Here is a 48,349-nt window from a genome sequence, read left to right as displayed (position 1 = left end):
CCGGTCTCGGCGGTGAACTGGTTGGACGCAACACTGTCGGTATCGGCGTGTGCGGTCGGCACGTCGTCGACGATGGTGATGACGAGATTGCCGGCTGGAGCGCTGTCGCCGTCGGCGTCGGTGACGACGACCGCGAAGCTGGTGCTCGACGGATCGGTCAGCGTGTTGTCGATCAGCGTATAGGCGTAGCTGATGGTGCCGATGCCGGTGGTTGCATTGTAGACATAGCTGGCCGTCAGCGATCCTGTGGTGCCGTCGGCAAAAGTCTGGGCCGAGCCGGTCAGCACATGGCCACCCAGCGAGACGGTGGTCAGGCCGTCGGGCGAGGTGAAGCCGATGGTGCCCGAAGTGGTCTCGGTGGTTGCAGGCTCGTTGGAGCCGGCCGGTTCGCCGGCGCGTGCCGGCAGGCTGGCTTCATAGACGGTGGTGGTGGCGCCGCCGGCAGCCGGAATGGCGTCGGTCGGGGTTGAATCGCCGATGGCGATGGTCAGCGTGGTGTGCGAGGTGTCGCCGTCGCCGTCCTTGATGGTGTAGGTGAAGACATCGCTGACGCCGCCCTGCGTGCCGGCATCGCGAACATAGGAGTAGGAGCCGTCGGCGTTGAGCGTCAGCTTGCCGTAGCTGCCCTGGACCTGGGTGCCGAGCGTTGCGGCATTGTCGACATCGAGATTGGTGTTGCCGGCGGCAACGCCGACCACGGCAGCGCCATCGGCGCCCTTGACGTCGATGCCGGTGACCGGCGAGGTGGTGCCAACCGCGCTCAGCACATTGCCGGTCTCGGCGGTGAACTGGTTGGACGCAACACTGTCGGTATCGGCGTGTGCGGTCGGCACGTCGTCGACGATGGTGATGACGATTGCCGCCGGGGCTGACGAGGAGGTGCCGTCCGACACGGTGAGCGAGAAGGTCTCGGTCTCGGTGACGGCGGGAACGTCCGTGGTCGGACTGGTCAGCGTGTACTGGTAGGTCGCTACGCCAGTTACCGCGTTGTAGCCGGTGATCAGCAGCGTGCCGTGGTCGCCCGGGAAGGTCGAACCGTTGAGGCTGCCGATGGCAACCGTGGTGCCGCCGATGGTGACGCTCTGGACGTCGTCGAGGCCGTCGGGGTCCGATACCGTGAAGGTGCCGGTCGCCACCGTGCTGCCGTTGCCGGCCGCCGAGCCCGCCGCAAGGCCGGCTTCATAGACCAGGTCGTGCGCGCCGGCCGGGTTGCCCTGGTCGACGACGATCTGCGGCACGTCGTTGGTGCCGTTGATGGTGATGGTCAGGGACGCCAGAGCGGTATCGCCGTCGCCATCCGCCACAGCATAGTCGAAGCTCTCGGCCACGGTCTGGCCGACATCCAGCGCCTGTACCGCGGCATACCCGGCCGGGTTCTGGGCTTGGGTGTAGAGCACATATGTGTAGCTGCCGTCGGCGCCCACCGTAAGCTGGCCGTAGGTTCCAGCAACGTGGTTGGCAACGGCGCCGTCCCAGGTGATCGAGCCCAAGCCGTCGGTGCCGAGGTGATCCGCGTGGCCGTCGGTTGCGTTTGCGTCGGCGCCACCCACGCCCGTGATCACATTGCCGTCTGCCGTGAGCGGCCCATCTTCGGTGACCGAGTCCTGATCGTTGACCGCAACCGGGCCATCATCCTGGAATTCGATGCTCAACGCGACATGGGATACGGCGGTGCTCGTGTCGCCGTCGAAATCGGTGATGGTGGCCTTGACGTGCAGGTCGGCGGCGACGGTCGCTATGTCGTCAAAGGCTGCGGTGCTTGAACCGTCGACATTGTGAGCGATCGGCTGATATTGCCCGATCCAGACCGCTCCGGTCGGATCGACATAAACCTTGAAGACGTCGACGCCGTTGGCAGAACCAACGAGAACGCCGTCCGCATTTGTCGAGAGCATGATCGCCGAGCCGTCGAGTGTCTTCAGGCCGGAATCGACGTTTGACAGCGGATTGCCAATCGCGTCGGTGACGGCAAACGAGAATGTCGCGTCGTCATCGGCGCCGACCGAGGCGTTGAAAAGGCCGAGCGCGCTGGCTGACGATTTTGCGTAGCCCAACGCCCCCGGCTCGTCCACCAGAGCTGGCGGGGAGAGAGCGGTGTCATCCGCCGGATTGGGATCTGCGGCGTTGTTGACGCCGGCGGACTCGTCGTGGCTGACCCGGAAGACCTCGGTCTGCGTTGTGACTGTCGTGACCTTGGCTTCGATGCCGAAGATCTTGAACGGGTTGCCGCCAGTCAGGGTCGCATCGGTTCCGCCAGCGTTGGAATCGAAGGTAAAATCGTTGTAGTTGCCCACCTTGAGCTGGTCGAACGGGGTGCTGCCGATGACCTCGACAGTCGCACCATCGGGCACGCCGGCGAAGGCATAGCCCACCTGCACGCCGCCCTCGAAGACAGCCGTGCCGGCCGTCAGCACACCATTGATGCTCACGGTGAACGGCTCGAATGTGCCACCGTCCTTGGCGCCGATGAACATCACGGCGGCTTCGACACCCTGGGCTTCCGCAACATCGATCGTGAACTTGACCGAGTCGACGTCGTATGAACCACCGTCGGTGATGCTGGGCGGATTCGGATTGTTGGGGGCGATGACAAGATTGTTGACGAAGTCCATCGTCACGATTTCGGGGCCGGTCAAATGCGGATGGGTTTCGTATCCGTCGATGATCTGGCCGTCGCCGACGCCGATCTTGGTGCCGGTGGTGTTGACGGAATTGTCGCCTTCGTTGATGTCGACGGCGCTGAGCTTGATGTCGTGGTTGCCTGCGCCATCCATGCCGCGAACATCGGTGTTGCCGGCCTGCAGCGTGTAGACGATCGTTTCGGTCGTGGTTGTGGTCGTCGTGCCGGCATCCCGCGCGACGATCTGCGGAACGTCGTCGAGCACCTGGACCTTGAATGTACCAGCCGCCAGTCCGATGGTATCGCCGTCACCGTCCATGGCAACGACAAAGGCCGAAAGATCGATACCGCCATTGGCAAGCGTATTTTCGGTGTTGTCGCCCGGCAGCGTCGGATGATCGATCTGGTCGATCAGGGTGAAGACATAGGAGCCGTCCGCACCGACGGTCAGGGTGAAAACGGGACGATCCGTGCCCGCCTGATAGCCGGCACCGGCGCCTACATCGACATAGCCGGTCAGGGTCGTGCCGTCGGAGACGATGAGGACGTTGCCGCCTTTCGAATCAAACCCCGAATCCGATGGGGTGGTTTGGGTGACAAGGCCGAAGGCCGAAGTCGCATTCGGGCCGTCAGAGCCGAAGTCGACGATTGCATTCAATGCGCCGGCAGCACCGATGGCAACCGCGGAGTTTGTTCCGGTCACTTCGCCAGGCTGAAGATTGTCGGCATTTCCGGTGGACTGGCTGTTGTGCAGACCGTCTTCGTCGACATTCGCGGTGACCTGGGCGGTGCCAGTAACCTTCGGCCCGTCATCGTCGAAGGAGAATGCGGAGCCTTGGCCGTTGATCAGGTCGACGGTCGCCTTCTCTGTGATGGTGTCGCCGTCGCCATCCTGGCGCGTTACCTCATATTGCAGCTGAACCTGGCCGCCATTGGTCAGCGACAGATTGAGTTCGGAATCGAACTTGTTGCCGTCGGCGCCATGGTTGAGCGCTTCGTAGAGCGTGGTCTGCAGCTGCTCGGCGCCAGGCGCCCCGGTGATCGCGATGGTCAGAACCTGATCGCCATGCGTGTCGCGGCCGACGATCACTCCTCCTTCGAGGAAGAGCGTGACGGCGCCGCCGTCGGTGGCGGTGAGATTCGTGGCAAGGCCACCGGCCGGAATGCCGGTAAAGCTCAGATTCCCGGTAACGGTACCAGGACCGTCCGAACCATAGCTGCCGCCGACAGTGAACAGATTGGTCAGTCCGCCTGCTACCGCGGTGTTGACCTGCGCCAGGCCCGGACCGGCATCATCCGTGTTGGCGTTGCCGCCGGCATCTTCGGTCTCGCCGATAGCGCCATTGTAGCGATCCGCGCCAACCGTCTCGTCAAGCTCGACGGAAAGCAGGCCAGCCGCTCCATCGTGGGCGCCGACCGTTAGGCTTGGCCCATCGTCGTCGAAGGAGAATGCGGAGCCTTGGCCGTTGATCAGGTCGACGGTCGCCTTCTCGGTGATGGTGTCGCCGTCGCCGTCCTGGCGCGTTACCTCATATTGCAGCTGAACCTGGCCGCCATTGGTCAGCGACAGATTGAGTTCGGAATCGAACTTGTTGCCGTCGGCGCCATGGTTGAGCGCTTCGTAGAGCGTGGTCTGCAACTGCTCTGCGCCGGGCGCGCCGGTGATCGCAATGGTCAGGACCTGATCACCCTGCGTGTCGCGGCCGACAATCACTCCTCCTTCGAGGAAGAGCGTAATGGCCCCGCCGTTCGTGGCAATGAGATTCGTGGCAAGGCCACCGGCCGGAATGCCGGTGAATGCCAACTGCGCGGTCGTGCTGCCTGGCCCGTCGGCACCGTAGACGCCGCCAACGGCGAACAGCGAAGAAAGGCCACCCGCCAGGCCGGTCGTCACCTGGGCCAGGCCAACGCCGTCATCGGTGTTGGCGTTGCCGCCGGCATCTTCGGTCTCGCCGGCATTATAGCGGTCGCCGCCGACCGTCTCGTCGAGCTCGACCGAAAGCAACTGTGCCGCTTGCGCGGTTGCCTGGACCGAAAGCGTAGGGCCGTCGTCCAGCACACCAATATTGAGGGTCGCGGTGGCCGGATCATTGTCTGTGTCTGTAACCACGACGGCAAAGCTGTCGGAAACCCCCTCGGTCGTTCCGGTCGATGAGATGTCGTGATGATCAAGAGTGTTGTCGGCAAGGGTATAGATCCAGCTATAGCCGTTCGTCGGATTGCCGGTGACCACGAGCGTGCCGTATTGCCCGGCAACGCTGCCGCCGTTGGTCACGTCCACACCGTCAATGACAAGCGTCCCGATGCCATCACCCGAGACGATGTTGAAGGTCCCTGAAACCTGCTCGGCGGTGCTGGCCGGGTCCGTCCCGTCGGCAAGCGCGGCCTCGTTGACGACAAATCCGGAGCCAATGTCGATTGTCGGCGTCGTATCTTCTTCCCTGACCCCGATCGTCAGCTCACGCGGCTCCAGCCGTCCAAATTGCAGGTCCGTCGGCGGCAGCAATGCGGAAAGATCGAAGCCGTCGCCGATACCACCTGGGGGAATGGTGAAGTCGCCGCCGGCACTGCCTGGGGCGCCGCCCGGGCCGGCCGAGATCGAACCATCGGCACCGAAGGCGACATCGACGTGGCTCGCTTCAAGAGCGGCCAGCAAGGCCACGCGCGGAACTTCGACATCACCGATGATGAAGGTCGGCACGTTGAGCGCGCCATCCTTGATGAGGATGACTGAACCGTCGGCCTGTTCCAGCAACAGATTGTGGCCGTCGACCTTGATGTTGTCGATGGAGACGTCCGCCGGAAGTTTCACGATGTTGCTGGCGTCGGCCACGTATTCATGCGGCGCGGCTGCCGCCGGCGCTTTCGCCTCCGCGGGTGCTGCCGGCTGAACGGGTGCGCCACTGCCGACATCGACCGGCACCGGCTCGGCAGGCGCCGCCTGAGCGGCCTGCGCTACCTGGATGCCTGCCTGCGATGGCGAGCCGCCATGTTCATGTGAAGAGTGCTCGTCCCAAGAATTCGAGACGGTATCCAAATCGTTACTGGTCGTCATCGCCAAACCCCTCCGGCATTTCCCGGATAGAGACAGTGACGACTTCTGCTTTGCAACTGTCCCGCAATCAATTTCATATATCCCGGTATGCAAGTCTCGGCATTTTTTACATGTGGTAAACCCGGAAGATATAATCTGATATACATTGGCCGCGCCGCGCTTCGTTTGATATCCGCCGGCTGAGCTGGATTGGTAAACAGAAGTATAAATTTGAATAAAGTTTTACACAAAATAGGTATTCCCGATTGAAGGAAACTTATCCACCTTCCTTTCCAGTAATTTGAGACAATATTGGTACCGTCCACAGTCAAGAGGTGGGCGTCATGAAAAAAGAAAAATCTGCCCTGGGAATAACCGGGCTCAGGCTCCTCCTGCTGGCAATGGCGATTGCAAGCCTGCCGCAGCCATCATCCGCGAAAGCAATTGCCGTGAATGCCGGCGCTGCCGCTGGAGTTCTGGCGGCGGTCGAAACCCCGTCCAGTCTCGGCGGCGTTTCGCTGGCTCGGCCGCAGCCATGGCAGCCGGTTTCAGCCTACCGGATCGGCATGATTTTCAGCAGCTCTGTTGCCGTTGATGAAAAGCGTGGTTCTTCGATCGCGTCGCCCGCCGCCGGGATCGACTTGATCCAGACGGCGGCGATCATTCCCGGCGTGTTCGGTTCTGTTGCACTGTCGATGCGCAATTTCCCGGTTTCGGCGCGCTGGGCGCCGGTCTACAAGGCAATTGTCGACTGTACCGCGAGCAGCGCGTGCGAACGCAAGAACAGCGCCTTTGCCGAGATAGTCAAGGCAGCCGGGAACAAGCGCTTCATCGACAAGTTGTCCTTCGTCAACTCAAGTATAAATCGCGCCATCGCCTACAAGAAGGACAGCGTGGTTTACGGCAAGCTCGACTACTGGGCCAAGCCCCGGGAAATCCTTGAGCGGCGGGCAGGGGACTGCGAGGATTTCGCCATCCTCAAGATGGCCGCGCTGCTGCATGCAGGCATCCCGGCGCAGAGCATGTCGCTGGTCGTCTTGCAGGATCGCAAGCGCGGTTTCTTTCATGCCGTGCTGTCGGTCAGCACCGGCAGCGGCGTCTTCATTCTCGACAGTTTGAGCAATGTAGTTTCCCGCGACACAGACCTGCCGACCTACGTGCCGCTGTATTCGTTCAGCACCGATCGCGCGTGGATCCATGGCGCGAAGACCGGTTCTGCTCAAATAGCCGATATCAAGGGCGGCCTTTCGACGGTCGCGCCTGGTGAAGGTATGCAGCCGTAAGCTCCCATCAGAGAGTCTTGAGCGCTCTATCTCTTGTTTGACGCAATTTTCCACGGAAACCGCTCACACTTTTCCCGGAATTGCTCTAGCCGCCGAAGACGAACGCCATCAGCAGTTCCGGCTCGACCACCGGCGCCCGCACCGCGCTCAGTTGACCGCGGTAGCGGCGGTCGCCGGCGCCTATGACGAAACCGGTCGCGACCGGCGTCTCGCCATTGGCGTCCAGCCTGGCGAATATGTCGGCGACATTGAGGTCCAGCGCCAGCTTGAGATCCTGGCGCGCGTCCTCGTTCGGCGCCACCGGCAATTGCCGCCGCACCAGTTGCTGGAACGGCGCATTGAAGGTCAGGATCTTCTTCGACGATGCCAGGGCAAAGGCCGGCGAGGGACAGGCGACGAGAATGGCGTTGATGGTCTTGATCGAGGCGAGCCTCTGCAAGGTGACGTTCTGGTCGGCCAGTCCACGCATGCAGGCTACGCGGATTGCCGATGTCAGGTTTCCGGCGTTGGCGTGGCTCTCTGCAATTTCCTCGATCAGTGTGCCGATCGTGCATTTGCGGCTTTCCGCCATCTGCTTCAGCGAAGTCCAGAACGCCCTCTCCAGACGAATGCCGCGGCGCGTGCCGCCACGCGCCACAACCCGGAACTCGAGACCGAAATCCTCACTCGCCAGCGGTGGCAGCAGCCGGTCGCGATCGACCGGGCGGGAGATCGCACTATCGCTCACTCATTGCCTCCTCCCGCGCCTTGTTGATTGGTTTCAGAAGGTAGGTGAGAATCGTTTTGCGTCCGGTCTTGATGTCGACCGAACAGATCATGCCGGGGATGATCGAATAGGTCTTGCCGTCGCGTGTCAGGGTCGATTTGTCGGTGGCGACACGCACCTGATAGTACGGTTCGCCGGTCTTCTGGTCGACAAGGCTGTCGGCAGTGATGTTCGACACCTTGCCTTCGATGCCGCCGAAGATCGAGAAGTCATAGGCGGTCACCTTGATCAGGGCATCCTGGCCCGGCCGGATGAAGGCGACGTCCCGCGGTGAGACCCGGGCTTCGACCAGCAGGGTCTCGGACGTCGGCACGATACCCGCGACGACCGCGCCGGGCTGGACAAAGGCGCCGACCGTGTTGATGTCAAGCGTGTTGACGATACCATCGACAGGCGAACGGATATCGGTACGCGCCACCTTGTCGGTGGCACCGCGTATCGTCTCGTCCACCACCGAGAGATCGGCCAGCGCCTGCGTCAGATCGCTGAGCGCTTCCTGTTGCAGTTGCAGGCCAAGTTCGTCGACCTGAAGCTTGGCTTCCGTGATGGCAGACCTGGCTTTCTTGATGGTCTCTCCGGCAAGCGTCAGCTGACCATTGAGCTCGGTCTGCTCGCGCTCGACGCGGAGCTGCTCGGTTCGCGCCATCAGGCCTTTCTTGACCATCGCTTCGACCAGCTTCGCCTCCTGGTCGCTGACGGCCAGGTTCTTGGTGAGGCGATCGGCATTGGCGTTGGCTTCGTCGAGTTCCTTCTCACGCTGATCGAGGCGCGACTTGAGAACCGACAGTTTGACTTCGAAGTTGTCGCGCCGCGCGATTAGCAGCTTCTGCTCGTTGTCGCAGATTTCCGGCGCCACCTTCTGGATCTCGGGCGGGCAGGGAAACGCGCCCTCTAGACTTCCGGTCTGTTCGAATTTGAGCCGTGCAATGCGCGTCTGCAATGCCCGCGCCTTGGCCTGCTGCTCGCCAAGGCTGGAAGTGTTGAAGGTGTTGTCGAGACGAATGATGAGGTCATTCTTCTTGACGACCTGACCGATCGTCACGGCGATTTCCTGAACCACGCCCGGCTCGCTGGCCTGGATGATCTGGGTCTTCGACGCCGGTATGATCTTGCCGTCGCCGCGTGCGATTTCATCGACCTCGGCGAAGGATGCCCAGGCTACCGAACTCGCAAAAAGCGCTCCGATAATGAATATCGAAGCCGACGCAAAAAGCGGCGGACGGTCTTCCCTGGCTAGCATTTCCAACGCCCCAATGTGTTGAATTAACCCAGTAATTCTGTTCGATCAGGCGCTTGTTTTCTGCAGCGCCTGTATCACCTGGTCTTTCGGTCCATCGGCAACGATCTTGCCCTGCTCGATGACAATGAGGCGGTCGGCCAGCTCGAGCATGCTGAAGCGGTGCGTCGAAACGATCAGCGTCGTGTTGCGATCGAAAGCCACTTTGAGCTGCTTGATCAGCTGGCGCTCGGAAGCCAGATCCATCGAGCCGGACGGCTCGTCCAGGAACACGATTTTCGGTTTGGTCAGCAACAGGCGGGCAATTGCCATTGTCTGCCTCTGACCGCCGGAGAGATTGGTGCCGCGCTCGCCGACATTCATGTCGTAGCCTCGCGGATGGCGGGAGACGAAGTCGTCGACGCCGGCAGCCTTGGCCGCGTCGACGATCTGCTCATCGGTCGCCTCCGGGCACGCCATCAGGAGATTTTCCTTGATGGTGCCGGAAAATAGATCGTTGGCTTGCGCGACGATCCCGACCGCGGCGCGAACCTCAGATGGGTGGTATTGGCGGATGTCGATCCCGTCCAGCAGCAGCTCGCCGGAGGTCGGCAGGAAAAGCCTGCCGATCAGCCTCCCCATGGTCGTCTTTCCCGAGCCTATGCGGCCGATGATGCCGATCCGCTCACCGGGCTTCACCGAGAAATTCAGGCCGGTCAGCACTTCGTTTTCGGAACCCGGGTAGACAAAGCCGACATTCCTGAATGCCATTGCACCGTTGCGAATGGGGCGGTTGACGAAACCAACCGTGTCCGGCCGATCCTCAGGCTGCGCCATGATCGAATTCACCATTCGCAGGGACAGCATCGCCTGGCGAAGTCTGGACAAGGTGATCGCAATCTGCCCAAGCGGGGCCACCGCCCGGCCCGCCAGCATGACGGTGCCGATGATGGCGCCGGTCGAGACATGCCCTTCCGAAAAGGCATAGGCGCCGGCCACGATCAAAGCGACGGTGACCATCTGCTGGATGGCTTGCGTTATGTTGCCGGCGGCAGCCGAAAGCTGTTTGATCTTCTCGGACGTGTTGGATGCGTTCTTGGAATGCTCCGCCCATTTTCGCAGAAGGTACGCCTCTGCCCGCAGCGATTTGATCGTTTCCAGCGTGGAGATGGATTCCACCAGCAGGGCCTGGCGCTGCGAAGCCTCGTTCATGGAAGCGGCAACGCGTTTGCCGATGCGCCGTTGCGTGATCAGCCCGACGATCACCGAGGCGACAAAGGCAATGGCCGGTATGACGACCAGCCAACCGCCTATCGCATAGATGACAAGAAGAAAGACGAAGACGAAGGCTGTGTCGATGAAGACGCTGATGGTGTTCGACGTGAAAAACTCGCGCACGAACTCGTACTGGGTCACCCGATTTGCATATTCGCCGGTTGAGCCGGGCCTTGCCGACAAGGACGAGTTCAGCACCTTCTCGAAAAGCATATAGGAGATGCGAAGATCGGCCTTGCGCCCGGCATAGTCGATCAGTGACGCTCTGGCGGTCTTCAAGAGCAGGTCGAACAGAATGACCGCGCCGATCCCGATCGACAGCACCCAGAGCGTCGATATCGCCTTGTTCGGCAAGATCCTGTCGTAGACATTCATGGTGAAGATCGGTGAGGCAAGAGCCAACAAATTGATGAATACCGCTGACAGGATGACCTTGGAATAGGTGCGCCAGAACGGCCCCATTGTGCCGGTCAGCCAATGTCGCCGCTCGATCTTGGCCGCAGAACCGACGCTCATCGCCTCGACCGCGTTGGCATAGGTTATCGAGAACGAAACGCCGCCACTGATATAACTTCCGGAAAACTCGGATTTGCTGATTGTCGTGCGGCCGTCTTCCTGGGGAGCGGTCGTAAATCCACCGTCCTCGGTCTGGGCAAGCAGCGCTACAGGCAACTGGCTGACGCGAAACAGAATGGCGGGAAGGTCGATGCGTCCGCGAAGAAAGTCGCGATGGCTGAATTCCGTGATTTCAAGACCGATGCGTTCGGCAAGATGCCGGATGGCGTCGATATCGATGCGGGTGTCTGACAGCGGCACGCCGGCAAACAGCACGGTCTCGGAACTCGGCCTGCCGAGGTACCCAGCAACAGCGGAGAAGCAGGCCTTGAACGCCTCTTTTGGGGAGAGGATTTTGGGTTGTGGGTTCACGATTGGCCCGCAGGACTATCGTTCGTCCTTGACCTTCCTACTTCTTTCTTACCGGTGCGAGGATGTCGAAAGGCAGATCGTTCGTCTGCTCCGACGGCGTGCGCGCATAGGTTTCGGTGTCGGCCGTTTCAGGCGCATTGAACTCGGCCTTGGCATAGGCGGTGGCCTGTTTTGCCGGCTGAAGATTCATGGTCTTCAGCAACTGCCCGGTTGCCGCCAGCAGCCGGTACTGCGCGAAAAGCGACGCGTAGGATGCGGTGTCGGCAAGCGTAGCTGTGTTGAATCGCGTGTTCTGCGCGTCGAGCACGTCGAGCAGCGAGCGCTGTCCGACCTTGAACTGCTCGCGATAGGACGCCACCAGCCTTTCGTTGGCGGCAGCCTGAAGCTTCAATGTCTTTGCCAGATCGGCCTGCCGGAAGCGGCGATCCCATGATGTACGGACGGCTTCCTCGATCTCGCGCAGGACCTGGTGCAGCACAAGGCGCTGCTCGCTGGTGCGGCGGACCTGCTCTTGCTCGTTGGCTTTGTCGATGCCGCCGCGATAGAGGTTCCAGCGCAGCACCAGCCGCGCCTGCAGGTCGCTGGCGTCGCCATCGTCGCCGTCGATGTCATAGCCGCCGCGGGCGCGGCCTTCGGCGATGACGGAGGGCCCGAATTTCGCCCGCGCCGCATCCACCAGGGAGGCGGCGGCGTCGATATCGCTGTTGGCCATGTGGACGCGCGGATTGTTCTGTCGCGCCAGCCCTAGCGCGTCGTCGAGCGACCTTGGCAGCGCGCTCGAGACATCGCTTGGCCTTGACGCGTTGGTCAGCGGCTTACCGACCGTCTTGAAGAACCGTATCTTGGAAGCCTCCAGTTCTTCGGTCGCCTCCTGCATACGTGCCTTGGCAGCGAACAGCCGCTCCTCGGCCTGCTGGCGATCAGCCTCGTTCAACGCGCCGCCTGCAATACCTTGCCGGATGTCGCCGAGGATTGCCTGGTGAAAGCCCAGATTCTTCTTCGCTTCTGAAACGATCGAAGCCTGCAGCATGTATTCGAGATAGTCCTGGACGACAGACAGTCCAATGAATTCAGACCGTTCCAGCACCCGGAACGATGCGCCGTCGACCCGCGACGCCTGACGATTCAGTTCCGCCCGCCTTGCGCCGCTGTCATAAAGCGTCTGCGTGACAACGACATCGGCTTCCGCCGGATAGAGCGCGTCATCCTCTATGGACAGCGAACGCCGGGAGGAATTGTCGAGACGACGAACCCCCGCCGACGCCTCGACATCGACGCTGGGAAGATAAAGTCCCTTCGCTTGGCGTAGCTCGAATTCGATTGCTTCGCGGTTTTCGATCGCTTGGCCAATTTCGGGGTTGGACTCCACCGCAACCGCCATCGCCTCCTGGAGAGTGAGCGCGTGAGCATTCCCACAGCTCAATATGGCGACCGTCGTCAGCAGGCCAAGGCGCTTGCCAATGGCCGGCATAACTATTGTTTTCATTTTGCCCATCCCAACGTTTCCCCGCGCCCTTATCCCCGGGCGCTACAACTCAAGCGTGATTGTTCACAAATTTACAAAATATGTGAGCGCTTATTGATTTAGTGACCGGTAAAACGCTGAGTTCAAGCCATAAATCTAAAGAATGTAGCAAAAATAGCACATAAAGATACTCAGGTGCGGTTTCTGGCAACAGCCATCCGGGTTCGCGCAGGCAAAGGAGAATGCTCCCCGGGGAAGGGACCGCAGTGGCAACTTACAACCAATCTGCTCAGATAGCCTGACTATTTCTGGGGCGCATATTCATCTGCGAGCCCACATGGCAATTGGTTGGCAACAGGATGAACTTCGAGGCAAGTGAGCCCGTCCTAATCCGGCGCGTCGACTCGTAAATCCGTTCCACGGATTACAACTGCCTGCAAGCTGCCGCATGTTCGTACTTCCCAAGTCTCATCGGCCATATCGAGACGCTAGACCGTCAGCTGGTCGCGCGGCTGTTGCCACAGCTGCCGATCTGCAACCGGCCCCAATTTCCGACGTTCTGGACCTGGTCTCCCAAGGTTTGGAAAACGAGGTCAGCTATGGTCGGCAGTTCGGGGTCGCGGGAGCATACGGGAAGCTTTCAGATTTTGGCCCACGAAGAACTCAACAAAATCAACGATTTTCATTCGCCCTCCGGGCCCACCATAGCCATTGATTTTGAAACGCGCAAATGCACCTGGAGCAGTGACGGTAATTTCGAAAAGTGTTGGGCGCGGCTGTCGAACGCCACAAACTGCAAAAAATCGTCCGATTGATCCCGATAGTTGGTGAAACCTCAAAATATTTTTTGCGCCGATTTTTCCTTTAAATCAAAAGGGTAATTTTTTGACGGTTCTGGTGGCGGACTTTTTTGCTGTGATGGAAAATACTGACAGTCGTTCAATGGGTTATAGGCTGTATAAACAATCGAGTGGGAATGATTCAGGCCCACTCAAACGCCGCCGAAAATACGCCAATCTGACGTAACGCGCTGAAATAAAAACAAATCCTTTCAGGATGATCAGCGACAATCGGTGCTTAGAGATTGCCTTTGACGGACCGCCTGACGGACCTTCCGCATATTCCGCGGCTATCGCAAGAGTGCCGGGCGTTTTTGCGTACTGGCCGAGGTCCCTTGCTTGGCAAGTTCCTTCCGCGACAAGGGTCTGCTCGACAGCATTTTCGTCGCTATTGCCAATGCGGAGCCCCGGAGGATCAAAACCGGTTAGCAGCATGATGCCGACGGTTCAGAGCAAGCGACTCAGATTCCCGATTTGCTCAGAGTCTCCCAGCCTATGGCTCTCCGTGCAGCGGGCCTTGAGCGTCTGGCTCGACCTTTTTGAAAGCTCGCCTCCAATCGCTGGACGAGTTTGGCGGCAAGGCTAGTCGTCTCCATCGGTGTTATGATCGATGCCAGGGAGGCCGCCTGGACCATGGCGTGAACTCATTGCCGTATGCTGGCAGTGCAAGGCAATGAACTGACTGCACAACATGTAGGTGCATTCGTGGATCAAATTTCCAGATAGCCAAACAGCGCGCGTATCTCGATTAGGTGGCAAGGAGTTGCGAAAGCTATGTTCGCAGTTTGAGAATCGTCCGATATGCCGCACAACGATGCCGGCAAGACGAGCCGAGGATGATCTGACGCAATGTTCAGATCCAAGAAGGACGGTTACCTGTGGCCCAGAAAGGAATCACACTAAAGGACGTTGCCGCAGCGGCTAAGGTGTCGCGCGCCACGGCCGCCCGGGCGCTCAACAGCTATGGTTACGTTGGCGACGAGACGGCGCTCCGCGTGGTTGAGGCAGCCGAAAGGCTGGGCTATCGGGCCAACCTCGTCGCGCAGGCGCTGCGCAGCGGACAATTGCCGATCATAGGCTTCGTGCCCGGCGATATCCAGAATCCGTTCTTCGCCCGAATCGCGCACGACATAGAGGTGGAACTGCGCAAGCACCGCCACAATCTTCTGATTGCCAGCAGCGAGGAGAATGTAGAACAGGAGAAAGAACTGCTTGAGAGCCTTCGCTCGCTCAGCATTCGCGGCTTCATCCTTGCCCCAACGTCTGCAACCGACAGCCACCATATCGTGCAACTGGCCCGCGAAGGCGCACCGATCGTGCTCATCGACCGCGTGGTAAAGGACCTGCAATGCGACAGCGTCGTCGTCGACAACGAGGGCGGGGCACGCGAGGCAGTGGACTATCTGGTTGGCAACGGTCACCACCGGATCGGTCTTTTGCGCGACGAGTCACGCATCTTTACGGCACAGGAACGCTTGGCTGGCTACCAAAACTCGCTCCACTCGCATGGGATCGCAATCGATGAAGCGCTCATCGGCGTATCGCGCTCGACCGTCGAGCACGCCATCGAAGCCACGATCCGCCTGTTCAGCCGGCGCAATCGCCCGACCGCACTGTTCACGGTGGACAGCCTCATGACGCAAGGCGCGCTTCTTGGCCTGCGTTCAATGGGGCTCTCGATTCCGCATGATGTGTCGGTGGTTGGCTTCGATGACTTCAACCTCGCCACGTTCACCGATCCGCAGATAACGGTCGTGGCGCAACCCATCTCCGAGATCGGACCGCTCGCCGCCAGATACCTGCTGGAGCGGCTTGCCGGCAAAAAGGTTGCACCGCGCCGTACCCGATTTCAGACCCGCTTGATCGTACGCGGATCGGTTGCCCGGCGCGCTGTGCGCTAAAGAGCAAACCCCTCGATTTCGGAGAATTTCGTCTAAAGGACTTGCCATTGGCGAAATTGCGTGCCCATTATTGCTTGTGAGATCGATCTCACATCGGGAAAACGAGCTAGACGGCCCACCGACGCCTAAGGCGGGCTAGAGGCCTGTAACATGCGAAATACAAGGAAAACGTCATGCTGAACTTCGATAGGGACCGCTTCGTGAAGATCCAAAGCGGGGCCGTCGCCGTCGCAGGTGAGGTTCGCTCACTGATGCGCACACTGCTGGCAGATGGCGTCGAGCGGCTGTTTTTCATGGGCACCGGCGGCGTGCAGCTTCTAACCTTGCCCGCGATCGAGTTGGCGCAGCGCTGTTCCACCTTCCCGGTGAGCGGTGCCTATCCGGCGCAGGTCGTGATCGATCCGCCCGCCGGTCTCGACAGCAAGGCCGTGGTGGTCATCCCGTCCTTGTCGGGCACGACCAAGGAAGGCGTCGAGCTCATGGCCTTTCTGAAAAAACGTGGTGTGCGCACGATTTCGCTCACCGGCCATTCGGATACGCCAATCGCACGGGAGGCTGACCACAATTTCACGAACTTCGCCGAAGACGACACCTCGTCGGAATCCTTCTACCTGCAGACGCTGCTGATCGTCCTGGCCCTGCTGGAAGAGCGCGGCGAATATGATGATTTTGATGGCACTGTCGCCGAACTCAAACTGCTGCCGGATCTGCTTGCCGACGCCAAGGCTGCCTTTGAGGACAGGGCGGCCGAACTGGCCCAGACAATCAAGGACGATACCTATCACATCTTCACCGGCGCCGGCTCGGTGTGGCCGGAGGCACACTATTACGGCATGTGCATCCTCGAAGAGATGCAGTGGATTCGCACCCGCCCGGTGCACGCCGCCGACTTCTTCCACGGTACGCTCGAGTTGGTCGAGCCGGGCGTCAGCGTTTTCGTGTTCAAGGGCGAAGATGCCCTTCGGCCCCTGGCCGACCGGGTCGAGAACTTCGCCAGGCGCTACACGGACCGCGTTCGCACGCTGGACGCGGCCTCGGTCAAGTTGCCGGGCATCTCCGCAAAGGTCCGCGGCATGATCTCGCCGGTTCTGCTCGCCACCTTGCTCGAGCGGCTGAGCGCCCATCTCGAGGTGCTGCGCAACCACCCGCTGACCACCCGTCGCTACTACAAACGCGTGGAATATTGATCCCCTCTTACCTCTGAAGGAGCTATCCATGAAACGTTCGCTGCAAGTCGTGGCGGTCACGGTGGCCGCGGTATCATCATTGGGGTTGTCGATAAGCGGCAGTTCCGCCGCTTCGCCGGCTGTCACGGCCGACCCAAACGCCAAGGTGGAATACACCGGCACGCTTTCGGTCCTGACCAAGTTCGGGCTGCAACAGCTGTCGCCCTATTTCGTCAACCTGGCACAGGCCTATGAGAAGCTCCATCCGGATGTGAAGGTCGAACTTATCCAGGAGAGCGACGACAGCGTGAAGGGCAAGACCAAGACGCTGGTCGCTTCCAACTCGCTGCCCGATATCTATTTCTCCTGGACAGGCAGCTGGGGTGGCAATTTCGTGCGCGGCAATCGCGCCGTTGATCTCACGCCCGTCATTGCTGCCGATACCGAGTGGGGCAAGTCGCTGTCTCCAGCCGCCGTCAAGGCGTTCCAGTACAACGGCAAGTTCTATGGCATTCCGCTTTACCAGGATGCCAAGTTCATGGGCTACAACAAGCAGATCTTCGCCAAGCTCAGCCTCAAGGCACCCGCCACTTTCGAGGACTTGCTGACCAGCTGCGACGCCATCCGCAAATCCGGCGTGACACCGATCTCCTTCGGCAACAAGGAGGCTTGGCCGGCGATCCACTTTGCAGGCCAGCTGCTCGCCTACAACGTGCCGCAGGGAACGCTGGAACGCGACTTCGATCCGGCCACCGCCCAATACAGCGATCCAGGCTATGTCGCAGCACTCAAGCAGTTCAGCCAGCTTGTCGAGCGCTGCACCGATGGCGCCGGCGTCAACGGCACATCCTATGCCTCGGCTCTCCAGGCCTTCACCAACGCCCAGTCGGCCATGTACTACCAGGAAATCATCGAGTTCGATCAGGCCGCCACGCCGGAGTCGGCGTTAAAGCCCGCCGATTTCGGATTCTTCCGGCTGCCGGTGCCCGCCGGCGCCAAGGGTGACGCCAAGTCGATCGAGGGCGCGCCGGAGGGCTACATGATCAATGCGGCATCGAAGAACATCCCGCTGGCGATCGATTTCATGAAGTTCGTGACCTCGAAGGAAAATGCGCAGGTCTTGTCTGCGCCACCCTATGGCCAGCCGAGCGCCACCATCGGCGGCGCCTCGGAATCGAACATGAGCGCGGCTGTGGTCGATGGCCTCAAGGATATCAACGCCGCCTCATACCTCATGCCCTGGCTGGATACGGCCAACCCACCGCGCGTCGCCGCCGTCTGGCTGTCCAGCCTGCAGGCGCTGGCGGGCGGCTCGATGACGCCCGAGCAAGTGATGGACGAGGTGCGCAAAGCCGCATCCGCGGCCAAATAAAGCAGGCGAGCATGGCAAGGGCCTCGGACACAGTGGACAGCGGCGCCGACATCGGCGTCGCCAGGCCGCAACGGCCAAAGAGCCGGCGGGCCTGCTTCGCCAACCTGTTGTCGTTGCGATGGGCGGCGATCGCGCTCATCCTCATCGGCTGGTTCGTCTATTATCCGATCGTCGACAATTTCATCGTCAGCACCACCGACCAGGACATCTACACCGGCGAGGTCACCAATGTCGGCCTCGCCAACTACGACCGGCTGCTGCATGACCCGGTCGTGCTGCTGGCGCTGTGGAACAACTGCCTCTACGCTCTCATCTCCGTCATCTTCCAGGTCTTCGGCGCGTTCCTGCTGGCGGCCATTATCGAGGACCTGAAAAGCGAAAGCTGGCGCCGGCTGTGGCGCGCCGTCTATTTCGTGCCGTCGGCAATCTCGATCACGGTGACCGGCCTGCTGTTTTATTTCATCTACCAGCCGCAGATCGGCTTGCTGGATGCCGCGCTCAGCCGTGTTGGACTGAGCCAGCTCGTCATGCCTTGGCTCGGCAATGAGCACACCGCCATCTATGCCATCATCGCCATGAGCCAATGGCAGGGTTTTGGCTATTCGACGCTGCTGTTCGCCATCGCCATCCAGAAGATCCCGCGCGACCTCTACGATGCCGCAACGATCGACGGCGCGGGTCCTCTTCGCCGCCTGTGGAGCATCACCTTTCCGCTGACCCGGGAAATGACGGGGTTGATGATCATCGTCACCATCACGGGCGCGTTCCAGGTGTTCAACGAGGTCATGGTGATGACCGCAGGCGGGCCCAACAACAGCAGCCAGGTGCTGGGCACGTGGCTCTACCAGAAGGCCTTCATCGAGGACAATTTCGGCTATGGCGCGGCGATCGCCGCCGTCATCTTCATGTTGACCATGCTCACAGGTGCGGCACAGCTCTGGTACACCAAGCGCCGCCGGGTGCAGCTATGAGTGCGATGGTCGCAGCCGGTCGCAGCCGGCACGTCAATGTGTGGTCGGTCATCGCCAGGACGTTGCTCTATTCATTCCTGGTCTGCCTTGGTGTCGTCGTCATCTATCCGCTGATCTGGATGGCGCTGAGCGGCTTCAAGGACAATGCGCAGATCTTCGGCGATCCCTTCGCCCTGCCCACCCATTGGTCGTGGAACAATTACGTGCAAGCGTGGAACCAGGGCGTGCGTGGCTACGTGACAGTCTCGGTGCTGGTGACCGTCGCTTCGGCCATATGCACCGTGCTGATCAGCGCCTGGACGGCTTTCGGCCTGACCCGCACCAAGATGCCGGCAAAGCCGCTGGTTATCGCCATCGTTCTGGGCGGCTTGATGCTGAGCCCCACGGTGGCGATCATTCCACTGGTGAAGATGTTGCAGGCGCTCGGTCTCTACAACACCTACTGGGCGCTGATCATTCTCTACACGGCGTTCCGTGTGCCGTTCACCACCTTCCTCATCCGCGCCTACATGCTGGATCTGCCTGAAGACATCGACGAGGCGGCGACGATGGATGGCGCCAGCGAGGGTCAGATCTTCTGGCGCATCACCTTGCCGCTGTGCCGGCCGATCATCATTTCCTGCGTCATCCTGCACGTCCTGTTCGCCTGGAACGAATATCTCTTCGCCATGATCTTCACGAGCGGCTCGGATGTGCAGACGCTGCCGGTCGGACTGACGTCGATCATGGCAACCCACGGGACCAACTATGCCGTGGTGTTCGCGGCCATGACGATCTCGGCGCTGCCTATCGTGATCGTGTTCTTTGGCGCGCAACGCTACTTCATCCGTGGCTTGGCCGAAGGCATCGGCAAATAACAATTCCCGAAAGGAGCCTTCATGCCGCAGCTCGCTGCTCATCAGCTGATCGGAGCCAATTTCAGCTTCCAGCACTTCCCCTTCGATGAGGTCGCCAGGACGATCCGAGGCTTTGGCCTGCGCGAGATCGAGCTGTGGGGGATTGCCCAGCATCTGGACCTGTTCCACGCCACGGACGCACGGGTCGAATCCGTTCGCCGGGTACTCGCCGACAACGAGCTGTCGGCCTGGTGCTTTACGCCTGAGCAGGTGTTGTATCCAATCAACATTGCCTCCGGCGACGCCGCACTGCGCCAGGACAGCATCGAGCGGTTTTGGCGTGCAGCCGACATCTGCGCGGCGCTTGGCGCCCGCTATCTCTTCCTGACGCCCGGCCGGGGCTACGAGAGCGAACCCCGGCAACCGGCATGGGACCGCGCGGTCGGTTCGATCGGCGAGATCGCCCGGCGCGCCGCCGCAAACGGGGTGCGCTGCCTGCTCGAGCCGTTGCAGCGGTTCGAGAGCAACCTCGTCAATAATGCGGCAGGCCTGCGCCAAATGCTGGATGAGGTGGGCGCCGGCAATATCGATATCGTGCTCGACACTGTCGCCATGGCCACGGCCGGCGACACCGTGGCCGGCTATGTCGACCTGTTCGGCTCGCGGCTGGCGCATGTTCATCTGGTCGACGGCACGCCAGGCGGGCATCTGGTGTGGGGGGAGGGCACGCTGCCGCTCGACCACTATGTCAGCGAACTCGCGCGCCTCGGCTATGCCGGTAAGTTCACCTTCGAGCCGTTCGGCAACGGCTCCTACGCGCTCGATCCGGTAAAAGCCTGGACACGCTGCCTTGGCGCCATCGCGCCGTATATCGATCGCGCAACGGTGCCGGCATGAGGTCGAAAAAGCTTATCGCGGTCGGGGACAATTGCCTTGATGCCTATTTGACCAACAACTTGATGACGGTGGGCGGCAATGCCTTGAATGTCGCGGCGCAATGGCGGCGCAACGGCTGGTCCGCGCGCTATTTCGGCGCCGTCGGGAACGATCCCGAAGGCGACGTGGTGCTTGCCGAACTGCAAGGTGCCGGCCTATCTCCGGACGACGTCGAACGGCGTCCCGGCGATACGGCCGTCACCTTGCTGCGCGATGAATCCGGCGACCGGAAGTTCCTGCACGAATCCTTCGGTGTGGGCGAAAACTACATGCCGGCGCCCGCGCATTATGCGGTCATCGCCGCGGCCGACTGGGTGCATCTCGGCACCAACGCCAACAAGCACCTTGTTCAACGATTGGTGACGGACCATGTGCCGTTCAGCATCGATCTATCGACCGCCCATATGGCGCTGCCGCTCGACGGTGTCCCGCTTTTGTTTGCGTCCGGACCGGACGATGTCGATGTTCCCATCGAGCCATCGCTGGGCGCGCTCAGGGCGGCCGGCGCAAGGCAGGTAGTTTTGACCTGTGGTCGACGCGGCTCCTACTTCGACGATGGCACGAATGTCGTGCATGCGCCGGCGACGCTTGTCGATGTCGTGGATACGTGTGGCGCCGGCGACAGTTTCATTGCCACTTTCCTCGCCGGCTTCCATTTCGGCGGCCTCGGCGCCCTGGAGGCATTGCACAGGGCGTCGATCGCGGCGGCGCAGACCTGCACCCATCTTGGCGGGTTTCCCCAGAGACCGCGTCCGATACCCGATTGGCTGCCAGCCAAATATGCCAGCTTCATTGTCGATGCGCAGGGAGCCCAAGCGTGAGTACAATTCGTTTGCGGCAGCCTGCGGTCGCGCTTGCATCTGACCGGTCGTTTTGGCTGCAGGACATTGCCGCCGCCCCTGCGACCGAGCCATTGCGAGGCGACGAGCGCGCCGACGTGGTGATCGTCGGTGGCGGCTATACCGGTCTGTGGACGGCGCTGCGGATCCTTGAACTTGCGCCGCAAACGCGGGTGGTGATCCTTGAAGCCGATCTGTGCGGATCGGGGGCCTCGGGGCGCAACGGCGGTCAGGTCCATTCATGGTTCGCCGAAATCGACCAGATCAGTGCGGTCGTCGGTCTCGAGGAAGCGCGCCTGCTGTGCGCCGACACGGTGGCATCGATCGCGGAGCTGAAGACGCTGCAGCAAAACGGCACCATAGACATGGACCTGAGGCTGGACGGATGGTTGTGGACAGCAAGCTCCATTGCGCAGGAAGGCGCCTGGGAGACCGCCGTGGCCTTGACGGCGGTTGTTGGAGAAAACCGTTTCAGCCCGCTGACGGCCGAGGACATTCAACGCCGCACCGGTTCATCGGCCTCCTATGTCGGCGTCGTCGAGACCACTGCCGGCACGGTCCATCCCGCCAAACTTGCCATCGGATTGCGCAAGCTGGCACTGGCACGCGGCGTCATCATCCATGAGCGCAGCCCGGTCCTCGCCATCGAACCCGGCATGACATGCACGGTGCGCACGGCGCATGGCGCGGTACGGGCTGACAAAATCGTGCTTGCCGCCAACGCCTGGCTTTCCGCGCTGCCGGAACTGCGGCGACATCTTTATGTCGTCGGCAGCGAGGTGATTGCCACTGCCGCCGTTCCCGAACTGCTCGACAGCATCGGTTGGCGCGACGGTGCCTCGATCTGCGATTCCCAGGCCCAGGTGCTCTACTACCAGCGCACCATCGGGGGCAGGGTGGTCTTCGGTCGTGGCAGCGGCAACGTCGCCTTCAGTGGAAATTTCGGCGCCAGCTTCAACCGCAGCCCGGAGCACGGTCGCGACAATATGCGAGAGCTGCATCGGGTCTACCCCTCGCTGCGCGGTGTGGCGATCGAATATGACTGGTCGGGGCCGATCGACTGCGTGCCTGAACACGTTCCTGTCTTCGACCACCTGCGCGATCATCCCAATATCTTCTACGGCATGGGATTTAACGGCACCGGCATCGCGCAGACGCCGATAGCCGGACGCATTCTGGCGAGCCTGGTGCTCGAGCGAAAGGATCGCTGGAGCGAAAGTGGTCTGGTCGGCATCGAGCGGCGCATGTCGCTGCCGCCCGAGCCTTTGCGTTATCTCGGCGCCAGGCTTGTCCGCGCCGCGGTCCGCCGCAAGAACGAGGCCGAGATCCGCAACCGAAAGGCGGGCAGGATCACCAATCTTCTGGCAGCCCTGAAGCCAGGCAGGCCCAAGAAGTAGCCGGGCATCTGGCTCATCGTCACGCTCTTCAAACCATGAGCCGGCACGTGCCGTCCCGATGACGGTGGACGCGGCATTGCGATCAGGGTGCTTGCTGGGTTGATCGACGTACATTCTTAAAGCGGAGTGCGTCGACCTTGTTCTAACGTATTCATGTGGGCCGTATCGCCGTCACACCTATGCTTGGCGCACTTGCGGCTTTCCATTCGAGGGCGGGCCAACGGATCCGCGTGCAATGATGGCGGTCGGCAAAATGAGCTTTTCCGCCGGGCGGGAATCTCCCTTCAATCGCCGGATGAGCAATTCCGCGACGCTCTTGCCAAGCGCGTAGACGGGCTGGTCGATAACGGTGATGGGCGGCGTGGTGACGCTCGTCCAGTCCGCATCATGGAAAGTGATGAGCGAAATGTCGTCGGGAACCCGCAGGCCGCGCTCGCGGGTCACCTTGAAGATCTCCAGCGCAATGACGCTGTCGGAGGCGAGGATCGCCGTCGGCCGATCCGGCGCCGACAGCATCTCGCCGGCAACCCTGCGCGTTTCGGTGGGGCTTGTCGCGCCAAGGCGAACAAAGCGTTCTGGCCGATCAAGTCCGGCCTCTCGGCACACGGTGAGGAAACCGTCGATGCGCTCACGGACCGACGAGGTGTAGATCTGCCCGAGATCGCGGTACTCGTGCCCTTCGGCGTCGACCGCGGTCACATAGGCGATGTTGCGGTGGCCGGCATCGGCTAGAAAGCGGGTCGCCAGCATGGCGATGCCGCGATCGTCGGTCGTGACCGTATCGACATCCAGATCTGCCAGCGCCCTATCCAGCAGGGCAAGCGGTCGGCCCGAGCGGTGGATATCGCGCAGGTGCGCGATGTCGCGCGATTCCGACGGCGTGACGATCAGCCCGTCGACGCGCTTGCCGATGAGCAGTTTCACGGCCGCCTTTTCCGCCTCGATCTTCTCGCCGGAATTGGCCAGGATGACGTTGAACCCGGCTGCCTTTGCCGCGTCGCTGATGCCGCGTACCGCGAGGCTGAAGAACGGGTTCTCGATGTCGCCGACAACCACGCCGATGATGCCGGAGCGGCCGGTCGTCATGCTGCGGGCGAGCTCGTTCGCACGATAGTCCAAGGCCTTGGCCGCGGCCATGACTTCCGCGCGGATCATGTTGCTGACGACGCCGTATCCGCCGAGCACGCGCGCGGCTGTCGCTTTCGAAACATTGGCCGCGCGGGCGACGTCGCTGACCGTTATCGACGGGGTCTTGGGGGCGGTTCTTTTCATCGGATGACGACTACAAGAGTTGTTGACGGCAGGTCAACGTGGCGATAACGATTAACAAAGAGACCGGTCTCACGCAATATGAGACCGGTCTCTTTAAAAGGAGTGGAGCCGAGAGGCGTGACGGACCGTGATTTCGGCAAGGGCATGTCGGCGCGCCAGATGGCGGCTCGACGCAAATACCAAGAAGAACAGACCTTCAGAGTGGAGAAAGACATGAGCAGCAAAGAAATTCTCAAGTCGTTGATGTGCCCGGTCAGAACCGGCGCAATGGCTCTTATGGCGATGTGCGTCGGCGCCGGGCTGGTTTCAGGAGCGGCCGCCGCGGATGACAATCCCTATGGCCTCATTGATGCGAAGGTCATCAGCGTCGGAACCATGGGCGATGCCAAACCCTACGCTTTCACCCAGGCCGATGGGTCGTTCACCGGCTTCGACATCGAATTGTTCCGCAACGTGGCGAGCCGCCTTGGATTCAAGCCCGACCAGGTGATCTTCACCGGCCAGGAATTCTCGGCGCTTATGCCTTCGGTTGCAAACGAGCGCTTCGATGTCGCGGTCGCGGCAATCGGCACGACGGAAGCACGCAAGAAGACCGTCGACTTTTCCGACGGGTATATCGCAGGCTATCTCTCCGTGCTTACCGCCGACAAGGCGATCACGTCGGCGGACGGGCTCAAGGGCAAACGTCTCGGCGTCGTGCAAGGCACGCTCCAGGAAATCTACGCGGCGAAGAATTTTGTCGGAACCGATCTCGTCAAATTCCCCGACAACAACTCCGCCGTTTCGGCGCTTAACAACGGAACCGTGGATGCCCACTTCCTCGATTACGAGGCTGCCAAGGACTATGGCGTTCGCTATCCGAACCTGAAGATCGCGGTCAATATTCCTTCCTTTGACGCGCCGGCCGGCTTCGTCCTGCGCAAGGGCAACGACAAGCTCCGCAATGCGCTGAACACCGCCCTTCACGCGGCCATGCAGGACGGCACCTGGAAAACGCTTTATGAAAAGTGGTTCCCCGGCTCGCCGATGCCCGACCAGTATCTTCCCAAGAAGTAGACCGTACCCGGCCGCTGGCTCTCATGCCGGCGGCCGGATTACGCCGCCGTCCTTGATGCGGACGATGTGAATAGCGCAACCGAAAGGGGGGCGAATGAACTGGCTCGAAAACCTGCGGCGCAGTTTCCTCGACTGGCAGGCCATGGCGGACGTGCTGCCCAGCATGATCACCATCGGATTGAAGAACACGTTGATCCTCGCCGCCGCGTCGACGGTGCTGGGTGTCATCCTCGGCATGATCCTGGCGGTCATGGGCATCTCGCAATCGCGCTGGCTGCGCATTCCGGCGCGGGTCTACACGGATATATTCCGTGGGCTGCCGGCGATCGTCACCATCCTGCTGATAGGCCAGGGCTTTGCCCGCATCGGCCGTGAAATCTTCGGCCCTTCGCCCTTTCCGCTCGGCATTCTTGCGCTGAGCCTGATCGCCGGCGCCTATATCGGCGAAATCTTCCGCTCGGGCATCCAGAGCGTCGAGCGCGGGCAGATGGAGGCCTGCAGGGCGCTCAGCATGAGCTACGGCCAAGGCATGCGCCTGATCGTGATCCCGCAAGGCATCCGCCGCGTCTTGCCGGCCCTCGTCAACCAGTTCATCGGCAACGTCAAGGATTCAAGCCTTGTCTACTTCCTCGGTCTGCTCGCCTCGGAGCGCGAGATCTTCCGTGTCGGTCAGGACCAGGCAGTGGTCACCGGAAATCTCTCGCCATTGCTTCTGGCCGGCGTGTTCTATCTCGTCATCACCGTGCCGTTGACCCATGTGGTCAACTACATCGACAACTCGCTGCGGGTCGGAAAGCAAAAGGCAGGCCTCGTCATCAGCGGCCTGGCCGAAGTGAGCGAACTGGAGGGCGCCACCGGCAGTGCACTTTCGGAGGCCGGCTCTGATGCCCGCTCAGCGCTGCCCCGCTTCAAGGGCGGCAGTCTCGCCATTACCGATCTCGACATGGCCTATGGCGACCTCGATGTTCTCAAAGGCGTCAGCCTGGCAGTCAAGCCTGGCACGGTCACATGCGTGATCGGCCCATCAGGTTCGGGCAAGTCGACCCTGCTGCGCTGCCTCAACCGCCTGGTCGAGCCCAAGGGCGGTGAGGTGTTGCTCGATGGTGCGAGCATCCTGGCGATGAAGCCTGAAAAACTGCGCCGGCGTGTCGGCATGGTTTTCCAGCAGTTCAATCTGTTTCCCGACCACACCGCGCTCGAAAACGTCATGCTGTCGCTGACCAAGGTAAAGGGGCTCCCTGTACAGGAAGCTGAGCGCATCGCCGAGGCGCGCCTTGCCGACGTCGGGCTTGCGACCCGCAAACACCATCGTCCAGGGAGCCTTTCCGGTGGCCAGCAGCAGCGTGTGGCAATCGCTCGTGCATTGGCGATGGACCCGGAGGTCATCTTGTTCGATGAGGTAACGAGCGCACTCGATCCAGAACTGGTGAAGGGTGTGCTCAACCTCATGGCGGATCTCGGCCGGCGCGGCATGACAATGGTCGTGGTGACGCATGAAATGGGCTTCGCCCGCAAGGTCGCCGATCAGGTCGTCTTCATGGATGAAGGCCGCATCATCGAGGCCGGCACGCCTGCCGCGATTTTCGACACGCCGAAAAGCCCGCGTCTGAAGCACTTCCTTGCCGAAGTGCTTTGATCACGCATGAGCCCTTCAAGACGGCCGCCCAAACCAACCTCCACCAGTGAAAGATATCTCATGGCTGCATCACATCAGGTTTCCAAGGTCGTTGTTGTCGGCGGCGGCATTTTTGGCGTCTCCTCGGCCGTTCATCTTGCAAGGCTCGGCATCGAGACCGTGCTGGTCAATGATGGACCGCTCGCCAAGGGAGCTTCCGGCCGCTCGCTCGCCTGGATCAATTCGGCGCGCAGGCGCTCGGCTGAATATCATCGCCTGCGCATGATCGGTATCGACCGCTACCGCAGTTTGTCGGCGCGATGCCCGGATGCCGCCTGGCTGCGTTTCGACGGTGGCCTGACGTGGGATGCGGACGATGCCTCAAACGAGATCGCCGATGTCTTCGCTCACGAAAAACGTCTCGGCTATGATGCGCAGCATCTGTCCGCGGACGCCATAAGGTTGGTCACGCCGGGTGTCTGCGCAAGCGCTGTCACGCCTCAAGGCGCGATCTTCAACGCGGGCGAGGGCTGGGTCGACCTGCCGTCGCTGATCGAAATATTGATCGCGGAATTCGTGGAGCGGGGCGGCCAGGTGGTCACCGAGGCCGGAAGCGCTACCGTCACCGTCGCCAACGGCCGCGCCACCGGCGTCACCACCACCAGCGGGATCAGCTTCGCCGCCAACGCGGTGCTTCTGGCGACCGGTGCGGATGTGCCGCGAATGGTCGCCGTGGCCGGTCAGCGTATTGCCGATGGGACACCAATCGCGCTGCTGGTCAGGACCAAGCCAGTCGACTTGCCTCTACGCGCCGTGCTCAACACGCCGCGCGTCGCCATCCGGCCGACGCCTGATGGCGCCCTCGCGCTCGATTCTGCCTGGTCGGAAGAAGAGGTGGTAGTCAATCCGGACGGGACTTATCGCGTAAAAGCATCGACCATCCAAGGGCTTCTCGACGAAGCGTCGAATGTTCTCGACGGTCATCCGAAATTGGAATTGGAGAGCTACGGTGTCGGGCCCAAGCCGATCCCCGGAGACGGCGAGCCGGTCTTCGGCCAGTTGCGGGAGATCGAGGGGTATTACGTCGCCTTCAGCCACAGCGGCGCAACACTTGGCTTGATTGCCGGCGAACTGCTTGCAACCGAGATCGCCACCGGAACAGAGCACCCACTCCTTGCAAGCTTTCGACCGTCTCGATTTTCACTTTAGCCTGCCAATTCGCCTCGGAATGGGATGTAATGTGGCATGCCTGGAGTTTCGCTAGCCGAGACGGCGGCCGCCTGGCCGCTTACGCGCACCTGACAAGCGAACTTGTTCCGGAACATTTTCTCCACGTTGAAGTTGGACAGCGCCAGGACCGTCGTTCGTCCAAGCTCAACCAGCGCTGAGAAATTCCATGACCAACCAACACCCCAAGACTAAACAGCCCTCGGACAAGGATCTGCGAGACAACCCGGGAATCGGCACCTCGAAGGGCGCGGTCAAGGGCGGCGATATGCTCGACGAGAACGATGCTCTCGATGGGGACAATACGTTCGAAGGCGATGTCGAGAACGATGTCACGCCTCAGGGCGGCATCAATCCTGACCAGACCGGACGCACGAACAAGTAGGAGGCGCCTTGCCATGGCCGGCCGGAAGACCCACGAGCAGCAGCTGCGCATCATCGAAAAGCGCGAGAACACCAGCAATGCCGGCGACGATTTCAATGCCGAGGATGAGCTGAAGAGAACCAAGCAGGAGCGCGAGGCGCGGCAAGGCGGCGCCAATCTGCGCGACGAGGGCGTGGAATTGACCGACAAGGATGATCGCCAGATGATCCGCGGCGAAAACCAGGAGAGCGAGCACCACAAGCGCAGGCAGGACGACTAAGCCTGTCGTCTTTAAGGCTATCGAGGAGCCATGCCAGACTACCGGCACGCCAGGCACCGCATGGTCGAGGCGCACATCGCCCGCCGCGGTGTGCGCGACGAACGAGTCCTTTCGCCACTGAGGCGGAATCCCGCGCGAGAAATCGTCGACGAGGGGTGCGAGGAGTTCGCCTATGGGGACGGTCCGGGCGGCGTTGCGCTCTGGCTATAGGGACCTGCGAAGACGCGACCTGAACATCGGCCAGCTCTGCCGCGAGAGCTTTTGGCGATCAGACAGCCTCGGCCACTACATGCAATCCTCGGCCTCGCAGCAGTTCGATGCCTTCGTCTGTTCGATCGCACCTCGCCTGTTCAGCCGCTGACTGCCGAACAGCGCCTCATCGGGTGGTACTGAGACCTTTGCCTTCGGCACCTGACTAGGCGGCCTTGCCTTCGGGCACGGAACATCTCACCGACTTTCTGGTTAGGCAGGCCGGATGAAGGGAGCTTTGCGCATGGCCACTAATTTGGAAGACGGCAAGACCGCTCAATCTTCCGACGACTTGCATGGCGGCAATCGCGGCGGCGACAAAGACCAGCGTAAGACTGACAAGACCGCGAACAAGAGCAGCCAGGCGGCGGGATCCGCATCGCGGTAGGACTGAGACATGCCGACCGCCGCGGACATCCTCATCGAGACGCTGATCGACTGGAACGTCGATATCATCTTTGGCCTGCCGGGCGACGGCATCAATGGCATCATGGAGGCGCTGCGCAGACGGCAGGACCGTATCCGCTTCATTCAGGTGCGACACGAGGAATCCGCAGCGTTCATGGCGTGCGCCTACTCAAAATGGACAGGCAAGCTCGGTGTCTGCCTCGCAACTTCCGGCCCTGGCGGCACACACCTCCTGACGGGACTCTACGATGCCAAGCTCGACCAAGCGCCGGTGCTCGCCATTACCGGCATGCAGTTCCACGACCTCATCGAGACCTTCACCCAGCAGGATGTCGACTTGACGCGCGTCTTCAGCGATGTCGCCGTCTTCAACGCGCAGGTCTCCGACGCGGCGCATATGGAAAGCCTGGCCGGTCTCGCCTGCAGGTCGGCGCTGGCACGTCGCGGCGTTGCGCATCTGTCGATCGCCAGCGATGTGCAGGAGCACACGCTCGACCAGGCCAAGCGCTCGAAGCGCAACAAACCGTCGCATACGCCGGATCGTTGGTTCGAAGGAAGCAGGCTTCCCGACGAAGAACAACTTGCGAAAGCCGCCGAGATCCTGAACGGGGCGACGAAGGCCGCGATCCTCGCCGGTCGGGGCGCGCTTGGTGCCAGGCACGAGTTGGAAGAGACGGCGGAGCTGGTTGGTGCCCCCGTCGCAAAGGCCTTGCTCGGTAAGGCTGCCTTGCCCGACGATCACCCGCTGACGACTGGCGGCATCGGAATTCTCGGCACGCTGCCGTCGCAGGAAATCATGGAGGAATGTGACGCGCTGCTCGTCGTCGGCTCGAGCTTTCCCTACATCGAATACTACCCGAAGCCGGGACAGGCGCGCGGGGTGCAGATCGAGCGCGACCCGCAGCGCATCGGCCTGCGCTATCCCGTTGAGGCCGGCCTTGCCGGCGATGCCGCCGTGACGCTGCGACTGCTGAACAAGCGCCTGAAGCGCAAGGATGATCGCAGCTTCCTCGAGAAGGCGCAGGCGGGCATGCGACGCTGGCGCGAGATGATGGCGCAGTCGGAGCAAAAGGCCGCCACTTCGCTCAAGCCCCAGGTGGTCACACGCGCATTTGGGAAACGATTGCCCGATGATGCGATCCTGGTTGCCGATTCCGGCCAGAACACCGAGATGGCGGCCCGCCATATCGAGCTGCGTGACGGGCAGGCCTTCGGCGTCTCGGGCGCGCTGGCCTCGATGGCATGCGGACTGCCCTATGCGATCGCCGCGGGCCTGGCCTTTCCCGGCCGGCCGGTCTTCGCGGTCGTCGGCGACGGCGGTCTCGCGATGCAACTCGGCGAGTTCTCGACGGCAGTTCGGTACCGGGTCCCACTCAAGGTGCTCGTGCTCAAGAACGGCATGCTCAATCAGATCGCCTGGGAGCAGATGATGTTCCTCGGTAACCCGCAATTCGCCTGCGAACTCCAGCCCATCGACTTCGCCATGGCCGCCGAAGCCATGGGCGGCATTGGTTACAGCGTCTCTCGCGCCGAGGAGGTGGAAGGTGTTCTCGACGCTGCCCTGGCTGCTGAGGGTCCGGTGGTCATCGAGGCCGTGGTCGACCCGTACGAACCGATGATGCCACCGAAGATGCCACCGGATTATGCGAAAAATTTCCGCAAGGCGCTATCGGACACTCCCGGACGCGCGGAAATCGAGGCGAATGTGGCGCAAGAGCCGCTGAGGTCGATGATTACCGCCGGCGAGAAAGACTGACGACACGCAAGAAGGAGCACGAGTTGAACAAGACCGACAGCGGCACCGCAAATCGCAGTTCGCCGGACCTCATGGGCGGCGACCAAGCGTGCAAGGCCGAGGAATGGGGCGGTGGCTCGAAAGCCGCCAAGGGACCGATCACGGAACCGGATCGACACAACCGCAACTCCAGCCAAAAAAGGAGCTGACATGCAGGATGCCCAGCAGAAATATCCTCAGCCGCCGCTTCCCGAACAGCAGCAGGACATGCCCGGCTACACCGACGAGATGGATCCACGGCCCGACCACGGAGAGGAGAGCTATCGCGGCAGCGGTAAGCTGATGGACCGCGTCGCGCTGATCACCGGCGCGGACTCGGGCATCGGCCGGGCGGTGGCTATCGCGTTTGCACGCGAAGGCGCCGACGTCATGATCTCCTATCTTGAAGAGGACGAAGATGCGCAGGAGACGGCGCGCTTGGTCGAGGAAGCGGGGCGCAAGGCGGTGCTCGCACGCGGCGACATCTCGGACGAAATCTTCGCGCGGTCGCTTGTGCAGCGAGCTATCGATGAATGCGGGCGCCTGGACATCCTCGTCAACAATGCAGCCCACCAGGCGTCGTTCGAGAAGCTGGAGGACATCAGCGCGGAGGAATGGGATCTCACCTTTCGCACCAATGTCTATGCGATGTTCTATCTGTCCCAGGAAGCAGTGAAGCACATGGAACCCGGCTCGACCATCATCAACACATCCTCAATCAACGCGACCAGTCCCTCGCCGGCACTGCTTGCCTACGCCACTACCAAAGGAGCGATCGCCAACTTCACCGCCGGACTTGCAGGACTGGTAGCTGAACGCGGCATTCGGGTAAACGCGGTCGCTCCCGGGCCGATTTGGACGCCGCTGATCCCGTCGACAATGCCCTCTGAGAAGGTCAAGGAGTTCGGGAAGAACACACCGCTCAAGCGTCCCGGGCAACCGGCAGAGCTTGCAGCGACCTATGTGCTGCTTGCCTCGGAAGGGTCGAGCTACACCACCGGCGCACTCTACGAGGTCACCGGTGGACGGCCGATGCTTTGAGCGAGCGTACCTGCCAGCTCCACGGCGCCAACTCCCGGTAGCACACTGACATCTGGCGAGGCTCATGCGCGATCAGGATCGCGGACAACTGCCACGTCCGCAAACTGGTCGAGGCGCATGCCGAAGCCACCCACCAGACCCTGAACCGGAGGTTGGTAGACGCGAGGCTGACTTCATTCCGGGTTCACCGGAGCGTCAGCTTTCGGGGAGGGGCAAACGCTGGGTGAATGTCCCCGATAGGCGCATTGCAGCCATGCCGCCGTCGCGTTGTGAGACTGATTTGGCGACCAGCAAAACAGCAGCCTCTACGACTCGTCCCTCTCATCGCGCAAATTAGACACAACGCGGCGGTTCTGCGACCTGCAGGCGGAGTCGGGGCAGTCGCGGACGAGCCTGTCCTTGCCGTAGCCCTTGGCCCACATGCGGTTCCGGTCTATGCCGCCGGCGGCGAGGTAGTCCATCACCGCATCGGCGCGCTGCTGTGACAGCGCCGTTTCACTTGCGCCGGGATCGTCGGCGAAACCCTGCAGCTTGAGCAGCCAGCGCGGATGCTTTGTCAACCAGGCGATCTGGGTGTCGAGGGTGGCCTTGGCGACAGAATCGAGCGCGGCCGAACCTTTCGTGAAGTAGGTGCGGCGGCCGACATTGAGGATAAAATCCTCCTCGCTGCCCGGCTGCACGTTCTGGAAGCCGGCAATCTCGGCGTTGGTGACGTCGGGCGTCGACGGGGCCAGCGTGTTGCTGGTCGAGCAGGATGTGGCCACAACCAGCAGGCCGGCGGCGAGCAGCCGGCGCGTGTTTTCAATCATGCGGTTCATGATGCGCCAATCATTCGACAGTGGTGGAAGCGGGCGCCTGGTCGGCGATGTGCGGCAGGACCTCCACCGCGGTGCCGATCGGGCACCGCTGGTAGAGGTCGATGATGTCTTCGGGGAACATGCGGATGCAGCCGCTGGAAGCGTCGGTGCCGATGCTCCATGGCTCCAGCGTGCCATGCAAGCGGTAGCCGATGTCGGCGCCGTCGCGGTACAGATAGAGCGCGCGCGGCCCGAGCGGATTGTTGGACGCGCCGCCTGCGATCATGGGCGGTAAGTCCGGTTTGCGCTCACGCATTTCGGGGGGCGGGACCCATTGCGGCCACAGCGCGCGGCGATCGATCGTCGCGCGGCCGTACCATTTGAAGCCTTCCTTGCCGACGCCGACGCCGTAGCGGATGGCAGTCTTGTTTTCCATGATGAGGTAGAGGAAGTGGTGGCGGGTATCGACCACGACGGTGCCGACCGGCTCGCTGCTGAAATACTTGACGATCTGGCGATGCCATCTCTTGTCGATCTTGGCGAAGTTGGTCTTGCGATAGACGAAATCGTTATCGCTGGCGGTACCGGCGAAAAAGGATTTTGCCCCCGCGGCTTGAACAATATTGCTGGTTCCACCGACCGCGACCAGCGCCAGACCGCCGAGCACGACACCCCTGCGTGATAAAACCATCGGCAATCCCCCATGCCTTAAGCCTGGCGAACCATAGTTGAGAATGATTTCGGCTCAAAGTGGAAAATGCTGCAGTGGGTGGGCCGCAAGCGGTCTGTCCGCTTGACGGCAAAATAGCGGCTGCCCGCCGGCTCACGCCGGCGGGCGTTTTTGTGCGGACGGGAACATCCTCGCTCCAAGGGTGTTTTGTCACACCCGGCTCGTTCTTCATCGGTCGTGCCGGTGACCAAGATGTCCCCTCATTCATCATGGTCGGCCCGCGCAGCCTTGACCGCACGCGCGGGCCATCCCATCACAAGGCCCGCTGGCTCACGCTGGCGGGTTTTTCCGCGTCCAGGCGCCGAAACTCATCTTGGCATGCCTGTTACAACGAACCAGGCGGATTCCGCGCTCGGTCTCCGCACGCGGTGAGGAGGACTTGCGACATGCCTCGCTGCGGGATTTCGCGATGAGTCTACCTGGCTCCCGCTGAACGCCACCGCCTGACCACCGGGACCCGTTGGACGACCTTCAAGTCGAAAGCCCCCGGCAATCGCACCTTAGGCGAAGACGCTTTGCTTGTTGATGCAGTTGTCATCGCATCATCATGGGTAGCAACGCGGTGTTGCGTGTTGTTGGAGAGATGGGGTTTCCCGAAAAGAATGAACATGCGCAGATAAAAGAAGCGAGCAGGATGGCCGTGAGTACATCTGCGAATACCTATTACTCTCATATGTGCTCGCTCCTCGGAAGGCGATCCCGCCACCCTCTCGACAGTGAAGATGGCGGGATCTCAACCGGCGACAAGGGACTTCGATCAACGGCTTCCGGCTGGGTGTTCCGCCGTTCGGGCTTCTTCCAACCGCCATCAGACGCAAGTCCTATCCCATAAGACTGATGGCCAAATTCGGAACATCCGCTGAAGCATTGCGTTCGGCAGCGTGAAACCCCAAGGCAAAGGACGACTAATCATGTCGAATTGCGAGACTGCAAAATCACATTCGTTAGGAAATCGCGTGGCTGATCTCACAGCCAAGATGCGTGAAGCGCAGATTGACGCGGGTGAAATGATGGCCTTCCACAAGGTTGCAACCATGTTGGAGGACAGCCAAGGACGTATCAATGGCGACGACTTGATCGCCGCATCCTTCGTTCTGCTGGAGGACCGGGCGTCCGAGTGACCCTGCGTTGGTCGGCTTCGATCGTTCCTTGATCAGCACTGCGCAGCCGTTTTTTTTTGTCACGGCTGGCGTCTCACGGGACTGCGGGAATAGCGCAAGGCTGGAGGGTGCTGTTAGGGCCGCCGCGCCTAACAGCCAAGAGACACCGCTTCGAATTCGACCGCCAGGCGCTCGCCCGCTTTGTCCTAGGGAGAGCATTCACTTTGAAGACAGCTACGGCGTGTCCTCGCTATCAGTGCCATGCATGCTGGAGCCATGCATGAAGGACTGGATCTCGTCCGCATCGATCTTGCCGTCACCATTCTCGTCAATGCTACTGAACATCCTGCCCACCGCGCGTTGAACCTCGTCCTCGGACACCGATCCGTCGCCATCGGTGTCCAACAGCCCGAACATCAGTCGCATGCCGGCACCGCGCATCAGCTGATGATGCCAGCGTCCAGCCATTCTGTGTCCACGATCGCGGCCACCGTGGTTCTGCCAACGGCCGCCATCTTCATCGTGGCGGTCAGCACCCTCGTTGCGATCGCCTTGATAGTTGCGACTGTCTTCCTCGCGGAAACCTTCTTCGGAACCGCGATCCTGCTGCATTCTCTCCCGGACAGCTTGCTCAACCATCTGGCGGATCATTTCGCGTGTTGGTGCATCCGCTTGTCCGGCCGCATCCGGCAACTGTCCGGCGGCCGGCGGTTCGGTTGCCGGAGCGGGTGCAGGTGTCGAGGGTGATGGTGTTCCGCTTGTCTGGGCGAGCGCGGGGGAGGTCAGGGCAATGAAAACGGCGGTCGCGGCCGTCGTGCTGTGTGGAAATCTCATGGCATGCTCCATCAATGCTTTCGCTTGGAAGGCCAAACTTGAGCTCGATCTGATTGTTCCCCGAAGGGGATCAGGTCACGGCGAAGTTACAGGGCCTGCCCCCCGTCTGAGGTAGATCAGGGTCTTCGTCAGGGAATAATTTCGGCTCTTCTTCCCTAGGCACAAGAGGAAGCCGGCGCCCATTTTTGCGGGCAATGAACGTTGGACATTCGGCCTCGCCAATTTTCTGCCAGTCGATCATACCGACGCACCAATTCCCTCTGCGTCCTCTCCTTTCGTGGGACGGAAGCCGTTTCGACCGCACGCCGTCAATAGCGAATTCCGCGTCCGTATGCTGCGCGGCCATAATGCATATTTTTATGTCACGGACCTCTGTCCGTCTGGACACCATGTTAGCCAGCGCTAAATCAGAGCAATGCGACGCCTACTGCTCGGACTTACAGTTTTTCTCTTTTGGACCACGTTGCTTCAGGCCGAGGCGTGGCAGCCCTTCGGCGTCCGACAGCTTGGCTTTAGTTTCGATATTCCTCCGAATTTCGTCCTGACCCAGAATTCGGAGCAGGGCGCGGCTTTTCAGGGCCCAAGAGACGCGTTTCTGGTCGTTTGGGGCGCGCGACTGGGCAAAGCAAGTTTTCGCGCCGAGATTGAACATCGCATGATCGAGGACGAAAAGGCCGGTTGGCGACTGACCTATCGGCGCCTAGCCCCGAAATGGGCCAGCTACTCCGGGGTCAAGAATGGTGAGATTCGCTATGTCCGTGCAATTATGGTCTGCAACGAGCGTGCCGCGCTTTTCACAATGAATTATCGGAAATCCGAAAAGAAACCGTATGACCCTGTTGTTGTGCGCATGGTCCGGTCCCTGAGAGCGGAAGGATGTTAGCCAGCAAAGAGCGAGGTTGCCGTACTGTGCTTCCCTCGGCTAAGGCCCAGTGGTCAACCCGGCTCCCCGATAGCCCCGCCCAGTCACATGAAAGCAGGCACCGGCAGGTATGCGGCCGAACGCTCTCACGCTGGCTCAACCGCTCAAAGCCGCTCACCGAAAAGCTGCTTGGTGCGGTCGCGCGCTAGACCTAGCACCGAGCCATTCCCGCTGCGGCTGGTTAGCGCCTAGCTCCGTGCGCCCATGAACGGGTGGGGCGAACGTCCTGATAGCTACGGCTGTAGAAGCGCGCCGCCAAACTGCGCCCACAAGCGCTCGCACTCTCTCGCCCTTAGGCTCGGGGTACCGGGCGCGCCATAGAAGACCATGGCGCCGCGAATGTCGTATCCAAGCACCGAGGCGTTGGCCACGAACTGGATGGCTCTTCCCAAGCTGGTGATGCCGATGTCGACCTCAGCTTTGTTGGTGAGGTCGACCACGCCGACTATTTCCGCATTGGCGCTCCTGCCCGCCAAAACGGCCGTCGACATCGCATCATGCACGGCAAGAAGCATTTCGGTGAGTTGCCCGGTGGAAGGGCTCTACAAACGCTTAAACGTCAGGTTTGTTCCCAACTGGCCTTGGCGGCTTTCCGACGACCAAGTCTGGGTCACGCGGCCTCTCATGTGCGCGTAGTTGACATCGTCTGCTGGACCGAACGGTCAGGCCGACGAGCCCAGTTCCTCTCGGCATCGAGCAGTTCATTCTGCCCAATCAAGCCGTTCATAAACAGCCTGAGTATATGCGCAGCTATGCGCTCTCCGTTCTGCGAAGCAAGAGGTAGGGCGCGCTCTTTGCAGACCGTGTGACAAACCTGGGCGAGCATCTCAATGTCGCTTGGCCCCAAAAACCGACCCGGATACAACATACCGTTTTCCTGTTGGAGAGTTGGAATGGCTATCCATTACGCAGGGTCACCGGTAGCCACAATCAACTATGATAGTGAGATGTCGAGTCCGGTGGAAAAAACAGCGAGGTCACAAGTGGTCGCGCTTGTCTCCGATTGACAGATGCCTCGACGACCAGCGCTACCCGCACCCGCTTCATCGACGCGGCTTTGCAAAGGCCTATGACCAGTTCGCTACCAGCTGCCGGACCGCCCAGGCGAGCATGCCGCCGGCCCTCCCGAAGCGCGATGTCGTGGATGAGGCAGCCTTTTCCCTATACATCCAGCTGTTACGCTGCGCATCTGCTTCGGTTCGAAAACTCGCCGCGAGCCTGGCGTGCTCGCGTGTCCGGGCCGAAACAGCCCACATGTTGATAACGACATCGATGAGGCTGCCGCCGACTCGTTGGCATAGGATGCTTCCCGGCATGGGCATCGACCAATGCCCCGGGCCGACCAGCACGAACCTGCGGGGGCTTTCCCGGAACAAAGCGTCGACGATCCGGTTCGGCAGGAAGCGGCCAAATTCATGCCATCGGAGATGCCGAGGCAGATGACAGATGAAAGGGAAGCTGAAGATGACGAAGTCTGGCGACCGCACCGTTCCCGGCGACGGCAAGATCGAAACCGGCCCGAACACATCTCCGCAACAGGATCCGGCAGAGGGGTCGCGCGAGACAATCGATCGCGAACTCGAGCGGACAGACGACGATAATAATTCCGACGAAGCGGAACGCTCGCGCCGAGACCTGCGGAAAGGGGTGGCGGAAGAGACCAAGCTTCCCGAACGCGGCTCGGCCTGAGGATCGCCGGAACCTGGCCAAGGTAAGAGACATGGAAGGCTAGACGCCTGGTCGCATCGCTGCTTGCCTCCTGCCTTTAACGCCGGCCACACAACCCATGCGCGGCGGTGACCCAGGAGACGCGAGAACGGCCGCGCGACGGTCCACTCTGTTCCAGCAAACTCGGCTCGCCGAGAGCTACCACCTCTGGCGTTAGGGCCTGACGAGATGCCACCTGTCCAGGTCGCATGCCGCCAGGGTTCCGCAATCTCTATCAGGCTGCGCCGGCCTTCTGGCTGCGCTGCGAGCGGGCACGGTCGCGGGCTGCGGCAGTGCCTCCGGGAAAGCCGCTTCGATCGCTGTAGTCGCGTGGCTTGGTCCCCCTCCGAGAGTGGCGCGCGGTCACGCTTTTCGCACCGATGATGTCGAGCAATGTGATGCCGGCGACCATCGCAAGCGCAAGGCCCACATTATCGCGCTTTGGGTTGCCATGCCGATACGCTGTCAGCAATGTCGCGATATCCAGGCCGTCGCCGGCCACCCGGCTCCACAGCCCCGCTTGCTTGTCCACTGAAAGCGAGAGTATGCCGCTGCTTATTTCCCGCGCCCCATAAGCGCGGATCAGATCTTCCTTGCCGCGCATGCCGAGCGCGCCGGCAATCCGCTCGGCGCCAACCAGCTCGGCGACGCCAAGCGCGATGCTGAACCAGCCGAGCTTGCGGGCAAGGCCATCGGAGGCCGCGACCGCACTCTGCCCAGTCTTCAGCACTTTGGGATCGCCAGGCGATCGGGTGATGTTGGTAAGTTTGGCAATCACGTTCATGACGATTTCCCTACGGTTTCAGTACAACCTTGATGCAGCTGTCCTGCTTGTCGCGAAACACCTTGTACATCTCGGGTCCCTGCTCGAGCCCCACGGTATGTGTGATGACGAAGGATGGGTCGATCTGGCCATCTTCGATGCGGCGCAACAGATCCTCGGTCCAACGGTTGACATGGGTCTGCCCCATTCGGAAGGTGAGCCCCTTGTTCATTGCCTGTCCCATCGGAATCTTGTCGACCAGCCCGCTGTAGACGCCGGGGATCGAGATCACGCCGGCCGGCCGGCAGACATAGATCATCTCACGCAAAACGTGCGGTCGATCATTTTCTATCAGCATCAACTGCTTTGCGCGATCGTAGACGGTATCGGGCTGGGCCAGCGAGACGTGGCTTTCCATGCCGACGCAATCGATGCACTTCTCCGGGCCCTTTCCGCCGGTGAGTTCCCGCAGTCGTTCGACGACACTTTCCTCGGCGAAATTGATGGCGATGGCGCCGCAGGCCGCGGCCATGGAAAGCCGCTCCGGCAGGCAATCGATCGCCACCACCTGTTTCGCGCCGAGCAGCAGGGCGCTGCGTATGGCCATCTGCCCGACTGGGCCACAGCCCCACACCGCAACCGTATCGGTGGGCTCAATGTCGCACTGTGCCGCCGCCTGCCATCCGGTAGGAAAAATATCGCCGAGGAAGAGAACCTGCTCGTCGGTAAGGCTGTCAGGCACCTTTACGTGCGTGGCATCGGCGAACGGCACACGCATGTATTCCGCCTGTCCCCCAGGATAGCCGCCGGTCAAATGAGTGTAGCCGAACAGACCCGCGGTGGTGTGCCCGAACACCTTGTCACCGAGATTCTTCTTGCGGTTTGTGCGTTCGCAAACCGAAAAGTTCTGTCGCTTGCACTGGTCGCACTCACCGCAGATTATGGTGAACGGCACGACGATGCGGTCTCCCTTCTTCAGAGCGCCGTTGACGCCCTTGCCGACCTCAACGACCTCTCCCATCATCTCGTGGCCCATGATGTCGCCGGGCAGCATGGCTGGCACATAGTTGTGGTAGAGGTGAAGGTCGGAGCCGCATATGGCACAACTCGTCACCTTGATGATCGCGTCACGTTCATCCTCAATTTCCGGGTCCGAAACCTGATCGCAGCGTATGTCTTCCTTGCCGTGCCAGACCAACGCTCGCATAGCTTGCTCCTATTTTCGCAAGATCTGTGGGTAGGGACCTCGCGCCTGTCCTAAGCGGGCCGATGCCTGGTTGGATCGACTGTGCCGCTGCTTGTCGAACCACAGGGGCGGACCGATGTTCCGGGAGCTCGAGAGAATTTTTGGGCCATTCCAGACCCGCACCTTGGAAGCGTCGCGGGCACCAGCGGCCTCCCCGGGGCGCGTCGGGCACGAGCCGCTGGGCCCCGACCCACGAATGGACGTACTCAAGTGTACCAAAAACGTTCCGTCCGCAGGTGTCCTTCGCGGCGGCTGACACGTCATCTGCTCGATTCTGGCGTCCGTAACCGGCATTCTCTTCCTCGCCCGCACAGGGTCGGCCGAAGCAGCGCTGTGACCGGGGCAGGTAGGAGATGCCGCTCACGGGCGGGCGCGCAGTCCGACCCGACGCGATCGACACGAGGTGGATGGGCGCCATCGCGACGGCGGCTCTAGCGGAGTATTTCGCAGAAATACAATGATTAGCGGGCAGGGCAGAGTGCTAGCCGTGCGCAGCGATGAACATGGCGACGGCCGACCGGCAATAGGATTCGACTTCGTTGTCGTCCGCCGCTCTCGCCTGATCGAAGCGTGCGATAATCAAAAGATCGGATCCTTTGAAAAGCGCGGCAAACAAGCGGGCGGACCGGAGAGGATCGGGCACGTTCAGAACTGCCTTCGCGTGCAACTGACGCAACAGGACCTCGATTTGGGCGATGACATGGGCGGGGCCGGCTTCGAAATGGAGCTTGCTTAACGACCTTGGATTCGTCTGGTCGGCCATTACCATGGCTTCGACACTGCGGACATCTGATCTCAACAGCGTGCGAAGCAGGGATGATCCCACCGCCATGAGATGATCCTCGACCGAACCGTCGATGCCTTCAAGAAGGGCCTGTGGTGCAAACAATTGATGGCAGCCGGACGCGATGGCCGCGCTGAACAGCGCCTCCTTGTTCTCGAAGTGCCGATAGATGCTGAGCTTGGATATCTTCGCCCGCTGGGCGACCTTGTCCAATGTCGTCGCTTGAAACCCCAATTCGACAAAGAGTTCGGACGCAGCGTCGAGTATCGTTTGGCCAAGCGCCTCGTTGGCGGGCCGGCCGCGCCGGCCCTGGCTATTTTCGGTCACGACAATTCCAGTCCTTGACAGTATCCTAATTCTTGGATTACGATACCATGTAGTTTCTGAAATGCGCAAGCCGATGGGTAGGTTTCAACCAGGTCCAACCGGCCCCTCATCCACAACACGGAGCCCATCATGGATGACGTCATTATCATCGGCGGCAGCTTTGCCGGTCTCGCCGGCGCCCTGCAACTCGGCCGTGCCCGCCGCAAGGTCACCGTTCTTGATACCGGCCTGCCGCGCAACCGCTTCGCCGGCCACTCGCATGGCCTGCTCGGCCACGATCACAAGCCGCCGCTGGACATCCTGGCCGAGGCGCGGCGGCAGCTGGCGCGCTATCCCACGATCAAGCTGGTCAATGCCCGGGCCGACAGCCTGTCCGGGGCCATCGACGATTTCTCCGTGCTCACTGGCGATGGCGGAAGCCTGGGCGCGCGCCGGCTGATCCTGAGCTATGGCGTCGTCGACCAGATGCCTGATGTTCCGGGCTTTGCCGAAAGCTGGGGCACGTCCATCGTGCCCTGCCCCTATTGCGACGGCTTTGAAGTCGCCGGCCAGCATTGGGGCCTCGTCTGGTCCGGCCCACAGTCGATGAATCAGGTCAGGCTGTTCCACGATTGGACCGACAGGTTGACGGTCTTTGCCGATGGTCACGACATTCCGCCCGATATCCGGGCCGGTCTGGCGCGCCGCAACATACCTGTCGTCGACGGCCGGATCATCGAGATCGCCCATCACGGGGGGCATAACGCCACCGTCAAGCTCGATACCGGCCCCAATGTCGCGGTCGACATCCTGTTCGCGCATCCGCGCAACAAGCCATCCGCAGGCCTGCATGAATCACTGGGCCTCGCCACGGTCGATACGCCCCTCGGCGTAATCCTCAAGGTCGACGAGCGCCGCGAAACCAGCATGCCCGGCATCTACGCCGCGGGCGACCTCGCCAACCCCCTCACGCCGCCATCGGTCACCCTGGCAATATCGCACGGCGCGACGGCGGGCATCTTCGCCCAGCAGTCGATGCTGGTTTGAGAGCGCAGATTCCCTTCTCCGGGTGCCGCGGGCTATCATATTCTGAAGGCGAGGTTACGGAACGCCGGCCCGCTCTCCCCTGAGGGGCATCTTTGGCCGGTTGGCTTTGGGAACTCAACTGCGCTGCCGGCATGACGGCGATCGCCGACATCGGTTATCAAGCTCAATCACGCTGGAAAGCATGAACCACGTCGACGTCGACATCGACGGCGGGCTTACGGTATGGGGACCGGTGGCGGGAGATTCGCCACCGCTGTCGGTACCCGATGCTGCGACGCTACTTTGCAGAACGGTCGCGTCCAGCAGCGCTTCTGGCGGAAGTCTCAGGCGGCCACGACGCGGGCCAGCAGTGACGCGGCCTCGGTACCAGCCAAGCCAAGGTCACGGACGCTGCTCATGTGATTGGCCCCACCAAGGGTGGTGCGCGAAACAGTCAGTCCCTGTGTGTCAAGGTGGTCCGTGAAGAGTGCGGCCTGGCTGTGGAACGGCGGCGTTTCATCGGCGCCGACCAAGATATCTACGTCCACGGATGGATCGAAACTGTGATCGATCGGCGAGAATCGGCGGGCCTCCTCGTCGGTGATCGCGATCTCGGCGGCAAGGAACGACATCTGCAATGGCTTCAGGTCGTAGAGGCCGCCAAGCAGCAGCGCAGCTTTGATGCCGGAAGGCCGCTCGTCACCGTCGAAAAGCATTGTTGCCAGATGCGCACCGGCGGAATGACCGCTAACGGTCAGCAGGCCGGGATCGCCGCCATGGTGTGCGACATTGTCAAATACCCATCGCTTGGCGCGGCGCACCTGGTCGACGATCCTGGCCATCCTGACGGTCGGCATCAGCGCGTAGTCGACAATGACCGCGATCGCACCTGCGTTCGTAACGGTCTCGGCGACGTAGGAATAGTCGCGCTTGGAGAACATGCGCCAATAGCCCCCGTGGATGAACATGTGCACCGGCAGGCGGTCCCGTTTGCCCTCGGGAAAGAACAGATCCACGGTTTCGGTGGCGTCAGCCCCGTAGGCGACATCGGCGACCATGGGAACATTCGCCCTGGTCTCCTCGCTTCTGCGAACGATCTCGGCGACCATGTCGTCGAACTCGACCACATGATCGCGAATGCGAAACGGATCTTTGGCGTGATGTCCGCTCACAGGGTCACGGCGATGTACTTGGCCTCCATGAACTCGGCAACGCCATGCTTCTGGCCGCCTTCTCGCCCCAACCCGCTTTGCTTTACTCCGCCGAAGGGCGCCGCCGGATCCGACATCAGGCCGCGGTTGAGCGCGATCATGCCCGACTCGATCTTTGATGCCACGCGCATTCCTCTGGCCAGGTCGCGCGTGTAGATGTAGGCCGCGAGACCGTATTCTGTGTCGTTGGCCTTGGCGATGACCTCCGCCTCGCTGTCGAAGCGACTGATCGGCGCCACGGGACCGAAGATCTCCTCGTGAGCCATGGCAACGTCGGCCGGCACGTCCTTGAGCACCGTTGGCGGATAGAAAAAGCCTCTGCCTTCAGATACGCCGCCGCCACACAGGATTTTGGCGCCGCGGGCAACGGCGTCCTGCACAAGCCTGTCGATCTTGTGCACAGCCTTCCTGGTGATCATCGGCCCGCATTCTGTGTCTGAGTCTGTGCCCGGGCCCAGGTTGAGTGCCGCCATGCGTTTGCTCAAGCCTTCCGCGAAAGCATCATGGATGCCGGCCTGGACGTAAAGCCGGTTGGCGGCCGTGCAGGCTTCGCCGGCGTTGCGCATCTTGGCAACCATCGCACCGTCGAGGGCTGCTTCCAGGTCGGCGTCGTCGAAGACGATGAAGGGTGCGTTGCCGCCAAGCTCCATGGAACAGGAAATGACGTGCTTTGCGGCTTCGGCCAGCAGCACGCGCCCGACGCCGGTCGAGCCGGTGAAGGACAGCTTTCGCACGCGCGGATCGGCCAGCATGGCCGCCGTCACCGGTCCGGGGGTCGAGGTCGTCAGGACGTTGACGACGCCGGGCGGCACGCCGGCTTCCTCGTAGAGCGCCGCAAGCGCATAGGCCGTCAGCGGTGTCTCGCTGGCGGGCTTCAGGATCACCGTACAGCCGGCCGCCAGCGCCGGAGCGATTTTACGTGTCGCCATGGCAGCCGGGAAATTCCATGGCGTGATGAGCACGCAAATGCCGATGGGCTGGTAGTCGACAATGATCCGGTTCGCGCCCGAGGGTGCAAGGCCGAACTCGCCGTTGATGCGGACCGCTTCCTCGGCGTTCCAACGAAAGAATTCCGCCGCATAGGCGACTTCGCCGCGCGCATCGCGCAGCGCCTTGCCGTTCTCCAGCGAGATCAGCGCGGCCAACGTCTCCGCCCGTTCGGTCATCAGTTCGAAGCAGCGCCGCAGGATTTCCGATCGCCTGCGTGGCGGGGTCTCGCGCCAGCCGGCCGCCGCCTTCGCGGCAGCGTCGACGGCGGCGGCGGCATCAGTGAGCGTTGCATCGGGAACCGCAGCGATCACGGCTTCAGTCGAGGGATCGACCACTTCGATCACGCGGCCCTCCGATGAGGGCCGCCAGCGTCCGCCAATGTAGAGACCGTGCGAGACCGTGGCGTAGTCGAACATATCTTGATCCTCGTCGGATATGCCTGCGGCAATGTTCATTGGATGAACTCCTGGTCGATCACATCATGGTGGCGGACATGTCGCCGTCATAGGCAGCCCTGACCAGCCGTCGCATCGCGGCGCGGTCGAACGGACGCGGATTGTTCTTGATCAATCGGTCGATGCCCAGCGCCTGCTCGGCCGTCCAGTCGATCTTGTCTTCGGGAAGACCCAGTTCGGCCAATGTCGGCGTGATGCCGATGGCGCCAAACAGCCGGCTCACCTCCCGGATGGTGGCGTGCGCCAAGGCATCGGCGCCGCCGCCCTGAAGGGAAAGGCCAAGAGCAGTGCCGACTTCCGCAATCTCCGCGGCTGCTGCGGCCAGGTTGTAGGCCATCACATAGGGCAGCATGGTGGCGACCCCCAGACCATGCGGGGTGTGGGTAAGCGCACCGACGGGATACTGCACCGCATGGGCGGCGGCCGTTCCCGCCGTGCCGAAAGCGCAACCGGCGGCCAGCGCTCCCATCATCACGTCGGCGCGCGCATCCTCGTCCGATCCGTCGCGATATGCCTTTTCCAGACTGCGGCCGAGCAGCCTGATGGCCAAAAGCGCGAAATGATCGGTCAGAGCGCTCTTGCCGATGAACACGTGCTGTTGCGGCAAATGAGGGTCGGCGCCGCGTTTGGCCGCTGTGAAGGCCTCGATTGCGTGCGTCAGCGCGTCGGCGCCGGCGATCGCCGTCAAGGATGGTGGACAGGTCACCGTCAGATCCGGATCGCAAAGCGCCACTGCTGCGATGAGATGCGGACTGGCGATACCCACTTTCAGCGTCCGATCCGGGTCGGAGATCACGGCAACGGGGGTCACCTCGGAGCCTGTTCCAGCCGTCGTCGGCACTGCGATCACCGGAAGGGTAGGGCCGGGTACCTTGAACTCGCCATAGTAGTCCTCGAGCTTGCCGCCGTGGCTGAGCAGAAGTGCAGCGCATTTGGCCATGTCGAGGCAACTGCCGCCCCCGATGCCGATCACCATGTCCGGCTTGAAATCTTTCGCTTGCGCAATGCAGGCGGCGACGCTGTCGCGCGGCACATCCGGCAGCGTTCGGTCGAAGACCAACGTCTCGATCGCCGCGTTGTGCAAGCCAGCGAGAATCTCGGCGAACTGCGACGTCGCCGCGAAGCGCTCATCGGTACAGACGAACGCGCGGCGCCCATATTTGGCGGCGATGGCAGGCAGGACATGGCGCTGGCCTTTGCCGAACAGAATCTCGCTCGGCAGGCGCGCCGCTGCAAACAAGCTCATGCACAAGATCCTGCGAAGACGGGTTGGAAGCCGACAGGCTTGGCTTCGTGCCAGAGGCCGACCTCGGCGCTGCAGGTCATGATCATGCGATGCCCTCTAATAAAATCGTATAGGATATAGGATTGAGTTTCGCGGAGCATCGTGTTAGTGGGTGGTTCTGTCAAGAGGCAAACGATGCAGAACACGGACCTGACGGTTGACAATGAAGCCCGTGCGACCCGTCGTATTCAGCGCGCCAACAGCCTGGCTGGCGACGTTTACGAAGCAATATTCGCGCAGCTCATGTCTTTGAGGATTGCTCCGGGATCGCGCATCACCGTCGACAATCTCGTCAAGGAATTCAACGTCTCGCATACCCCCATTCGTGAAGCGCTTGGCAGGCTGGAGGGGGAAGGGCTGGTTCTGAAAACCCACCTGATCGGCTATCGCGCCGCCCCACAAATCACCCGCCGGCGCTTCGACGAGCTTTACGAGCTGCGTCTATTGCTTGAACCTGCCGCCGCGGCCAAAGCCACCGCAACAATGGACGGCGAGCGCCTTGCCGCGCTGCAGGAGGCGGCCGGCGTCATGGCTCGGCGGGTGGGGAAAGACGAACGCCTGCGCTATTCGAACTTCGCCCGTCAGGATGCCATCTTCCACGACAAGATCGTCGAGTTCGCCCAAAACGAACTCATTCGCGAGACACTGAATCACCAGCATACCCACTTCCATATCTTCCGGCTGATGTATCACTCCAGGGTGACCGAAGAGGCGCTCGACGAGCACGAGGCTATTCTCGCTGCCTTTGCCGCGGGCGATCCGGACGCCGCCGAAAAAGCCATGCGTGCGCACATCGAAAATTCGCGGGACAGGCTCCTGCCTGCGTTCGAGTAGCCTGGCGATGCTGCTTGTCAGAGGCACCCTCAAGCGCGGCGCGCCGCTGTCCGCCCAGCCTGCCGCCTACGAATTCTATTCCCCGTTCTGAGCCGATTTCGATCCCGGGAAGCGAGGCGCGCAGTGCACCTCGCCCCTGAAACAAGCCGAGAGGAAAAGACATGCCAGCCAAAAAAATCCTGATGCTGACCGGTGATTTCACCGAGGAGTATGAAATCTTCGTCTATCAGCAGGCGATGGAAGCGGTGGGACACACCGTTCATGTCGTGTGCCCCGACAAAAGCGCCGGAGACATGATCAAGACATCGCTGCACGATTTCGAGGGCGATCAGACCTACACCGAAAAGCCCGGCCATAACGCGCTGATCAACAAGACCTTCGCCGACGCCGAGAAGCAGCTGAGCCAGTACGACGCTGTCTATTGCGCCGGCGGTCGTGGCCCCGAATACATCCGCACCGACAAGCGGATACAGGCAATGGTGCGCCATTTCCACGAGGCGAAAAAGCCGATCTTCACGATCTGCCATGGCGTCCAGATTCTGATCGCGGTCGACGGCGTCGTGCGCGGCAAGAAGGTGGCGGCGCTCGCCGCTTGCGAGCCGGAGGTGACGCTTGCCGGCGGCACTTATATCGATCTGTCTCCCACCGACGCCTATGTCGATGGGACCATGGTTTCAGCCAAAGGCTGGACCGCGCTTGCGGCGTTCATCCGTGAATGCCTGAAGGTGTTGGGAACGGAAATCCACCATTCTTGAACGGTTTGTCCCGGCGCATCCCTGAGGAGATGCGCCGGCTCCCTCAACGGCGCGGCGACTTCCGTCATTTCATCAAGTTCAAATCAGGAACCTGCGGCAGGTGTGCTCCAGAACCTTGTGCCATCATCACCTCGGACGCCTTCAAGCGCTGCCGCATCGCGTGCGTGCACCAGCGCGCCATCCTCGTTGACCTTTCCCAGCTTGACGGGTGCCAACCCGAGTTGATTGGCCCATTGGAGAGGTCGACATGAAAGTCGGCGCCCGGGAGCTGTCAGGGTTTCACGAACCGGAACGCGAAGCGATCGGTCTCGCCCTTGATCGCGGGATCGAACACCTTGATCGAGTGCGGGTCATCCTTATTCACCAGCACGGTGCTTTCCGCGTCCAGTACGAAGCCGGCCGCCTCCACCTCCTCGCCGACGAATGCAGGGTCGATCCGATGCAGCGACCGGGTCGCTCGTGCCCGACCCAGCGG

General features: G+C 61.5%; 41 protein-coding genes and 1 pseudogene (1 of these 42 running past the window's edge). 25 read left to right on the top strand and 17 right to left on the bottom strand.

Features of this window, described 5'->3' with window-relative positions; genetic code table 11:
- Positions 1-5,675 (bottom strand): beta strand repeat-containing protein (locus NKI46_RS18485; RefSeq protein WP_352747283.1); only part of this gene is annotated, 5,675 nt, incomplete at its 3' end.
- A 323-nt stretch (positions 5,676-5,998) separates the two neighbouring features.
- Between NKI46_RS18485 and NKI46_RS18480 the strand changes: the two genes are divergently transcribed.
- Complete coding sequence (locus NKI46_RS18480; RefSeq protein WP_352747280.1) at positions 5,999-6,937, top strand: transglutaminase-like cysteine peptidase; 939 nt, start codon at positions 5,999-6,001, stop codon at positions 6,935-6,937.
- Between the two features lie 85 nt (positions 6,938-7,022).
- Here the strand turns inward: NKI46_RS18480 and NKI46_RS18475 are convergent, their stop codons facing one another.
- Genes NKI46_RS18475 through NKI46_RS18460 form a run of 4 tightly spaced genes read right to left on the bottom strand, consistent with a single transcriptional unit; the run spans position 7,023 to position 12,607 of the window.
- Positions 7,023-7,664 (bottom strand): ribbon-helix-helix domain-containing protein, encoded by a 642-nt coding sequence (locus NKI46_RS18475; protein ID WP_023712249.1) that lies wholly within the window; start codon positions 7,662-7,664, stop codon positions 7,023-7,025.
- On the bottom strand, positions 7,654-8,943 hold the full coding sequence (locus NKI46_RS18470) for an HlyD family type I secretion periplasmic adaptor subunit (protein ID WP_023738302.1): 1,290 nt from the start codon (positions 8,941-8,943) through the stop codon (positions 7,654-7,656). The genes NKI46_RS18475 and NKI46_RS18470 overlap by 11 nt, the downstream gene beginning before the upstream one ends.
- A 45-nt stretch (positions 8,944-8,988) precedes the next feature.
- The gene (locus NKI46_RS18465; RefSeq protein ID WP_023687775.1) at positions 8,989-11,121 is read right to left on the bottom strand and encodes a type I secretion system permease/ATPase; all 2,133 of its coding nucleotides are present in this window, start codon (positions 11,119-11,121) and stop codon (positions 8,989-8,991) included.
- 37 nt (positions 11,122-11,158) lie between these two features.
- Positions 11,159-12,607, bottom strand: coding sequence for a TolC family protein (locus tag NKI46_RS18460; protein WP_023738304.1), 1,449 nt, complete (start codon positions 12,605-12,607; stop codon positions 11,159-11,161).
- 1,696 nt (positions 12,608-14,303) lie between these two features.
- Between NKI46_RS18460 and NKI46_RS18455 the strand changes: the two genes are divergently transcribed.
- From NKI46_RS18455 to NKI46_RS18420, 8 genes are all read left to right on the top strand, one after another.
- Positions 14,304-15,326 carry a LacI family DNA-binding transcriptional regulator gene (locus NKI46_RS18455; RefSeq protein ID WP_023753931.1) on the top strand — a complete coding sequence of 341 codons (1,023 nt, stop codon included), beginning with the start codon at positions 14,304-14,306 and terminating at the stop codon, positions 15,324-15,326.
- 173 nt (positions 15,327-15,499) lie between these two features.
- Positions 15,500-16,513, top strand: coding sequence for an SIS domain-containing protein (locus NKI46_RS18450; RefSeq protein ID WP_023686869.1), 1,014 nt, complete (start codon positions 15,500-15,502; stop codon positions 16,511-16,513).
- Between the two features lie 28 nt (positions 16,514-16,541).
- On the top strand, positions 16,542-17,864 hold the full coding sequence (locus NKI46_RS18445) for an ABC transporter substrate-binding protein (RefSeq protein WP_023825901.1): 1,323 nt from the start codon (positions 16,542-16,544) through the stop codon (positions 17,862-17,864).
- An 11-nt stretch (positions 17,865-17,875) separates the two neighbouring features.
- The gene (locus NKI46_RS18440; protein ID WP_023682778.1) at positions 17,876-18,835 is read left to right on the top strand and encodes a carbohydrate ABC transporter permease; all 960 of its coding nucleotides are present in this window, start codon (positions 17,876-17,878) and stop codon (positions 18,833-18,835) included.
- A complete protein-coding gene (locus NKI46_RS18435; RefSeq protein ID WP_023686871.1) occupies positions 18,832-19,692 on the top strand; it encodes a carbohydrate ABC transporter permease in 861 nt (286 codons plus the stop codon). Before NKI46_RS18440 ends, NKI46_RS18435 begins: the two co-directional genes overlap by 4 nt.
- Positions 19,693-19,713: 21 nt before the next feature.
- The gene (locus tag NKI46_RS18430) at positions 19,714-20,568 is read left to right on the top strand and encodes a sugar phosphate isomerase/epimerase family protein (RefSeq protein ID WP_023686872.1); all 855 of its coding nucleotides are present in this window, start codon (positions 19,714-19,716) and stop codon (positions 20,566-20,568) included.
- Entirely contained in the window at positions 20,565-21,428 is an 864-nt protein-coding gene (locus tag NKI46_RS18425; protein ID WP_023686873.1) for a PfkB family carbohydrate kinase, read from the top strand. The genes NKI46_RS18430 and NKI46_RS18425 overlap by 4 nt, the downstream gene beginning before the upstream one ends.
- Positions 21,425-22,843: an NAD(P)/FAD-dependent oxidoreductase gene (locus NKI46_RS18420; RefSeq protein WP_352747275.1), complete on the top strand. Its 1,419-nt coding sequence runs from the start codon at positions 21,425-21,427 to the stop codon at positions 22,841-22,843. Before NKI46_RS18425 ends, NKI46_RS18420 begins: the two co-directional genes overlap by 4 nt.
- Before the next feature lie 177 nt (positions 22,844-23,020).
- Here NKI46_RS18420 and NKI46_RS18415 read toward each other — a convergent pair whose 3' ends face one another.
- Complete coding sequence (locus NKI46_RS18415) at positions 23,021-24,115, bottom strand: LacI family DNA-binding transcriptional regulator (protein ID WP_352747272.1); 1,095 nt, start codon at positions 24,113-24,115, stop codon at positions 23,021-23,023.
- A 213-nt stretch (positions 24,116-24,328) separates the two neighbouring features.
- Here NKI46_RS18415 and NKI46_RS18410 point away from each other — a divergent pair, with 213 nt between their 5' ends.
- The 10 genes from NKI46_RS18410 to NKI46_RS18365 all read left to right on the top strand — a co-directional run bounded on the left by NKI46_RS18410 (position 24,329) and on the right by NKI46_RS18365 (position 32,129).
- Entirely contained in the window at positions 24,329-25,171 is an 843-nt protein-coding gene (locus NKI46_RS18410) for an ABC transporter substrate-binding protein (RefSeq protein ID WP_023825904.1), read from the top strand.
- A 94-nt stretch (positions 25,172-25,265) separates the two neighbouring features.
- A complete protein-coding gene (locus tag NKI46_RS18405; RefSeq protein ID WP_023695154.1) occupies positions 25,266-26,807 on the top strand; it encodes an amino acid ABC transporter permease/ATP-binding protein in 1,542 nt (513 codons plus the stop codon).
- Between the two features lie 60 nt (positions 26,808-26,867).
- The gene (locus NKI46_RS18400) at positions 26,868-27,995 is read left to right on the top strand and encodes an NAD(P)/FAD-dependent oxidoreductase (protein ID WP_023695155.1); all 1,128 of its coding nucleotides are present in this window, start codon (positions 26,868-26,870) and stop codon (positions 27,993-27,995) included.
- A 187-nt stretch (positions 27,996-28,182) separates the two neighbouring features.
- Positions 28,183-28,398: a hypothetical protein gene (locus NKI46_RS18395; RefSeq protein WP_023818615.1), complete on the top strand. Its 216-nt coding sequence runs from the start codon at positions 28,183-28,185 to the stop codon at positions 28,396-28,398.
- 13 nt (positions 28,399-28,411) lie between these two features.
- Positions 28,412-28,657 carry a hypothetical protein gene (locus NKI46_RS18390; protein ID WP_023699894.1) on the top strand — a complete coding sequence of 82 codons (246 nt, stop codon included), beginning with the start codon at positions 28,412-28,414 and terminating at the stop codon, positions 28,655-28,657.
- Between the two features lie 172 nt (positions 28,658-28,829).
- Positions 28,830-29,018, top strand: coding sequence for a hypothetical protein (locus NKI46_RS18385; protein ID WP_023707234.1), 189 nt, complete (start codon positions 28,830-28,832; stop codon positions 29,016-29,018).
- 114 nt (positions 29,019-29,132) lie between these two features.
- Entirely contained in the window at positions 29,133-29,294 is a 162-nt protein-coding gene (locus NKI46_RS18380) for a hypothetical protein (RefSeq protein ID WP_023751093.1), read from the top strand.
- Between the two features lie 9 nt (positions 29,295-29,303).
- Positions 29,304-31,070: a thiamine pyrophosphate-dependent enzyme gene (locus NKI46_RS18375; RefSeq protein WP_023738315.1), complete on the top strand. Its 1,767-nt coding sequence runs from the start codon at positions 29,304-29,306 to the stop codon at positions 31,068-31,070.
- A 23-nt stretch (positions 31,071-31,093) separates the two neighbouring features.
- Positions 31,094-31,258 (top strand): hypothetical protein, encoded by a 165-nt coding sequence (locus NKI46_RS18370; RefSeq protein ID WP_023695159.1) that lies wholly within the window; start codon positions 31,094-31,096, stop codon positions 31,256-31,258.
- Between the two features lie 58 nt (positions 31,259-31,316).
- Complete coding sequence (locus NKI46_RS18365) at positions 31,317-32,129, top strand: SDR family oxidoreductase (protein WP_280790897.1); 813 nt, start codon at positions 31,317-31,319, stop codon at positions 32,127-32,129.
- Between the two features lie 305 nt (positions 32,130-32,434).
- On the opposite strand, the gene NKI46_RS18360 is transcribed toward NKI46_RS18365, so the two are convergent.
- Both NKI46_RS18360 and NKI46_RS18355 read right to left on the bottom strand, forming a co-directional pair.
- On the bottom strand, positions 32,435-32,947 hold the full coding sequence (locus NKI46_RS18360) for an OmpA family protein (protein WP_023667764.1): 513 nt from the start codon (positions 32,945-32,947) through the stop codon (positions 32,435-32,437).
- A 10-nt stretch (positions 32,948-32,957) separates the two neighbouring features.
- Positions 32,958-33,617, bottom strand: a complete 660-nt coding sequence (locus NKI46_RS18355) for a L,D-transpeptidase (protein ID WP_023682764.1) — start codon at positions 33,615-33,617, stop codon at positions 32,958-32,960.
- A 995-nt stretch (positions 33,618-34,612) separates the two neighbouring features.
- Here NKI46_RS18355 and NKI46_RS18350 point away from each other — a divergent pair.
- A complete protein-coding gene (locus tag NKI46_RS18350) occupies positions 34,613-34,777 on the top strand; it encodes a hypothetical protein (protein ID WP_348524243.1) in 165 nt (54 codons plus the stop codon).
- Between the two features lie 213 nt (positions 34,778-34,990).
- On the opposite strand, the gene NKI46_RS18345 is transcribed toward NKI46_RS18350, so the two are convergent.
- A complete protein-coding gene (locus tag NKI46_RS18345) occupies positions 34,991-35,590 on the bottom strand; it encodes an EF-hand domain-containing protein (protein WP_023738317.1) in 600 nt (199 codons plus the stop codon).
- A gap of 463 nt (positions 35,591-36,053) precedes the next feature.
- Between NKI46_RS18345 and NKI46_RS18340 the strand changes: the two genes are divergently transcribed.
- Entirely contained in the window at positions 36,054-36,473 is a 420-nt protein-coding gene (locus NKI46_RS18340; RefSeq protein WP_245260389.1) for a hypothetical protein, read from the top strand.
- A gap of 272 nt (positions 36,474-36,745) precedes the next feature.
- Here the strand turns inward: NKI46_RS18340 and NKI46_RS18335 are convergent, their stop codons facing one another.
- Positions 36,746-37,003, bottom strand: coding sequence for a hypothetical protein (locus tag NKI46_RS18335; RefSeq protein ID WP_245260390.1), 258 nt, complete (start codon positions 37,001-37,003; stop codon positions 36,746-36,748).
- A gap of 973 nt (positions 37,004-37,976) precedes the next feature.
- On the opposite strand from NKI46_RS18335, the gene NKI46_RS18330 reads away from it, so the two are divergent.
- Positions 37,977-38,201, top strand: a complete 225-nt coding sequence (locus NKI46_RS18330; RefSeq protein ID WP_156929751.1) for a hypothetical protein — start codon at positions 37,977-37,979, stop codon at positions 38,199-38,201.
- A gap of 253 nt (positions 38,202-38,454) precedes the next feature.
- Here NKI46_RS18330 and NKI46_RS18325 read toward each other — a convergent pair whose 3' ends face one another.
- From NKI46_RS18325 to NKI46_RS18315, 3 genes are all read right to left on the bottom strand, one after another.
- Entirely contained in the window at positions 38,455-39,003 is a 549-nt protein-coding gene (locus NKI46_RS18325; protein ID WP_023710080.1) for a hypothetical protein, read from the bottom strand.
- A 10-nt stretch (positions 39,004-39,013) separates the two neighbouring features.
- Positions 39,014-40,189 (bottom strand): zinc-dependent alcohol dehydrogenase, encoded by a 1,176-nt coding sequence (locus NKI46_RS18320; protein WP_023738322.1) that lies wholly within the window; start codon positions 40,187-40,189, stop codon positions 39,014-39,016.
- 520 nt (positions 40,190-40,709) lie between these two features.
- Positions 40,710-41,339: a TetR/AcrR family transcriptional regulator gene (locus tag NKI46_RS18315; RefSeq protein ID WP_023738323.1), complete on the bottom strand. Its 630-nt coding sequence runs from the start codon at positions 41,337-41,339 to the stop codon at positions 40,710-40,712.
- A 129-nt stretch (positions 41,340-41,468) separates the two neighbouring features.
- Between NKI46_RS18315 and NKI46_RS18310 the strand changes: the two genes are divergently transcribed.
- The gene (locus NKI46_RS18310; protein ID WP_023738324.1) at positions 41,469-42,365 is read left to right on the top strand and encodes an NAD(P)/FAD-dependent oxidoreductase; all 897 of its coding nucleotides are present in this window, start codon (positions 41,469-41,471) and stop codon (positions 42,363-42,365) included.
- 323 nt (positions 42,366-42,688) lie between these two features.
- Here the strand turns inward: NKI46_RS18310 and NKI46_RS18305 are convergent, their stop codons facing one another.
- From NKI46_RS18305 to NKI46_RS18295, 3 genes are read right to left on the bottom strand one after another with little or no spacing between them, the layout of a single operon-like run.
- Complete coding sequence (locus NKI46_RS18305; RefSeq protein ID WP_352747264.1) at positions 42,689-43,471, bottom strand: alpha/beta hydrolase; 783 nt, start codon at positions 43,469-43,471, stop codon at positions 42,689-42,691.
- Between the two features lie 41 nt (positions 43,472-43,512).
- The gene (locus NKI46_RS18300; protein ID WP_352747295.1) at positions 43,513-44,961 is read right to left on the bottom strand and encodes an NAD-dependent succinate-semialdehyde dehydrogenase; all 1,449 of its coding nucleotides are present in this window, start codon (positions 44,959-44,961) and stop codon (positions 43,513-43,515) included.
- Positions 44,962-45,019: 58 nt separating this feature from the next.
- Entirely contained in the window at positions 45,020-46,246 is a 1,227-nt protein-coding gene (locus tag NKI46_RS18295; RefSeq protein ID WP_352535606.1) for an iron-containing alcohol dehydrogenase, read from the bottom strand.
- Between the two features lie 174 nt (positions 46,247-46,420).
- On the opposite strand from NKI46_RS18295, the gene NKI46_RS18290 reads away from it, so the two are divergent.
- Both NKI46_RS18290 and NKI46_RS18285 read left to right on the top strand, forming a co-directional pair.
- Positions 46,421-47,119 carry a GntR family transcriptional regulator gene (locus tag NKI46_RS18290; RefSeq protein WP_023710074.1) on the top strand — a complete coding sequence of 233 codons (699 nt, stop codon included), beginning with the start codon at positions 46,421-46,423 and terminating at the stop codon, positions 47,117-47,119.
- A 161-nt stretch (positions 47,120-47,280) separates the two neighbouring features.
- Entirely contained in the window at positions 47,281-47,874 is a 594-nt protein-coding gene (locus NKI46_RS18285) for a DJ-1/PfpI family protein (RefSeq protein WP_023667783.1), read from the top strand.
- 271 nt (positions 47,875-48,145) lie between these two features.
- On the opposite strand, the pseudogene NKI46_RS18280 reads toward NKI46_RS18285, so the two are convergent.
- Positions 48,146-48,349, bottom strand: a pseudogene (locus NKI46_RS18280) (class I SAM-dependent methyltransferase); it runs 427 nt beyond the window's last position.

It is taken from the genome of Mesorhizobium sp. M0615 (assembly GCF_040320805.1).
GTDB lineage: Bacteria > Pseudomonadota > Alphaproteobacteria > Rhizobiales > Rhizobiaceae > Mesorhizobium.
The sequence above is the reverse complement of the archived record's forward strand: the minus strand, read 5'-3'. Positions and strand labels throughout refer to the sequence as shown.

Excerpts from the sequence above, each read along its gene's own strand:
- NKI46_RS18445 (WP_023825901.1), top strand. The coding sequence starts at position 16,542 with ATGAAACGTTCGCTGCAAGTCGTGGCGGTCACGGTGGCCGCGGTATCA.
- NKI46_RS18320 (WP_023738322.1), bottom strand. The coding sequence starts at position 40,189 with ATGCGAGCGTTGGTCTGGCACGGCAAGGAAGACATACGCTGCGATCAG.
- NKI46_RS18385 (WP_023707234.1), top strand. The coding sequence starts at position 28,830 with ATGGGGACGGTCCGGGCGGCGTTGCGCTCTGGCTATAGGGACCTGCGA.
- NKI46_RS18365 (WP_280790897.1), top strand. The coding sequence starts at position 31,317 with ATGCCCGGCTACACCGACGAGATGGATCCACGGCCCGACCACGGAGAG.
- NKI46_RS18390 (WP_023699894.1), top strand. The coding sequence starts at position 28,412 with ATGGCCGGCCGGAAGACCCACGAGCAGCAGCTGCGCATCATCGAAAAG.
- NKI46_RS18325 (WP_023710080.1), bottom strand. The coding sequence starts at position 39,003 with ATGAACGTGATTGCCAAACTTACCAACATCACCCGATCGCCTGGCGAT.
- NKI46_RS18415 (WP_352747272.1), bottom strand. The coding sequence starts at position 24,115 with ATGAAAAGAACCGCCCCCAAGACCCCGTCGATAACGGTCAGCGACGTC.
- NKI46_RS18355 (WP_023682764.1), bottom strand. The coding sequence starts at position 33,617 with ATGGTTTTATCACGCAGGGGTGTCGTGCTCGGCGGTCTGGCGCTGGTC.
- NKI46_RS18300 (WP_352747295.1), bottom strand. The coding sequence starts at position 44,961 with ATGTTCGACTACGCCACGGTCTCGCACGGTCTCTACATTGGCGGACGC.
- NKI46_RS18295 (WP_352535606.1), bottom strand. The coding sequence starts at position 46,246 with ATGAGCTTGTTTGCAGCGGCGCGCCTGCCGAGCGAGATTCTGTTCGGC.
- NKI46_RS18330 (WP_156929751.1), top strand. The coding sequence starts at position 37,977 with ATGACGAAGTCTGGCGACCGCACCGTTCCCGGCGACGGCAAGATCGAA.
- NKI46_RS18425 (WP_023686873.1), top strand. The coding sequence starts at position 20,565 with ATGAGGTCGAAAAAGCTTATCGCGGTCGGGGACAATTGCCTTGATGCC.
- NKI46_RS18450 (WP_023686869.1), top strand. The coding sequence starts at position 15,500 with ATGCTGAACTTCGATAGGGACCGCTTCGTGAAGATCCAAAGCGGGGCC.
- NKI46_RS18290 (WP_023710074.1), top strand. The coding sequence starts at position 46,421 with ATGCAGAACACGGACCTGACGGTTGACAATGAAGCCCGTGCGACCCGT.
- NKI46_RS18460 (WP_023738304.1), bottom strand. The coding sequence starts at position 12,607 with ATGAAAACAATAGTTATGCCGGCCATTGGCAAGCGCCTTGGCCTGCTG.
- NKI46_RS18480 (WP_352747280.1), top strand. The coding sequence starts at position 5,999 with ATGAAAAAAGAAAAATCTGCCCTGGGAATAACCGGGCTCAGGCTCCTC.
- NKI46_RS18380 (WP_023751093.1), top strand. The coding sequence starts at position 29,133 with ATGAAGGGAGCTTTGCGCATGGCCACTAATTTGGAAGACGGCAAGACC.
- NKI46_RS18430 (WP_023686872.1), top strand. The coding sequence starts at position 19,714 with ATGCCGCAGCTCGCTGCTCATCAGCTGATCGGAGCCAATTTCAGCTTC.
- NKI46_RS18400 (WP_023695155.1), top strand. The coding sequence starts at position 26,868 with ATGGCTGCATCACATCAGGTTTCCAAGGTCGTTGTTGTCGGCGGCGGC.
- NKI46_RS18310 (WP_023738324.1), top strand. The coding sequence starts at position 41,469 with ATGGATGACGTCATTATCATCGGCGGCAGCTTTGCCGGTCTCGCCGGC.
- NKI46_RS18405 (WP_023695154.1), top strand. The coding sequence starts at position 25,266 with ATGAACTGGCTCGAAAACCTGCGGCGCAGTTTCCTCGACTGGCAGGCC.
- NKI46_RS18395 (WP_023818615.1), top strand. The coding sequence starts at position 28,183 with ATGACCAACCAACACCCCAAGACTAAACAGCCCTCGGACAAGGATCTG.
- NKI46_RS18375 (WP_023738315.1), top strand. The coding sequence starts at position 29,304 with ATGCCGACCGCCGCGGACATCCTCATCGAGACGCTGATCGACTGGAAC.
- NKI46_RS18345 (WP_023738317.1), bottom strand. The coding sequence starts at position 35,590 with ATGAGATTTCCACACAGCACGACGGCCGCGACCGCCGTTTTCATTGCC.
- NKI46_RS18440 (WP_023682778.1), top strand. The coding sequence starts at position 17,876 with ATGGCAAGGGCCTCGGACACAGTGGACAGCGGCGCCGACATCGGCGTC.
- NKI46_RS18470 (WP_023738302.1), bottom strand. The coding sequence starts at position 8,943 with ATGCTAGCCAGGGAAGACCGTCCGCCGCTTTTTGCGTCGGCTTCGATA.
- NKI46_RS18360 (WP_023667764.1), bottom strand. The coding sequence starts at position 32,947 with ATGAACCGCATGATTGAAAACACGCGCCGGCTGCTCGCCGCCGGCCTG.
- NKI46_RS18410 (WP_023825904.1), top strand. The coding sequence starts at position 24,329 with ATGAGCAGCAAAGAAATTCTCAAGTCGTTGATGTGCCCGGTCAGAACC.
- NKI46_RS18435 (WP_023686871.1), top strand. The coding sequence starts at position 18,832 with ATGAGTGCGATGGTCGCAGCCGGTCGCAGCCGGCACGTCAATGTGTGG.
- NKI46_RS18285 (WP_023667783.1), top strand. The coding sequence starts at position 47,281 with ATGCCAGCCAAAAAAATCCTGATGCTGACCGGTGATTTCACCGAGGAG.
- NKI46_RS18335 (WP_245260390.1), bottom strand. The coding sequence starts at position 37,003 with ATGTCGACGGCCGTTTTGGCGGGCAGGAGCGCCAATGCGGAAATAGTC.